At 65.3% G+C, this 57671-nt stretch carries 48 protein-coding genes (2 of these 48 cut by a window edge); 28 read left to right on the top strand and 20 right to left on the bottom strand.

Annotated elements, in window-relative coordinates; genetic code table 11:
- The 5 genes in view from gnd to JQ566_RS27185 are tightly spaced (at most 29 nt apart) and all read left to right on the top strand, a layout consistent with a single transcriptional unit that may run on beyond the window.
- Positions 1–704, top strand: partial view of a phosphogluconate dehydrogenase (NAD(+)-dependent, decarboxylating) gene (gene gnd, locus JQ566_RS27205; RefSeq protein ID WP_212378235.1) — the 3' portion only. The gene continues 295 nt to the left of window position 1, outside the view; 704 of the gene's 999 nt are visible here — the last part of the coding sequence; its start codon lies beyond the left edge, outside the window; the stop codon is at positions 702–704.
- Between the two features lie 29 nt (positions 705–733).
- A complete protein-coding gene (zwf, locus tag JQ566_RS27200; protein WP_212378120.1) occupies positions 734–2245 on the top strand; it encodes a glucose-6-phosphate dehydrogenase in 1512 nt (503 codons plus the stop codon).
- Positions 2242–2991 carry a 6-phosphogluconolactonase gene (gene pgl, locus JQ566_RS27195; RefSeq protein WP_212378119.1) on the top strand — a complete coding sequence of 250 codons (750 nt, stop codon included), beginning with the start codon at positions 2242–2244 and terminating at the stop codon, positions 2989–2991. The genes zwf and pgl overlap by 4 nt, the downstream gene beginning before the upstream one ends.
- Positions 2978–3520: a gluconokinase gene (locus tag JQ566_RS27190; RefSeq protein WP_212378117.1), complete on the top strand. Its 543-nt coding sequence runs from the start codon at positions 2978–2980 to the stop codon at positions 3518–3520. Before pgl ends, JQ566_RS27190 begins: the two co-directional genes overlap by 14 nt.
- On the top strand, positions 3517–4329 hold the full coding sequence (locus JQ566_RS27185; protein ID WP_212378115.1) for an HAD family hydrolase: 813 nt from the start codon (positions 3517–3519) through the stop codon (positions 4327–4329). Before JQ566_RS27190 ends, JQ566_RS27185 begins: the two co-directional genes overlap by 4 nt.
- Positions 4330–4621: 292 nt before the next feature.
- Here JQ566_RS27185 and JQ566_RS27180 read toward each other — a convergent pair whose 3' ends face one another.
- Positions 4622–6421 carry a glycoside hydrolase family 15 protein gene (locus JQ566_RS27180; RefSeq protein ID WP_212378113.1) on the bottom strand — a complete coding sequence of 600 codons (1800 nt, stop codon included), beginning with the start codon at positions 6419–6421 and terminating at the stop codon, positions 4622–4624.
- 28 nt (positions 6422–6449) lie between these two features.
- Positions 6450–8411, bottom strand: a complete 1962-nt coding sequence (malQ, locus tag JQ566_RS27175) for a 4-alpha-glucanotransferase (protein ID WP_212378111.1) — start codon at positions 8409–8411, stop codon at positions 6450–6452.
- Between the two features lie 204 nt (positions 8412–8615).
- Between malQ and JQ566_RS27170 the strand changes: the two genes are divergently transcribed.
- From JQ566_RS27170 to treY, 6 genes are read left to right on the top strand one after another with little or no spacing between them, the layout of a single operon-like run.
- The gene (locus JQ566_RS27170; RefSeq protein WP_212378110.1) at positions 8616–10562 is read left to right on the top strand and encodes a maltotransferase domain-containing protein; all 1947 of its coding nucleotides are present in this window, start codon (positions 8616–8618) and stop codon (positions 10560–10562) included.
- Between the two features lie 10 nt (positions 10563–10572).
- A complete protein-coding gene (gene treS, locus JQ566_RS27165; protein ID WP_212378108.1) occupies positions 10573–13866 on the top strand; it encodes a maltose alpha-D-glucosyltransferase in 3294 nt (1097 codons plus the stop codon).
- On the top strand, positions 13859–15997 hold the full coding sequence (gene glgB / locus JQ566_RS27160; RefSeq protein WP_212378106.1) for a 1,4-alpha-glucan branching protein GlgB: 2139 nt from the start codon (positions 13859–13861) through the stop codon (positions 15995–15997). Before treS ends, glgB begins: the two co-directional genes overlap by 8 nt.
- A gap of 3 nt (positions 15998–16000) precedes the next feature.
- Positions 16001–18079: a glycogen debranching protein GlgX gene (glgX, locus tag JQ566_RS27155; RefSeq protein WP_212378104.1), complete on the top strand. Its 2079-nt coding sequence runs from the start codon at positions 16001–16003 to the stop codon at positions 18077–18079.
- Positions 18076–19824, top strand: a complete 1749-nt coding sequence (gene treZ, locus JQ566_RS27150) for a malto-oligosyltrehalose trehalohydrolase (protein ID WP_212378102.1) — start codon at positions 18076–18078, stop codon at positions 19822–19824. Before glgX ends, treZ begins: the two co-directional genes overlap by 4 nt.
- A 1-nt stretch (position 19825) precedes the next feature.
- Positions 19826–22612: a malto-oligosyltrehalose synthase gene (treY, locus tag JQ566_RS27145; protein WP_212378100.1), complete on the top strand. Its 2787-nt coding sequence runs from the start codon at positions 19826–19828 to the stop codon at positions 22610–22612.
- A 2-nt stretch (positions 22613–22614) separates the two neighbouring features.
- Here treY and JQ566_RS27140 read toward each other — a convergent pair whose 3' ends face one another.
- On the bottom strand, positions 22615–22932 hold the full coding sequence (locus JQ566_RS27140; RefSeq protein ID WP_122401835.1) for a polyhydroxyalkanoic acid system family protein: 318 nt from the start codon (positions 22930–22932) through the stop codon (positions 22615–22617).
- A 181-nt stretch (positions 22933–23113) separates the two neighbouring features.
- Between JQ566_RS27140 and JQ566_RS27135 the strand changes: the two genes are divergently transcribed.
- A complete protein-coding gene (locus tag JQ566_RS27135) occupies positions 23114–23278 on the top strand; it encodes a DUF3309 family protein (RefSeq protein WP_018318514.1) in 165 nt (54 codons plus the stop codon).
- Positions 23279–23417: 139 nt separating this feature from the next.
- Here the strand turns inward: JQ566_RS27135 and ligD are convergent, their stop codons facing one another.
- Positions 23418–26081 carry a DNA ligase D gene (gene ligD / locus JQ566_RS27130; protein WP_212378098.1) on the bottom strand — a complete coding sequence of 888 codons (2664 nt, stop codon included), beginning with the start codon at positions 26079–26081 and terminating at the stop codon, positions 23418–23420.
- A gap of 117 nt (positions 26082–26198) precedes the next feature.
- Here ligD and ku point away from each other — a divergent pair, with 117 nt between their 5' ends.
- The gene (gene ku, locus JQ566_RS27125) at positions 26199–27083 is read left to right on the top strand and encodes a non-homologous end joining protein Ku (RefSeq protein ID WP_212378096.1); all 885 of its coding nucleotides are present in this window, start codon (positions 26199–26201) and stop codon (positions 27081–27083) included.
- 123 nt (positions 27084–27206) lie between these two features.
- Here the strand turns inward: ku and JQ566_RS27120 are convergent, their stop codons facing one another.
- The 6 genes from JQ566_RS27120 to JQ566_RS27095 form a co-directional block, all read right to left on the bottom strand.
- On the bottom strand, positions 27207–27896 hold the full coding sequence (locus JQ566_RS27120) for a response regulator (protein ID WP_212378094.1): 690 nt from the start codon (positions 27894–27896) through the stop codon (positions 27207–27209).
- Positions 27893–30616 carry a sensor histidine kinase gene (locus JQ566_RS27115; protein WP_212378092.1) on the bottom strand — a complete coding sequence of 908 codons (2724 nt, stop codon included), beginning with the start codon at positions 30614–30616 and terminating at the stop codon, positions 27893–27895. The genes JQ566_RS27120 and JQ566_RS27115 overlap by 4 nt, the downstream gene beginning before the upstream one ends.
- Positions 30617–30739: 123 nt before the next feature.
- Positions 30740–31345: a K(+)-transporting ATPase subunit C gene (locus tag JQ566_RS27110; RefSeq protein WP_212378090.1), complete on the bottom strand. Its 606-nt coding sequence runs from the start codon at positions 31343–31345 to the stop codon at positions 30740–30742.
- A gap of 39 nt (positions 31346–31384) precedes the next feature.
- Positions 31385–33502 carry a potassium-transporting ATPase subunit KdpB gene (gene kdpB, locus JQ566_RS27105; protein ID WP_212378088.1) on the bottom strand — a complete coding sequence of 706 codons (2118 nt, stop codon included), beginning with the start codon at positions 33500–33502 and terminating at the stop codon, positions 31385–31387.
- A gap of 24 nt (positions 33503–33526) precedes the next feature.
- On the bottom strand, positions 33527–35230 hold the full coding sequence (kdpA, locus tag JQ566_RS27100) for a potassium-transporting ATPase subunit KdpA (RefSeq protein ID WP_212378086.1): 1704 nt from the start codon (positions 35228–35230) through the stop codon (positions 33527–33529).
- A gap of 113 nt (positions 35231–35343) precedes the next feature.
- Positions 35344–35433, bottom strand: coding sequence for a K(+)-transporting ATPase subunit F (locus JQ566_RS27095; RefSeq protein WP_212234662.1), 90 nt, complete (start codon positions 35431–35433; stop codon positions 35344–35346).
- Positions 35434–36039: 606 nt separating this feature from the next.
- On the opposite strand from JQ566_RS27095, the gene JQ566_RS27090 reads away from it, so the two are divergent.
- From JQ566_RS27090 to JQ566_RS27060, 7 genes are all read left to right on the top strand, one after another.
- Positions 36040–36507, top strand: coding sequence for a hypothetical protein (locus tag JQ566_RS27090; RefSeq protein ID WP_212378084.1), 468 nt, complete (start codon positions 36040–36042; stop codon positions 36505–36507).
- Between the two features lie 41 nt (positions 36508–36548).
- On the top strand, positions 36549–36809 hold the full coding sequence (locus JQ566_RS27085; protein WP_212378233.1) for a hypothetical protein: 261 nt from the start codon (positions 36549–36551) through the stop codon (positions 36807–36809).
- Positions 36810–36941: 132 nt separating this feature from the next.
- On the top strand, positions 36942–37196 hold the full coding sequence (locus JQ566_RS27080; RefSeq protein WP_212378082.1) for a hypothetical protein: 255 nt from the start codon (positions 36942–36944) through the stop codon (positions 37194–37196).
- A 23-nt stretch (positions 37197–37219) separates the two neighbouring features.
- Positions 37220–38137: a 4-hydroxy-tetrahydrodipicolinate synthase gene (gene dapA, locus JQ566_RS27075; RefSeq protein ID WP_212378080.1), complete on the top strand. Its 918-nt coding sequence runs from the start codon at positions 37220–37222 to the stop codon at positions 38135–38137.
- A gap of 280 nt (positions 38138–38417) precedes the next feature.
- Positions 38418–38606: a hypothetical protein gene (locus JQ566_RS27070; RefSeq protein WP_212378078.1), complete on the top strand. Its 189-nt coding sequence runs from the start codon at positions 38418–38420 to the stop codon at positions 38604–38606.
- Between the two features lie 190 nt (positions 38607–38796).
- Positions 38797–39432, top strand: a complete 636-nt coding sequence (gene upp / locus JQ566_RS27065) for a uracil phosphoribosyltransferase (protein WP_212378076.1) — start codon at positions 38797–38799, stop codon at positions 39430–39432.
- A gap of 33 nt (positions 39433–39465) precedes the next feature.
- Positions 39466–41040 carry an AMP-binding protein gene (locus JQ566_RS27060; RefSeq protein ID WP_212378074.1) on the top strand — a complete coding sequence of 525 codons (1575 nt, stop codon included), beginning with the start codon at positions 39466–39468 and terminating at the stop codon, positions 41038–41040.
- 33 nt (positions 41041–41073) lie between these two features.
- On the opposite strand, the gene JQ566_RS27055 is transcribed toward JQ566_RS27060, so the two are convergent.
- Entirely contained in the window at positions 41074–42240 is a 1167-nt protein-coding gene (locus JQ566_RS27055) for an acyl-CoA dehydrogenase family protein (protein WP_212378072.1), read from the bottom strand.
- Between the two features lie 147 nt (positions 42241–42387).
- Between JQ566_RS27055 and JQ566_RS27050 the strand changes: the two genes are divergently transcribed.
- Together JQ566_RS27050 and JQ566_RS27045 are read left to right on the top strand one after the other, a co-directional pair.
- Positions 42388–42840, top strand: a complete 453-nt coding sequence (locus JQ566_RS27050; protein ID WP_212378070.1) for a MaoC family dehydratase — start codon at positions 42388–42390, stop codon at positions 42838–42840.
- Entirely contained in the window at positions 42840–43691 is an 852-nt protein-coding gene (locus JQ566_RS27045; RefSeq protein ID WP_212378067.1) for an HpcH/HpaI aldolase/citrate lyase family protein, read from the top strand. Before JQ566_RS27050 ends, JQ566_RS27045 begins: the two co-directional genes overlap by 1 nt.
- A 66-nt stretch (positions 43692–43757) precedes the next feature.
- Here the strand turns inward: JQ566_RS27045 and JQ566_RS27040 are convergent, their stop codons facing one another.
- Positions 43758–44141 (bottom strand): hypothetical protein, encoded by a 384-nt coding sequence (locus JQ566_RS27040; protein WP_212378065.1) that lies wholly within the window; start codon positions 44139–44141, stop codon positions 43758–43760.
- 337 nt (positions 44142–44478) lie between these two features.
- Here JQ566_RS27040 and JQ566_RS27035 point away from each other — a divergent pair, with 337 nt between their 5' ends.
- Together JQ566_RS27035 and JQ566_RS27030 are read left to right on the top strand one after the other, a co-directional pair.
- Entirely contained in the window at positions 44479–44700 is a 222-nt protein-coding gene (locus JQ566_RS27035; RefSeq protein WP_434057843.1) for a hypothetical protein, read from the top strand.
- The gene (locus JQ566_RS27030; protein ID WP_212378063.1) at positions 44697–44873 is read left to right on the top strand and encodes a hypothetical protein; all 177 of its coding nucleotides are present in this window, start codon (positions 44697–44699) and stop codon (positions 44871–44873) included. Before JQ566_RS27035 ends, JQ566_RS27030 begins: the two co-directional genes overlap by 4 nt.
- A 241-nt stretch (positions 44874–45114) precedes the next feature.
- Here JQ566_RS27030 and JQ566_RS27025 read toward each other — a convergent pair whose 3' ends face one another.
- The 4 genes from JQ566_RS27025 to JQ566_RS27010 all read right to left on the bottom strand — a co-directional run bounded on the left by JQ566_RS27025 (position 45115) and on the right by JQ566_RS27010 (position 47843).
- Positions 45115–46221: a trypsin-like peptidase domain-containing protein gene (locus tag JQ566_RS27025; protein ID WP_212378061.1), complete on the bottom strand. Its 1107-nt coding sequence runs from the start codon at positions 46219–46221 to the stop codon at positions 45115–45117.
- A gap of 164 nt (positions 46222–46385) precedes the next feature.
- On the bottom strand, positions 46386–46721 hold the full coding sequence (locus JQ566_RS27020) for a hypothetical protein (protein WP_212378059.1): 336 nt from the start codon (positions 46719–46721) through the stop codon (positions 46386–46388).
- A gap of 87 nt (positions 46722–46808) precedes the next feature.
- The gene (locus JQ566_RS27015) at positions 46809–47300 is read right to left on the bottom strand and encodes an Hsp20/alpha crystallin family protein (RefSeq protein ID WP_212378057.1); all 492 of its coding nucleotides are present in this window, start codon (positions 47298–47300) and stop codon (positions 46809–46811) included.
- 78 nt (positions 47301–47378) lie between these two features.
- Positions 47379–47843, bottom strand: a complete 465-nt coding sequence (locus JQ566_RS27010; RefSeq protein ID WP_212378055.1) for an Hsp20 family protein — start codon at positions 47841–47843, stop codon at positions 47379–47381.
- Between the two features lie 383 nt (positions 47844–48226).
- Here JQ566_RS27010 and JQ566_RS27005 point away from each other — a divergent pair, with 383 nt between their 5' ends.
- Complete coding sequence (locus JQ566_RS27005) at positions 48227–49723, top strand: glycosyl hydrolase family 79 N-terminal domain-containing protein (RefSeq protein WP_249139838.1); 1497 nt, start codon at positions 48227–48229, stop codon at positions 49721–49723.
- Here the strand turns inward: JQ566_RS27005 and JQ566_RS27000 are convergent.
- On the bottom strand, positions 49712–51013 hold the full coding sequence (locus JQ566_RS27000; RefSeq protein ID WP_212378053.1) for an MFS transporter: 1302 nt from the start codon (positions 51011–51013) through the stop codon (positions 49712–49714). The two genes, JQ566_RS27005 and JQ566_RS27000, sit on opposite strands and share 12 nt — an antisense overlap.
- A gap of 420 nt (positions 51014–51433) precedes the next feature.
- Between JQ566_RS27000 and JQ566_RS26995 the strand changes: the two genes are divergently transcribed.
- Genes JQ566_RS26995 through JQ566_RS26985 form a run of 3 tightly spaced genes read left to right on the top strand, consistent with a single transcriptional unit; the run spans position 51434 to position 55206 of the window.
- On the top strand, positions 51434–52648 hold the full coding sequence (locus JQ566_RS26995) for an ABC transporter substrate-binding protein (protein WP_212378051.1): 1215 nt from the start codon (positions 51434–51436) through the stop codon (positions 52646–52648).
- Between the two features lie 7 nt (positions 52649–52655).
- Positions 52656–54389, top strand: coding sequence for an FAD-dependent oxidoreductase (locus tag JQ566_RS26990; RefSeq protein ID WP_212378049.1), 1734 nt, complete (start codon positions 52656–52658; stop codon positions 54387–54389).
- Positions 54390–54411: 22 nt separating this feature from the next.
- Positions 54412–55206 (top strand): IclR family transcriptional regulator, encoded by a 795-nt coding sequence (locus tag JQ566_RS26985; protein WP_212378047.1) that lies wholly within the window; start codon positions 54412–54414, stop codon positions 55204–55206.
- Between the two features lie 177 nt (positions 55207–55383).
- Here the strand turns inward: JQ566_RS26985 and JQ566_RS26980 are convergent, their stop codons facing one another.
- The 3 genes from JQ566_RS26980 to JQ566_RS26970 form a co-directional block, all read right to left on the bottom strand.
- Positions 55384–56163, bottom strand: a complete 780-nt coding sequence (locus JQ566_RS26980) for an SDR family NAD(P)-dependent oxidoreductase (RefSeq protein ID WP_212378045.1) — start codon at positions 56161–56163, stop codon at positions 55384–55386.
- 36 nt (positions 56164–56199) lie between these two features.
- The gene (locus JQ566_RS26975; protein WP_349643358.1) at positions 56200–56892 is read right to left on the bottom strand and encodes a GntR family transcriptional regulator; all 693 of its coding nucleotides are present in this window, start codon (positions 56890–56892) and stop codon (positions 56200–56202) included.
- Between the two features lie 121 nt (positions 56893–57013).
- Positions 57014–57671, bottom strand: partial view of an aspartate/glutamate racemase family protein gene (locus tag JQ566_RS26970; RefSeq protein WP_212378042.1) — the 3' portion only. 86 nt of this gene lie beyond the right edge of the window; 658 of the gene's 744 nt are visible here — the last part of the coding sequence; its start codon lies beyond the right edge, outside the window; its stop codon occupies positions 57014–57016.

The following is a 57671-nucleotide window of genomic DNA, read 5'->3' as shown; positions in this document are numbered from 1 at the left end:
AGGACGACGTCCGCCGCGGCAAGGCGCTGAAGGAGCGCGGCATCCATTATGTCGACGTCGGAACCTCCGGCGGCGTCTGGGGCCTCGACCGCGGCTATTGCATGATGATCGGCGGCGAGAAGCAGGTGGTCGACCGGCTCGATCCGATCTTCGCCGCGCTCGCGCCCGGCGCCGGCGACATCCCACGTACGGAAGGACGCGAGGGGCGCGATCCCCGCATCGAGCAGGGCTACATCCATGCCGGCCCCGTGGGCGCCGGTCACTTCGTCAAGATGATCCACAACGGCATCGAATACGGCCTGATGCAGGCCTACGCCGAAGGTTTCGACATTCTCAAGAATGCCAATATCGAGGCCCTGCCGGCAGATCACCGCTACGATTTCGATCTCGCCGACATCGCCGAAGTGTGGCGGCGCGGCAGCGTGATCCCGTCCTGGCTGCTCGACCTCACCTCGACCGCACTCGCCGACAGCCCGCTTCTGTCGGAATATTCCGGCTTCGTCGAGGATTCCGGCGAAGGTCGCTGGACCGTGAACGCCGCGATCGACGAGGCGGTGCCGGCCGAAGTCTTGACCGCGGCGCTCTACACACGTTTCCGTTCCCGCAAGGAACACACCTTCGCCGAAAAAATTCTCTCCGCGATGCGTGCGGGTTTCGGCGGCCACAAGGAGCCGAAGCAGCCGGGCGCTTCGAAACCAAAGTAACGAGTAGACCAAGCGAAGGCCGACAGTTCGTGACAAAAGACCCGCAAGCCAAGCGCAAGCCGGAAAATTGCGCCTTCGTCATCTTTGGCGTGACCGGCGACCTCACCCATCGCCTGGTGATGCCCTCGCTCTACAATCTGGCGGCCGAGCACCTGTTGCCGGAAAAATTCTGCGTCGTCGGGGTCGCCCGCAGGAGCCAATCGGATGATGAGCTGCGCGACAGCCTGCTGAAGGGCCTGCGTCAGTTCGCGACGCGGCCCGTGGACGACGACATCGCCAAGAAGCTGCTGGAATGCGTGACCTTCGTCGAGGCCGACGCAAAGGATCCGCCCTCCTTCGACCGCCTGCGCGAGCATCTGGATTCGCTGGAATGCGCGCAGGAGACCGGCGGCAACCGCCTGTTCTATCTGGCAACGCCGCCCGCCGCCTTTGCGCCGACCGCGCGCGAGCTCGGCCGCACCGGCATGACGAAGGAGAACGGCACCTGGCGGCGCCTGGTGATCGAAAAACCGTTCGGCACCGACCTCGCCTCGGCGCGCGCGCTCAACGCCGAACTTTTGAAGATCATGGAGGAGCACCAGATCTACCGGATCGATCACTATCTCGGCAAGGAGACGGTGCAGAACATCCTGGTGCTGCGCTTTGCCAACGGCATGTTCGAGCCGATCTGGAATCGCAACCACATCGACCACGTCCAGATCACGGTCGAGGAGAAGCTCGGCGTCGGGCATCGCGGCGGCTTCTATGATGCCACCGGCGCGTTGCGCGACATGGTGCCGAACCATCTGTTCCAGCTGATGTCGCTGGTGGCCATGGAGCCGCCGACCCGTTTCGATGCCCATTCGGTCCGTTCGGAGAAGGCGGAGGTGCTCACGGCGATCCAGCGGCCGAGCCGGGAGGAAGCGCTGAGGAGCTCGGTGCGCGCGCAATATCTCGCGGGCCGCATCGGCGACGAGGAGATGCCGGACTATCGCAAGACCGCGGACGTCAAGTCGGGCAGCACCACCGAAACCTATGTCGCGCTGAAGCTGATGATCGACAATTGGCGCTGGGCCGGCGTGCCGTTCTATCTGCGCACCGGCAAGGCGCTGGGGCACAAGCGCACCGAGGTGGCGATCAAGTTCAAGCAGGCGCCGCTCTCGATGTTCTCAGGCACGGCGGTCGACCGCCTGTCGCAGAACTTCCTCACCATCGGCATCGCCCCCACTGAGACCATCGAGCTCCAGTTCAACGCCAAGATTCCGGGGCCAAGCGTCACGATCGACGGCGTCGAGATGAAGTTCCGCTACGGCGACTATTTCCGGGCCGATCCCTCGACCGGCTACGAGACGCTGATCTACGACTGCATGATCGGCGACAACATCCTGTTCCAGCGCGCCGACGGCGTCGAGGCGGGCTGGCAGGCGGTGCAGCCGTTCCTGGACGCCTGGAAGAGCGCCGGCACCAACGGCATCGAAACCTATGAAGCCGGCAGCGACGGCCCCAACTGCGCCGACGAGCTGCTGCGGCGCGATGGGCGAAGCTGGCGGAAATACTCGTGATTGCGGCCGGACAGCCGAAGCTGATCGTCGAAGCCGACGCCGAAGCTCTCGCCCGCGCCGCGGCCGAACGGGTGATGGCGCGGATCGCGGCCAATCCCGGACGGATCGCGATCTGCCTCACCGGCGGCTCCAGTCCGAAGCAGCTCTATCAATTGCTCGGCAGCGATGCCTGGCGCGGCAGGATTCCATGGGACCGCGTGCACTGGTTCATCGGCGACGAGCGCTTCGTGCCCGAAAGCGATCCCCTCAACAACATGGCGGTCGCGCGCGCGGCGTTTCTCGACCGCCATGCGCCCGCCGGCCATATCCACCCGATTCCCACCACGGCTGACAATCCCGATGCCGGCGCGGGAGCCTATGCACACGAGCTGCAGGCCTTCTATGGCGCGGACCAGCTCGATCCGGGGCGCCCGCTGTTCGACCTCGTTCTGATGGGCGCGGGGCCGGACGGCCACACCGCCTCGCTGTTTCCCGGTTATCCCGAGCTCGAGGAGACCCGACGCTGGGTCGTCGGCGTCGCCAAAGCCAATGTCGCACCGTTCGTGCCGCGGGTCTCGCTCACCCTGCCCGTTCTGGCCTCCTGCCGGGAGATGCTGTTCGAGATTGCCGGGCACGACAAGCGGCCGATCTTGACGCGCCTCTTCAATGGCGAGAATCTGCCGGCCTTACGCGCGCGCTCGAATGGTGAGACCATCTGGCTGGTCGATCAGGCCGCGCTTCCGGAGGAAATTCGTGGGCCGCGTTGAAGCACCTTGTGCATTGATCGTGATGGGCGTGTCGGGTTCGGGCAAGAGCACGGTTGCGAAGGCACTCGGCGAGCGGCTCGGCTGGCGGTTCGAGGACGGCGACAGCTTTCATCCCGCCAGCAATGTCGAGAAAATGCGGGCCGGCCATCCGCTCACCGACGAAGACCGCTGGCCCTGGCTGAACGCCATCGCCGACGAGATCGCGCTCGTGTGCGGACGCGGCGAGCACGTCATCATCGCCTGCTCGGCGCTGAAGCACGCCTACCGCGACGTGCTGCTGCGCGGTCGCGACGACGTCCGCTTCGTCTTCCTGAAGGGCACGAAAGAGCTGATCGCCGAACGGCTGGCGCAGCGCAAGGGACACTTCATGCCGCCCGGACTGCTGACGAGCCAGTTCAACACGCTGGAACCGCCGGAGGCGGGCGAGCACGTCGTCACCGTCTCGATCGACGAATCCGTCGAAGCGATCGTGGACGGCGTGGTGCGCCAATTGAAGCTGAGCGGTGCGATACCGAAGGTCCTGCCATGACGCAAATTTCACTCGTGGTGTCCGACGTCGACGGCACGCTGCTGACCAAGGACAAGACGCTGACGGCGCGCGCGACGTCCGCGGTGCAGCGGCTGCACAAGGCCGGCATCGGCTTCACCATCACGTCCAGCCGCCCTGCGATCGGCATGCGCTTCCTGATCGAGCCGCTGGCGCTGTGGCTGCCGGTCGGCCCGTTCAACGGCTCCTCGATCGTCGATCCCGAGATGAGGCCGGTCGAGCAGCACCTGATTCCGCCGGGCGCCGCCGAGCGCTCCTTACAGATCCTCCGCGACTACGGCGCCGATATCTGGCTGTTCACCACCGACCAATGGCTGATCGACAATCCCAGCGGCAGCTACGTCGGCCACGAGCAGCACACGATCCGCGCCGATCCCACCATCGTGTCCGATTTCTCGCCGTATCTGTCGAGCGCCTGCAAGATCGTCGGCGCCAGCGCCGATGCCGCGGGGCTCGCGGCCTGCGAGAAAGCGATGCAGGAGGCGCTCGGCCGCGAGGCCACTGCAGTGCGTTCGCAGACCTACTATCTCGACATCACCCCGCCCGGCTTCGACAAGGGCACGTTCGTCGAGGCCATGGCCAGGCGCCTCGACATCTCAACGGACGCCATTGCCACCATCGGCGACATGCAGAACGACCTCGCCATGTTCCGCGTCAGCGGCACCTCGATCGCGATGGGCAACGCCGCCGACAACGTCAAGGACGAGGCGACGCATGTCACAGCGAGCAACGAGCAGGACGGTTTCGCCGAGGCGATGGAGATGATCTTGAAGCGGAATGGGGTCGGCTGAGCTGGATCGCATCGAGTTGATGGAACGATCGCATATGACCCGTGGCGGCGGCCTGCACGCACGCCTCGTCCTTCGAGACGGCGCTTACACGCCTCCTCAGGATGAGGCTAATCAGCGTCAGTGCCCGTTGAAACTGCAGCCACGCACTCCGTCCTCATCCTGAGGAGCCCGCCTAAAGCGGGCGTCTCGAAGGATGGCCGCAGGGAAAAGCTCTCAAATGCGATAGCCCTGCCCCGCAAGCGGGAGAGGGAGCGCACCTCCGCTCTGGATGCGATTGCGATACCCACGGTCACTACTGCGACCGCTGCATCGCCGGCTTCTCGCTGCGCAGCCTTGCTGCCGACAAATTATGTGCCGTGTTGATCAGCGCGATGTGGGTCAGCGCCTGCGGGAAGTTGCCGGTCTGGCGACCGGCCACGGAATCGTATTCCTCGGCGAATAGCCCGACATCGTTCGCGATGCCGACCACGCGATCGAACAATCCTTGCGCCTTGTCGAGATTGCCCGACAGCACATAGGCGTCTGCCAGCCAGAGGCTGCAGGCGAGGAACGCACCTTCGAGCGGCGGCTGCCCGGCAGGCAGCTCGCGCGGATCGTGCCGCAGCACGAAACCGTCGCGCATCAGGCGCTTCTCGACGGCGGCGATGGTGCCGCAGATGCGCGGATCCGATGGCGGCAGGAAGCCGACCCCCGGCAGCAGCAGCACGCTGGCATCGAGCAGTTTTGAGCCATAGGATTCGACGAAGGCGCCCGCCTCCGCGTCAAACCCCTTGTTGCAGACGTCGCGATGAATGGCTTCGCGTAAGGCGCGCCAATGCAGCAGCGGCGCCTTGAAGCCAAACGTCTCGGCGCTCTTGATGCCGCGGTCGAAGGCGACCCAGGTCATCACCTTGGAAAAGACATAATGCTTGGGCTGTCCGCGCCGCTCCCAGATGCCATGGTCGGGCCGGTCCCAGACCTCGGCCAGATGATTGAGCACGGCGCATTCCAGCGCCCAGCTCTGCTCGTCGAGCTTGAGCCTGGCCATGCGCGACTGGTGGAAGGCATCGATCAACTCGCCGTAGACGTCGAGCTGGAGCTGCGCGTGCGCGGCGTTGCCGATGCGCACCGGCCGCGCGCCCTCGTAGCCCCTGAGCCAGCCCGCTTCCCATTCGAGCAGCCGTCGCTGGCCCCAGATGCCGTACATGATTTGCATGTTCGCCGGCGAGCCGGCGGCCGCGCGCAGCAGCCAATTGTGCCAGGCCGCGGCTTCCTCGGTGTAGCCCGAGTTCATCAGCGCCAGCAGCGTGAAGGTGGCGTCGCGCAGCCAGCAGAAGCGGTAGTCCCAGTTCCTGCTTCCCCCGAGCTTTTCCGGCAAGGATGTGGTGGGTGCCGCGACGATGCCGCCGGTCGGAGCAAAGGTCAGCGCCTTCAGCGTGATCAGCGAACGCAAGACGAGGTCTTGATAGCCGCCGTCGCGGGTGCAATGGCCGCACCAGTCCTGCCAGAATTTCTCGGTTTCCCGGAAAGCGGCCTCCGGATCGATCGGTCCGGGCGGCTCGAGATGCGAGGGGCCGTAAGTCAGCACGAAGGGTACGGTCTCGCCCGCCCCGACGTCGAATTCGGCGATCGTCGTCAGGTCCTCGCCGTGGGTCTTTACGGGTGTTCGCAGCACCGTCATGTCCTGGCCGCAGATTGCCAGCAGCGAATGATCCAGCCGCCGCACCCAGGGAATGTCGGCGCCGAAGCCGAAGCGGATGACGAGCTCCATCCGCATCTTCACGATGCCGCTGACGCCTCGGACCATCCGCACGATGTCCGAGGCCTTGCCGCGCGGCGGCATGAAGTCGATCAGCGCGACGGTGCCGCTACTCGTCTCAAAACGCGTTTCGAGGATGAGGGTATTGCCGAGATAGCGCCGCGAGATTCGGGTCGCGTTCTCGCTCGGCGCGATCAGCCAGCGGCCGTTCCTGTGGGTACCGAGGATGGCGGCAAAGCAGGCGTCGGAATCGAAGGCAGGCCAGCACAGCCAGTCGATCGAGCCGTTGCGCCCGACCAGCGCCGCGGTCTCGCAATCGCCGATCAGCGCATAGTCCTCGATCCTCTGAGACAATGTGGTGCAAGCCTAGCAATCCCGGCTGTCAACTCCCACCGGGCAATGAACGTTCCCGCGTCGCAGCCTTCAAAGCCGCGAGATCGATCCTGGACGCGATCTTGTCGAGCGCGACAGGAAGGCGCTGGCGCCAGTTCGGATGCTCGTCGATCGTGCCGGGAATGTTGGGCTGGTCGATCACGCCCAGCAGGTCCTCCATGGACACCGCGAGCAGCCGGGACGGCGTGCGCGACAGGAAGGCGAGCACCGAATAGAGATCGTTGTTGCCGATGCCGTTCTGGCGCAGGATCTCGTCGAGCCTGCCGAGCGCGTCCCAGCGGGCCTGGTCGTTCTCGCCGGGATCGAGCCCGAGCGAGCGCTTCATCTCGAGATCGCTGAAGGAGCGCCAGCCTGCATAGGTGCACAAATCATGCGTGTTCAGCGTCACCAGTGCATTGGGCCGGTAGTGGTCGACATTGCGGAAATGGCCGGCATCGTCGCGCTCGAACATCATGACGAGATAGGACCAGATGCCGAAATCCTGCATGGTCTCGCGGAAACCTTCCGGCACGGTGCCGAGGTCCTCGCCGATCACGATGCATTTGTGGGCTGCGCTCTCGCGCACCACTGCGGCGAGCAGCGCCTCGAACGGCATCTGCACATAGGCGCCGTTGTCGGGCTTGAAGCCGCGCGGCACGAGATAGAGCCGCTTCAGCCCGAGCACGTGATCGAGCCTGATGGCGCCGGCATGGCGCATCGACGCCGCGAGCATGTCGGCGAACGGCACGAAGGACTGCGCTTCCAGGCCGCCGGCATTGAAGCCGGCGAGGCCCCAGTCCTGGCCGACGGTGTTGAGCACGTCGGGCGGCGCGCCGACCGCGAGATGGCGGGAAATCGCGGTCTGCTCGTTCCAGGCATCGAACCCGTTGGACTGCACGCCGACGGCAACATCGAGATAAAGCCCGACCCGCATGCCGAGCTGACTGGCGAGCTCTTTGGCGGCATGCAGCTGGCTATCGGCCGTCCATTGCACGAATTCGACGAACTCGACCTCGCGCTTGTCCGGGCCATTGCGCAGCTCGGCGCATTTCGCCGCATCCGGCTGCTGCCATTCCGCCGGCCATTCCCACCAGGGCGCGGGGTAGCGATGGCGCAGGGCTTCGAAGCAGGCAAAGCGGGACAACAGCGGCGCCCGGGCGGCGCGGAAAGCGTCAAACGCCTTGCGGCGCGCCTCGCTCGCGCTTCTCACGAAGCTGTCAAAGGCGGCGCGAAGCCCCAGCCATTTCAACGCCGCCATGTCGGTATAAGGGACGCGATCCCCCTCGCGCAGACGGGCGGCCGTCGCGGCGGCGTCGGGCACGAGGTCTGGCGAGAATTCGGGAATCGCCTCGACGTCGATATAGAGCGGGTTGAGGAAGAGCCGGCTGTTGGGCGAATAGGGGCTGCAATCGGCCGGGTGGTCGTCGAACAGGACATGCAACGGATTGAGCCCGACGCCGTCGGCCCCGAGCTGCTTGGCAAGCCGGACCAGGCCTGCGAGGTCGGTGAAGTCGCCGATGCCCCAGTTGCGGTCCGAACGGACGCTGTAGAGCTGCACGGCAAGCAGCCAGCCGCGATCGAAATCGCCGCCGAAGGCGCGTTCGGGCGCCACGATCATCGGCACCTCTTCGGTCACGCCTTCGGCATCGGTCAGCGTCAAGCGGTGATACCCAAGCGCCAGGCCCGCGGGCCAGGCGATGACGGGCTCGCGCGTGTCGCCTTGAGCGATCACATTGCCGTTGCCGAGGATTTTCCATTGCAGCGGCGGCGCGCCGATGGAAGCCAATTCCGTACGCGGATGTCCCAGCGCACGCACCACGACCGGCCCGCTGACGAAGCGGTAGACCCGCTTCTCCGGCAGGGCGTCGAGGATGGATTTGAGCGCCTCGGGCGCGGTGACCCGCAGCTTGCCGAGGGCATCGATGAATTCGGACTGGACGCCCTTGATCCGGGCTTGAGCTAAAAGATCCATTCGGCACGCAGCTTGCAGGCCATTGTTTGGCCAGGGGCATCGATTTTAACGAGGTCGCGGAAGAGGTTAGTCAGGGGTAACTCGCAAACTGCGCTTGCCGTTCCCAAGGGAACCAATGACACACAAGCGGCTTTCTATAATGGTACCAAGCGTGGGTTCCCGACAAGGGAAACGGGCTCCTGCTTTCTTGTCAATGGCATCACCGTGAACAAGACAATTCAAACTGTCGAAAGTGCCGCAGCCGGCAGCGCTTTCCTGATCGAGGACGTCTATCCCTTGATCGACGGCGGCCGCTTTGCCGTGAAGCGGATCGCGGGCGAACCGGTCGAGGTCTGGGCCGACATCTACCGCGATGGCGAGGCCGTGATATCAGCCGCACTGATCTGGCGCCGCGAGCACGACCGCGACTGGCGGAGCGAGCCGATGAGCCATCACGGCAATGACCGCTGGTGCGGCGCGTTCACGCCCGTTGAGCCCGGCCAATATGTCTATGCGATCGAAGCCTGGACCGACGAGTTCGCCACCTGGTCGCACGCAGTCGCGCGCAAGCGGCGCAGGGGAGCCGATGTCAGCCTCGATGCGATCGAGGGCGCCGGCCTTTTGACCAAGGCGCATGGCGCGCGGCAGGACGCAGCAGCGGTCATCATCAGGCAGTGCGAGGACTATCTGAGGACCGGCGACGTCGCTTCGCTGCTCGCAGCCGAGCTCGGCGAAGCCATGGCCGAGAGCCAGTCGCGGCCAGACCTCACGCGCTCGCCGCTCTTCCCGCTGACCATAGACCGCGACAAGGCGCGCTTTGGCGCCTGGTATCAGATGATGCCGCGTAGCCAGAGCGCATTGCCGGGCCGGCACGGCACGCTGCGCGACTGCATCGCGCGCGTGCCTGATATCGCCGCCATGGGCTTCGACGTGCTCTACTTCGCACCGATCCATCCCATCGGCCACACAAGCCGCAAGGGCCGCAACAACGCGCCGGTGGCAAATGACGGCGAGCCCGGCTCGCCCTATGCGATCGGCTCGGCCGAGGGCGGCCACGATGCGCTGCATCCCGAGCTCGGCACGATCGAGGACTTTCGCGCGCTGGTCGCCACATGTCTCGAGTACGGGCTCGAGCTTGCGCTGGACTTCGCAGTGCAGTGCTCGCCGGACCACCCCTGGCTGACGCAGCATCCGGAATGGTTCAAATGGCGGCCGGACCGCTCGGTGCGGACGGCGGACGGCCCCTATTCCGACATCGTCATCCCCGATTTCGCCTCGGTGGATCGCGTCGGCCTGTGGAACGCGTTTCGCGATGCCATGCTGTTCTGGATCGACCATGGTGTGACCATCTTCGCCATCGACAATCACGACACCGCGCCGCTTGCGTTCTGGGAGTGGCTGATCCACGACATCCGCCAGCGTCGCCCCGAGGTGATCCTGTTCTCCAAGACCTATGCACGGCCAAAGCTGATGAAGGGCCTCGCCAAGCTCGGCTTCGCGCAGTCCTTCAGCTATTTCCCCTGGCGCACGGAAAAGTGGGAGCTGGAGCAATATCTCGGCGAGCTGACGCGCTATCCCGAGCGCGATTTCTACCGTCCGCACATGTTCGTCAACACGCCTGACCTGTTGCCCTATCACCTCCAGAGCGGAGAGGCCTGGGCATTCAAGTCCCGCATCGCGCTGGCGGCGACGCTCTCGGGCAATTACGGCATTTTTGGCGGCTTCGAGCTGCTGGAGCACGAGGCGATCCCCGGCCGCGAGGAATATCTCGATTCCGAGAAATACCAGATCAGGCAGCGCGACTGGGACAAGCCCGGCAACATCAAGCCCTACATTGCCGCGCTCAACCGCATCCGCAACGAGAACGCGGCGCTGCGGCAGACGGCGAATTTACGCTTCCTTGGCATCGAGGATGGCGAGACGATCGCTTTCGTGAAGCAGGCGGCCGATCCGGCCAACACCGTCGTCATCGTGATCGCGCTGTCGCGCCACGAGCGCGAATGCTGGCTGCCGCTCGGCGACGTCACCGTTGACGCCGGTGGACAGCGTCACCATGTGACGACACTCGAAAACCTCCTCACCGGCGAACAATCCCGCGTCGAATGGGGCGGGGCCAGGTTGCGCATCGATCCCGACCGCGATCCGGCGCTTCTGTTCCGCTGCCTGGCGTAGGGGGCACGCCATGAATGTTCTGTCTTCCGTCGACACCAAGAAAGTTGAGGCTGCCGAGATCGTGGACGAGCTCTGGTACAAGGACGCCGTCATCTACCAGCTCCACGTCAAGGCCTTCGCCGACAGCAACAATGACGGCATCGGCGACTTCGCCGGACTGACCGAGAAGCTGGCCTACCTCCAGGAGCTCGGCGTCACCGCGCTGTGGCTGCTGCCGTTCTATCCCTCGCCCGGCCGCGACGACGGCTACGACATCGCGGACTACGGCTCGGTCAATCCCGATTTCGGGACGATGAAGGACTTCAAGCGCTTCATCCAGGAGGCGCAGAAGCGCGGCCTGCGCGTCATCACCGAGCTCGTCGTCAACCACACCTCGGACCAGCACAAATGGTTCAAGCGCGCGCGGCGCAGCCATCCGGGCTCCAGCGCGCGCAACTGGTACGTCTGGAGCGACACCGACCAGAAGTACCAGGGCACGCGCATCATCTTCACCGACACGGAGAAGTCGAACTGGACCTGGGATCGCGAGGCCGGGGCGTTCTACTGGCACCGCTTCTTCTCGCACCAGCCGGATCTCAACTTCGACAATCCGCGCGTGGTGAGCGCACTCATCCAGGTGATGAAGCGCTGGCTCGATGCCGGCGTCGATGGCTTCCGGCTCGACGCCATTCCCTATCTCTGCGAGCGCGAGGGCACCTCGAACGAGAACCTGCCGGAGACGCATACGATCATCAAGCGCCTGCGCCAGGAGCTCGACGCGTATTCCAAGGGCAAGCTGCTGCTGGCCGAAGCCAATCAATGGCCGGAGGACGTGCAGGAATATTTCGGCCGCGGCGACGAGTGCCACATGGCCTACCATTTCCCGCTGATGCCGCGCATCTACATGGCGATCGCGCAGGAGGACCGTTTCCCGATCACCGACATCCTGCGCCAGACACCGGACATCCCGGCGAGCTGCCAATGGGCTCTGTTCCTGCGCAACCACGACGAGCTGACGCTCGAGATGGTCACCGACGTCGAGCGCGACTATCTCTGGACCACCTACGCCAACGATCCGCGCGCGCGCATCAATGTCGGCATCCGCCGGCGCCTTGCGCCGCTGATGGACAACGACCGGCGCAAGATCGAGCTGATGAACTCGCTGCTGCTGTCGTTCCCCGGCACGCCGATCATCTATTACGGCGACGAGATCGGCATGGGCGACAACATCTATCTCGGCGACCGCAACGGCGTGCGCACGCCGATGCAGTGGAGCCCGGACCGCAACGGCGGCTTCTCGCGCTGCGACCCGGCCCGTCTCTACGCACCGCTGATCATGGACCCCGTCTACGGCTATGAATCGGTGAACGTGGAGGCGCAGTCGCGCAGCCTGTCCTCGCTGCTCAGCGCCACCAAGCGGCTGATCTCGGTGCGCAAGTCGACGCTCGCCTTCGGCCGCGGCACCATGACCTTCATCCGCCCGGCCAACCGCGCCGTGCTGGCCTATGTCCGGCAATACCGCGACGAGGTGATCCTCTGCGTCGCCAACCTCTCGCGCGCGGCGCAGGCGACCGAGCTCGACCTGTCGCCCTGGAAGGACCGCATCCCCCAGGAGATGCTCGGCCGCACCCGCTTCCCCGCGATCGGCGAATTGCCCTACATGATCACGCTGGGGCCCTACGGCTTCTACTGGTTCCAGCTTCAGGAGCGCGACAAGTCCGAGCCGGTGACGCCGCGCGCGGTGCCGGAGTTCGAGACGCTGGTGGTGCCGGTGAATTCCAACTGGGTGTCGCTGGCCCGCGAGCGCGGCGTGTTCGAGCGCGACGTGCTGCCGGGATTCCTATCGAGGACACGATGGTATCCCGAGCACAATCCCAAGCACATCAAGACCGCGCTGACCTCAGCGGTGCCGTTCTGCGACATCGGCGACAACCGGCCCTGGATCGCGTTCTTCGAGAACAAGCAAGGGGAAGCGGCGTCGCGCTACGTGCTGCCGCTGCAGATCGAGTGGGTGCGCTTCGACCGCGAGCGCTTCAACCCCAAGGCGCTGGCCGCCGTGCGCCAGGGCGCGCGCGAAGGCACGCTGCTCGACGTCGCGACCGACCAGATCTTCATCGGCCTGTTCCTGCGCAATCTGTCGCAGAATCTCGTGGTGGAAGAGAACAATCTGCGGCTGGACTTCAAGCCCACCAGCCGCTTCGCCGATTACACCATCAAGGAGCCCGAACGCATCCGCGCGATCGAGCAGTCGAACAGCACTGCGCTGGTCGACAACCAGTACGTCGCCAAGATCTACCGCCGGCTCGAAAGCGGCATCAGCCCCGAGATCGAGATCGGCCACTATCTCACCGAAGTCGCGCGCTTCGCCAACACGCCGGCGCTGCTCGGCAGCGTTGAGCTGGTCGAGGGCAACCAGCGCAGCGCGCTCGGCGTGCTGCATGCCTATGTCGAGAACCAGGGTGACGGCTGGACCGTGACCACGGGCTATCTCGATCGCTATATCGACGAGCAGCGCGTGGCGCCGGCCGATGAGATGCCACGCGAGACCCAGGGGCAGGCGCCGTATCTGCATTTCATCGCGCAGATCGGCCGGCGGCTCGCCGAGCTGCATGTCGCTCTCGCCGCGGCAAAGCCCGACGATCTCGCCCCGGTGCCGATCGACGCCGCCCAGACCAGGGCCTGGCTGTCCGACCTCGAGGCACGTGCCGAGCGGATGCTCGAGCGGCTGGCCGACAGCCGCGACGGGCTGCGGGAGGCGGACCGGCCCCTGATCGACCGGCTCACGGCGATGCGCGCGAGCCTGCCCGACGGCCTGAATGCGCTCTTGCCATCCGGCATCGGCGGGTTGAACATCCGTCATCATGGCGACTTCCGGCTCGGGCAAACTCTGATCGTGAAGGACGATATCTTCATCATCGACTTCGACGGCGATCCGCGCGTGCCGCTGGCCAATAAGCGGCGCAAGGCGCCGGCCGCGCGCGACGTCGCCGGCCTGATCCACTCCATTGACCTTTCGGTCAACGCAGCGCTGAACCGCGCGCTCACGGGCGCTTCCGACGAGCAAGATCGGCTTGCGGCCGCGCTCGACGAATGGCGCGAGCGCGCCACCGCGACCTTCCTGTCCGCCTACCGCGAAGCCATGACCGATCGGAGGCTGTGGCCGGAAGATCGGCAATCCGCGGAAGGCCTGTTAGGGTTTTTCCTGCTTGATCAAGCGTTCGACGAAGTAGAGTACGAGCTGTCCCACCGGCCCGAGGGGCTCCATGCGCCGCTGACCGGACTGCTTCGCATTCTGTCCAGTGCCGAGAGCGAAGCCCATGCCTAAACTGCCTGCCGAAGCCTATGCGATCATCGAGGGCCGCCACTCCGATCCCTTCCACTATCTCGGGCTCCATCCCGAGGGCGGCAAAAGCGTGGTACGCGCGTTTCTGCCCGAGGCCACCAATGTCGAGGCGGTCGGCGAGCATGGTGAGGTCGCTTCGCTCGACCGCGTGCACGATTCAGGCTTGTTCATCGGAGCCCTGCCCAATGGCTCGAAGCACTATCAGCTGCGCGCAAAGTTCGGCAACCACGTCGTCGAGTTCGAGGATGCCTACCGCTTTCCGCCGATCCTGACCGATTTCGATCTCTACCTGCTCGGCGAAGGCACCCATCAGCGCCTCTACGACAAGCTCGGCGCGCATCCGATGCGGCTCGAGGGCGTCGACGGCATCGGCTTCGTGGTGCTGGCGCCAAATGCGCAGCGCGTATCCGTGGTCGGCGACTTCAACTTGTGGGATGGGCGGCGTCACCCGATGCGGGTGCGCGGCAGCGGCTATTGGGAATTGTTCATTCCGCATGCGAAGACCGGCGATCACTATAAGTTCGAGATCATCGGCCCGCACGGCCACCTGCTGCCGCTGAAATCCGATCCGCTGGCGTTTGCAAGCGAGGTACGGCCGAAGACGGCTTCGATCGTGTTCGACGAGGCGCGCCTGGCGCGGCCGCGCCCGGCGCCAGACGGCATCAACGCGCTGTCGGCGCCGATGTCGATCTACGAGGTCCATCTCGGCTCGTGGCGGCGCAAGAACGGCAATGAATGGCTGAGCTATCGCGAGCTGGCCGAGCAGCTGCCGGCCTACGCCCGCGACATGGGCTTCACCCATCTCGAATTCCTCCCCGTGAGCGAGCATCCTTTCGACGGCTCCTGGGGCTATCAGCCGACCGGCCTCTACGCGCCAACCAGCCGCTTCGGCCCACCCGATGACTTTGCGACGCTGGTCGATGCCTGCCACCGCGAAGGCATCGGCGTGCTGCTGGACTGGGTGCCCGGTCATTTCCCGGACGATCCGCACGGGCTCGGCAGTTTTGACGGCACCTCGCTCTATGAGCACGCCAATCCGCTCCAGGGCCGCCACCTCGACTGGGGCACGCTGATCTACAATTACGGCCGCACCGAAGTGACGAACTTCCTGGTGTCGAATGCACTGTTCTGGCTGGAGCGTTATGCGATCGACGGCCTGCGCGTCGATGCGGTCGCGTCCATGCTCTATCTCGACTACAGCCGGCCGCCCGACGCGTGGATTCCGAACCAGTATGGCGGGCGGGAGAACATCGAGGCGATCAACTTCCTGCGTCGTTTCAACACGGAAGTATTCGCCCGCTTCCCGCAGGCGACGACCGCCGCGGAGGAGTCCACTGCCTGGCCCCAGGTCTCGCGCCCGGTCGAGTTCGGCGGGCTCGGCTTCGGCTACAAATGGAACATGGGCTGGATGCACGACACGCTGAACTACATCAGCAAGGATCCGATCTATCGCAAGCATCACCACGGCGAGATCCTGTTCGGCTTGCACTATGCGTTCTCGGAGAACTTCATCCTGCCGCTGTCGCATGACGAGGTCGTGCACGGCAAGCGCTCGATCCTCGGACGGATGCCCGGCGACGAGTGGCAGCGCTTCGCCAATTTGCGCGCCTATTACAGCTTCATGTTCGGCCATCCCGGCAAGAAGCTGCTGTTCATGGGCGCGGAGATCGCGCAGAGCCGCGAATGGAATCACGACCAGTCGCTCGACTGGCACCTGCTCGAATACAAGTACCATTCCGGCATCCAGGCGCTGATCCGCGACCTCAACCGGCTCTACCGCGCGGTGCCGGCGCTGCACCAGATGGATTGCGACCAGGCCGGTTTCGAATGGCTGATCACGGACGATGCCAGCCGCAACGTGTTCGCCTGGCTGCGCAAGGGATTCGACGAGCACGCACGGTGTCTCGTCATCGTCAACTTCTCGCCGAACGTTTACCAGAACTATCGCGTTCGTGTGCCCCTCGGCGGCAAGTGGAAGGAAGTGCTCAACTCGGATTCCGCCCATTATGGCGGCAGCAATGTCGGTAACATCGGCGAAGTTCATGCCGAGAGCGGCGAGCTCCGCCTCACCATTCCGCCGCTCGCCGCGATCTTCCTCGTTCCGGAAAGCTGATCGATGCGCCTGACCGCTGGATCGCCCGCACGGCTCGGCGCAAGCTGGGACGGACGCGGCACCAATTTCGCGCTGTTCTCCGCCAATGCGCAGAAGGTCGAGCTCTGCCTGTTCGACGCGCAAGGCCGCCGCGAGCTCGAGCGTATCGAGCTGCCTGAGAAGACCGAGGATGTCTGGCACGGCTATCTCAACGACGTCTCGCCCGGCCAGCTCTACGGCTATCGCGTGCACGGCCCCTACGAGCCCGAGCACGGCCATCGCTTCAACGCCAACAAGCTGCTGCTCGACCCCTATGCCAAGCGGCTCGCCGGACGGCTGGTCTGGAGCGATGCGCATTTTGCCTATCGCACCGGCTCGCCGCGCGAAGACCTGTCCTTCGACCGGCGCGACAATGCGCGCGGCATGCCGAAGGCCGTCGTGGTCGACGAGACCTTCAACTGGGGCCGCCGCGAGATCCGTCCCAACATCCCCTGGGAAGACACCATCATCTACGAGGCCCACGTCAAGGGCCTGACCCAGAAGCGCAATGACGTGCCGCCGAATTTGCGCGGCACCTATGGCGGCCTGTCCTCGCCGGCCATGATCGAGCACCTGAAGAGGCTCGGCGTCACCACGGTCGAGCTGCTGCCGATCCACAGCTTCGTCGACGACCGCATCCTCGTGGAAAAGAAGCTCGCCAATTACTGGGGCTACAACACGCTGTCCTTCTTCGCGCCCGAGCCGCGCTACGCTCAGGACAATGCGCTCGATTCCTTCCGCACCACCATCGCGCGGCTGCACGATGCCGGGATCGAAGTGATGCTCGACGTCGTCTACAACCACACCGCCGAGGGCAACCACCTCGGCCCGACGCTGTGCTATCGCGGCATCGACAACGCCTCCTATTACTGGCTGAACCGCGAGAACCCGCGCTACTACGACGACTTCACCGGCTGCGGCTCGTCGATGAACCTCACCCATCCGCGCGTGCTGCAGATGGCGATGGATTCCCTGCGCTACTGGGTCGAGGTCTGCCATGTCGACGGCTTCCGCTTCGACCTCGCCACCACGCTGGCGCGCGGGCCGAACGGTTTCGACCGCGGCAGCTCGTTCCTGACCGCGATCCGGCAGGATCCGGTCCTGGCCGCCGTCAAGCTCGTCGCCGAGCCCTGGGACCTCGGGCTCGGCGGCTACCAGGTCGGGGCCTTCCCCTCGCAATGGTCGGAATGGAACGACCGCTATCGCAGCGCCATGCGCCGCTACTGGAGCGGCGAAGGCAGCCTGATCGGCGACATCTCCAGCCGCATGACCGCATCGTCCGACCTGTTCAACCACGACGGACGGCGGCCGCGCGCCAGCATCAACCACATCACCGTCCACGACGGCTTCACGCTCGCCGACCTCTTCAGCTACAATGAGAAGCACAACGAGGCCAATGGCGAGGACAATCGCGACGGCTCCAACGACAATCACAGCAACAATTGCGGTGTCGAGGGACCGACCGACGATCCTGACATCATCAGCCTGCGCCGCCAGCTGCGCAAGAACGTGCTGGCCTGCCTGATGCTGGCGCAGGGCGTTCCGCTGATCCTCGCCGGCGACGAGGTCGGCAACTCGCAATCCGGCAACAACAACGCCTATTGCCAGGACAACGAGGTCGGCTGGATCGGCTGGGACAATCTCGGCAAGGAGGGCGACGACATGGTCGACTTCGTCGCCCAACTCGCCGACATCCGCCGCCGGTTCTCGCAGCTCCGCAGCCATCGCTGGCTTGATGGCCGGCCCAAGGACGGCGTCTCCTACGGTGCGTTGTGGCTGACGCCCACAGGTGGCGAGATGACGGAGAGCGACTGGAAATTCCCGGAAGGCAGATTCCTCTCCTATGTGATGGGGCCGATGGAACCGGGCAGGGCTGCGATCTTTATCGTATTGAACGCCGCCCCCGAAGAGATCGCATTCAAATTGCCCCAAATGGCCGAATACAAGAGCTGGCAGCAGATCCTGAACACGACCGATGCCAAATTGAACACGATCGACTTCCCGCCAGGGAGCGACAGCAAGGCGCCGCCGCGCTCCGTGCTCGCCTTCGCGGGGGCGCCATGAGGCCATCCTTCGGGGCGAGGCCGACGAAAGACGGCGTGTCGTTCCGGCTATGGGCGCCCGGCGCGCGTCGTGTCGACCTCCTGCTCGACCGCAGGCACGCGATGCCGCGCCGGCATGATGGCTGGTACGTCGCCGACATCGCCGGCCTCACCGCTGGCAGCCCCTACAAGTTCAGGATCGACGACGAGATCGACGTGCCGGATCCTGCTTCGGCTTTCCAACCCGAGGACGTGTTCGGCCCGAGCGAAGTGATCGACCACGACGCCTTCGTGTGGCGCGCGCGGGATTGGCGCGGCCGTCCGTGGGAAGAGACGGTGCTGATCGAGGCCCATGTCGGCACCTTCACGCCGGAGGGCACCTACCGCGCCATGATCGACAAGCTCGATCATCTCACGGCGACCGGCATCACCGCGCTGGAATTGATGCCGCTCGCCGATTTCGCAGGACGCCGCGGCTGGGGCTATGACGGCGTGCTGTGGTATGCGCCCGACAGCGCCTATGGCCGGCCCGAAGACCTGAAGACGCTGATCGACGAGGCGCATCTGCGCGGGCTGATGGTATTCCTCGACGTGGTCTACAATCATTTCGGCCCGGAAGGAAACTACCTCGGCCGCTATGCGCCGACCTTCTTCACCGATTCGCACACGCCGTGGGGCAGCGCGATCGATTATCGCCTTCCGCAGGTGCGAGCCTTCGCCGTCGAGAACGCGCTGTCCTGGCTCAGCGACTACCGTTTCGACGGCCTCAGGCTGGATGCCGCCAACCACATCATGGCTGTCCCGGGCGAGCAGTCCATGCTGCAAGACCTCAGCGTCGCCGCGGGCGAGCTCGCCAAGGCCACGGGACGCCACATCCATCTCGTGCTGGAGAACGGCGACAACCGCGCCAGCCTGCTCGACGCCACGCAGGAGCCGCCGAACGGCAAGTATCGCGGACAGTGGAACGACGATTATCACCACGTCTGGCACGTGATGCTGACCGGCGAGCATGCCGGCTATTATGGCGACTACCAGACGCCGCGCATGGATCTTGCGCGCGCGCTGGCCTCCGGCTTCGTCTATCAGGGCGAGATCTCGGAATTCTGGGGCAAGAAGCCGCGCGGCGAGCCGAGCGGCAAGCTGCCGCCGGCAACCTTCGTCAACTTCCTGCAGAACCACGATCAGATCGGGAATCGTCCGCTCGGCGAGCGGCTGGAAAGCCTGGCATCGCCAAAACAGATCGAGGCCGCGCTCGCGGTCACCCTGCTGGCGCCGATGGTGCCGATGCTGTTTCAGGGTGAGGAATGGGGCTCGACGGTCCCCTTCCCGTTCTTCTGCGATTTCCAAGGCGGACTCGCCGACGCCGTGCGCAATGGGCGCAAGCAGGAGTACGCCTGGGCCTACGAGAAATATGGCGATGAGGTGCCCGACCCGCTCGATCCGGCAACGCTGCAATCGGCCGTGCTCGACTGGACCGGCCGCACGCCACAGCAGGAGGCGCGGCTTGCGCTGGTGAAGGAGCTGCTCGCGCTCCGTCGCAAGGAGGTCATGCCGCGACTGAACGGCGCGAGCTTCGGTGATGCCGAGGCGGCCGACAACGGCCTGCTCACCGCGCATTGGCGCATGGGCGACGGCACGACGTTGCGCCTTGTCGCCAATCTGTCGGATCACGAGATCATGTCCGACGTCAGCGCGGGCACGGCGATCTGGGGCGGGGCCAGCGAGCGGCTTCCGCCCTGGTCGGTGGTCTGGCGCCTCGGAGGTTGACATGCCTCCCGCCATTCCGCTCGCGACCTACCGGCTTCAGCTCACCGCGGATTTCGACTTCGACAGGGCCGCCGAGGTCGTTCCTTACCTCAAGGCGCTCGGGATCACGCATCTCTACAGCTCGCCGGTGATGAAGGCGCGCAAGGGCTCGACGCACGGCTACGACACCGTCGATCACAGCCAGTTCAATCCCGAACTCGGCGGCGAGGCCGGCTTTGCACGGCTGAGCGAGGCGCTTCAGCAGCACGATCTCGGGCTCATCATCGATTTCGTGCCCAACCATGTTGGCGTGCATTTCGCCGACAATCCCTGGTGGCTCGACGTGCTGGAATGGGGCCAGGCCTCGCCGCACGCGGCTTCGTTCGACATCGACTGGGATCAACTCGCCTACCGCGCCCGCGGCGGCGTGTTGCTGCCGATCCTCGGCACATCCTACGGCGAGGCGCTGGAGCGCGGCGACATCGAGCTGCGTTACGATCCCGATGAGGGAAGTCTCTCCGCCTGGTATTTCGAGCATCGCCTGCCGGTCGCCCCCGAGCGCTATGGCGAGGTGCTGCGGGTGGTCGTCAAGGAGGCGGACGCGGCGGAGACGGAGCCCGGCAAGCGCCTGCTCGCGCTCGCGACCCGCTACGCGGGGCTGCGCCGTCCCAATCGCAAGGAAGCTCCCGGCTTCAAGACCGAGCTCAAGGAGATCGCAGGCGCCGCCGACATCATCGATCGCGGCCTTGCCGTCTATCGCGCCGGCAAGGACCGCCCGGCACAGACGCTGACGCTGCATCACCTCCTGGAGCGCCAGCACTACAAGCTCGGGCACTGGCGGCTTGCCTCCAGCGACATCAACTATCGCCGCTTCTTCGATGTCAACGGCCTCGCCGGCCTGCGCGTCGAGGACGCGAGCACTTTTGCCGCCACCCACCGGCTGGTGAAGCAACTCATTGCCGACGGCAAATTACAGGGCATCCGCCTCGATCACATCGACGGCCTGCGCGATCCCGCGCAATATTGCCAGCGGCTCCGCCGGCTGGTGCGCGATGCGCAGGGCAAGACAAAACCGTTCTATACGCTGATCGAAAAGATCCTGTGCGAGCACGAGCGCCTGCCGCATTTCGCCGGCGTCCAGGGCACCACCGGCTACGAGTGGATGAACGTCATCACCCATGTATTGGTCGATCCCAAAGGCCTGGAGGCGCTGGACGAGACCTGGCGGCAGATCAGCAACCGGCCACCGCGGCTTGCGCCTTACGTCAAGGAGGCCAAGCGGCGGGTGCTGGAGACGCTGCTGACCAGCGAATTCACCGTGCTGACGCGCCTGCTCGCGCGCATCGCCAACGGGCATTATTCGACGCGCGACTTCTCAGCCGACAGCCTGCGACAGGCGCTCGAGCTCTATGTGCTGCACTTCCCGGTCTATCGCACCTATCTCACCACGGCCGGGGCGACGGCGCACGACCGCAAGCTGATCGAGGACACCATCGCGCGCGCCCGCGCCGAATGGTTCGCCGCGGACGAAGGCATCTTCGACTTCCTGCGCGATGCCCTGACCATGGATCTGCTCAAGCCTGGCCGGCCCCCGCACAGCACGCCGCGCGTGCGCCGCTTCGCACTGAAGGTGCAGCAGTTCACCGGGCCGGTAATGGCGAAGTCGCTGGAGGACACCGCGTTCTACCAATTCCATCGGCTGCTGGCGCTGAACGAGGTCGGCGGCGATCCCGCAAGCACCGGCCTCGCCATTCCCGCCTTCCACGAGGCGATGCGAGCGCGCGCCAGGGAATGGCCGCAAGGCATGACGGCGACCGCCACCCACGACACCAAGCGCGGCGAGGATGCCCGCACGCGCATCGCGGCGCTCAGCGAGATTCCCGGCGAATGGACCAGCGCGGTGGCGCGCTGGAAGGTGCTGAACGCGCCGCATCTCACACTGCACGGCAAATTCCGCGCACCGTCGGCGACGTTCGAATACATGCTCTACCAGACCCTGCTCGGCGCCTGGCCGCTCGAGGAGCCGGCCGATGGCGGCTTCGTCGATCGCATCCAGGCCTATGCGCTCAAGGCCGCGCGCGAGGGCAAGGAGGAGACGAGCTGGCTCAATCCGCATGAGGCGTATGAGAACGGCATCCGAGACTTCATCGAGAAGATCCTCGACCCCGCCCGATCCGCAGAATTCCTGGAGGCGTTGCAGACCCTGGCTCGCCGTGTGGCGCTGCTCGGCACGTTGAACTCGCTGAGCCAGCTCACGCTCAAGGCGACGCTGCCGGGCGTGCCGGACTTCTATCAAGGCACCGAATTCTGGGACCTGTCGCTGGTCGATCCCGACAACCGCCGTCCGGTCAACTTTGCCGCGCGCCACGCAGCGCTGACGTCATTGGAAGCGCCGGACTGGAGCGGTCTGATCGAGAGCTGGCCGGACGGCCGGCTCAAGCTGGCCTGGACGCGGCATCTCCTGAAGTTGCGCAGCGAGCTTGCCGACGTCTTCGCGCAGGGCGACTACCAGCCGCTGGAGGTACGGGGCGCACATGCCGACCACGTCATCGCCTTTGCCCGTCGCCATGGCCGCGCAGCCGCGATTGTCGCGGTCGGGCGTCAGTTCGCGCCGTTCACCCAAGCGGGCCGGGAATGGCCCGCACTGGCGGGTTCTGACGCCACGATCGACATCACCGGCTACACCGCGCCCGGCCTTGCGGGTAGCGACTTGCCGCTCGCGCAGGCTTTTCGCGATTTTCCCGCCTCAGCCATCGAGGCCCGAACGGCCAGCGCCGTCAGGCCGTCGCGGCAGCGCGTGCGCGCCTGAAGTTACTTTCCCCCGTCCTTCGTCAGCAGCAATTGCCCGCGCTTCCTGATCGTCGCCTGCGCCATCTCGGCAAAGCGCTGCAACAGCCAGGGCAGCACCACCTCGACCCGGACCTGATCGTCGGCGACGTCGATTTGGCCGGTCGCGACCTGCCCCAGCGCACGGATGCGGAAGTTCATGCTATCGCCGCTCCAGCGCTCCTCCTCGACCTGCATCACGGGAATGCTTGCTGCGGCGCGGCCAAGCCCCGCCTTGAGCCGGCGCACCGCCTCCTCGCGACCGAGACGATGCGGAATTGAGACGACAAGTGGTGCTGACATAGCCCTAATCCCTGTTGAGAGATCCTCACCTACTCATGGCCGGCGGAAGGGCAAAGGTTCCATGCGAGCTGGAGCCGGCGCCTACGTTGCGAAGCCGGAACTATAAAACCTGCGGCAAGTTGCCCCCACACGACGGGACAGGTGCAAACGACCCTTTCGACAAAGGGCTGAGGAGACTCGCATGTCAATCGGCACGATCATTCTGATCATTCTGGTGATCGCCCTGCTCGGCGGTTTCAGCGGCATCGGCGGCGGCCCGTTCTATGGCACCGGCTATTATGGCGGCGGCGGCCTTGGGCTTGTCATCGTCATTCTGCTGATCCTGCTGCTGATGGGAAGGATCTAGCGACCCAACGAAGATCTCGTAAGGTGGGCAAAGGCGCAACGCGCCGTGCCCACCTTCCTCGCCACTACAAGGAAAGACGGTGGGCACGCTTTGCTTTGCCCACCCTACGGGACCGGCCTTCGCTGCAACAGCGACAGACCTACTTCACCTTCCCCGCCAGCTTCTTGATCGCGGCCTTGATCGGCGCCGCCGCATCGTCATAGCCCTCCCACGCCTTCGAACGCGCCAGCAAGCCCGGCACGGTCCTCACCGTATATTTCTTAGGGTCGAGATCGCTCTTCACCTGCGCCCAGGTCACGGGCATCGACACCGTCGCGCCGGCGCGCGCGCGGGGCGACAACGGCGCGACCGCCGTCGACATGCGGTCGTTGCGGAGATAGTCCAGGAAGATCTTTCCGTTGCGCAGCTTCTTCGACATGTTGAGCAGATAGCGCTCGGAATCGTCGTCGGCCATCCACTGGCAGATTCCTTGCGCAAACGCCTTGGCCTCCTTCCAGCTCACCTTGTCGCGCGCGCCGTGGAGCAGCGGCACCACCACGTGCAGGCCCTTGCCGCCCGTGGTCTTGCAGAAGCTGTCCATGCCGACATCGCTCAGCCGCTGCCGCATCTCCTTGGCGGCCTCGACGACGTCGGCAAAGTCCACGTCCGGCGCCGGGTCGAGATCGAACACCAATCGGCCCGGCGTGTCATAGGCATCGGGCGCGCAGTTCCAGGGATGCAGCTCGACGCCGCCGATCTGCGCGACCGCCGCGAGCCCCTCGATCCGATCGATCTGAAGATAGGGCTTGCGATCGCCCGAGACTTTGGCGAGCTCGAGCAGGTTCGACATGCCCTGCATGGCATGACGCTGGAAGAACTTTTCGCCACCAATGCCGTCGGGCGCACGCAGGATCGAGCATGGACGCCCTTTGAGATGGTCGATCATCCAGGGGCCGACCGCCTCGAAGTAGCGCGCGAGGTCGAGCTTGGTCACGCCCTCTCCGTCGCCGCCATCCGGCCACAGCTCCTTGTCCGGCTTCGAGATGACGACGCCCATCACTTCGGCAGCGCCGGCGTCCTTCTTGCCTGCTTTTGAAACGACCCGCTTCCGGGCCGAAGGTTTTGCGAGCTCGATGTCGACGGGCGTCTCGGCCTCGACCTCCTCGGCCGGCTTGTCCTGCCGCAGTCCCTTGAACGCCGCCTGGCGGATATTGCCGTCGGCGGTGAAGCCGGCGAACTCGATCTCGGCGACGAGCTCCGGCTTCAGCCAGTGCACCTCGCGCGTCTTTTTCGGCGCATTCTTGCCGCCGAAGGGGCTTTCCTTGGTCTCCATCGCCTTCAGTGCAGGCATGATGTGCTTGACCTTGTCGGCGCCAAAGCCGGTGCCGACCATGCCGACGAAGACGAGATGATCGCCCCGATGCACGCCGGCCATCAGCGAGCGGAATTTGCCGTTGGTGGTCTTGTAACCGCCGATCACGACCTCATGGCCGGCGCGGCATTTGGCCTTGACCCAGCTCTCGGTGCGGCCGGAACGATACGGCGCGTTCAGCTTCTTCGACACCACGCCTTCGAGCTCGAGCTTGCAGGCCGATTGCAGCACGGCATCGCCGCCGCTCTCGAAATGCTCGACATAGCGGATCTGCGCTAACTTGCGCTTGCGCGCCTCCAATAGCTCCTTGAGCCGCGCCTTGCGCTCGCCGAGTGGGAGCCGGCGGTAGTCCTGATTCTCCGCGAAGAGGAGATCGAAGGCAAAGAAGATGAGATCCTCGGTCTTGCCGTCCGACAGTGCGGCCTGCAGCGAGGAGAAATTCGGCGCGCCGTTGTGATCGAGCGCGACGATCTCGCCGTCGATCATGACGTCCGGCAGCGAAGTCGCCTCCTTCGCGATCGAAGCGAACTTGTCGGTCCAATCGAGACCCTTTCGCGTCATGAGCGTTGCCTCGCCGTCCTCGACCCGGAGCTGCACGCGGTAGCCGTCGAACTTGATCTCGTGGCACCAGCCCGCGCCAGCCGGCGGCCGCTCGACCGGCGTGCAGAGCTGCGGCGCCACGAAATCCGGCATCGCCGAGACCTTCTTGGCGTTCGTGGCCGTCGTCGTCTTCTTTCCCGTCTTCCTGGCCTTCAACGCCATGCGCGGCGCCGGCTGGACGGTCCTCCCCTTCGTCTCCTCCGCACGATTGGACTGCCACACCGCATCCGCCTTGCCCTTGGGACCCTTGGCCAGCATGAACGGCTTTGGCGCGCGGCCCTTGCCTTCGGCGATCTGCTCCATCGCGCGGCCGGAGGCGACGGACCTGTCTTGCTCGAGAATATCGTTGTCCGCGCCTTCGCGAACATAGTCGTCACGATGCTTGATCAGGAGCCAGTTGGTCCGCTTCTCGCCGCCGCGGTTGCGCATCCGCACCAGGACCCAGCTTCCATGCAGCTTCTCGCCATGCAGGGTGAACTTCAGGTCGCCCTTCCTGAAGCCGGCTTCGGGATCATCCGATTCCCACGTGCCGCGGTCCCACAGCATCACCGTGCCGCCGCCATATTGCTTTTCCGGAATCGTGCCTTCGAAATCGCCATAGTCGAGCGGATGATCCTCGACCTCCACTGCCAGCCGCTTGTCGTGCGGATCGAGCGAGGGCCCCTTCGTCACGGCCCAGGACTTGAACACGCCGTCGAATTCGAGCCGGAAATCGTAATGCAGCCGGCTCGCATCGTGCTTCTGGATCACGAAGCGCCGCTGTTTCGAGGGGGCCACTGCGGTCTTGCCCGATGGCTCGGGCGTCTTCTCGAAGTCCCGCTTCTGTCGGTAAGTGGAAAGTTTTTGCAGCACGACCGGTCCCGCTTCTCTTTCAGCATCCAAGCCTATCACGGCAAAAGTCCCGCCCGGAACCAAAACCCTATGGGACGGTTGGGGTTCCAAAACACCTTGAAAACGCTGGAGAATGGAATGGCCCCGCGCGCCTACTGGAAGGGAACGTTGAAGCTGTCGCTGGTCAGTTGCCCGGTCGTGCTGTATCCGGCGACCACCGCGGCCGAGAAGACGCGGTTTCACCTGATCAACCGCGAGACCGGCAACCGGCTCAAGCAGCAGATGATCGATTCCGAGACCGGTGACGTCGTCGAGAGCGACCAGAAGGGCCGCGGCTACGAGCTGCGCAAGGGCAAATATGTCGAGATCGAACCGGAGGAGCTCGAGGCGGTCCAGATCGAAAGCAACCATACCATCGACATCGAGAGCTTCGTGCCGCGCGAGGAGATCGACCAGCGCTACCTCAACCATCCCTATTACATCGCGCCCGACGGCAAGGCGGCGGTCGATGCCTTTGCGGTGATCCGCGACGCGATGAAGGACGAGGAGCGCGTGGCGCTCGCCAAGATCGTTCTCACCAACCGCGAGCATGTCATGGCGATCGAGCCGCTCGGCAAGGGCCTGCTCGGCACCACGCTGCGCTTCCCTTACGAGCTGCGCGACGAGGACCAGTTCTTCGACGACATCAAGAGCCCGAAGATCACCAAGGACATGGTCGAGCTCGCTGGCCACATCCTGCACACCAAGGCGGCGCATTTCGATCCCGGCAAGTTCAAGGACGAATACGAGGATGCTCTGAAGGCACTGGTGAGGCGCAAGGCCAGCGGCAAGAAGATCGAGCTGCCGGAGCCCGAGGAGCGACCGAGCAACGTCATCAGCCTGATGGACGCGCTGAAGCAGAGCCTGAAAGGACGCAGCGGCAAGAAGACGGCGGCGAAGTCACATGCACGGCGTGCGACGGGACGGCACCGAGCCGCGAGGAAGACGCAGCGGACAGCGGCGAGGCACAGGAAGGCGGGCTGAATAGGCCTCGTCATTCCGGGGCGATGCAAAGCATCGAGCCCGGAATCCATCGTGACAAGCATACCGGGGAGAGATGGATTCCGGGCTTGCGCCAAGAGGCGCGCCCCGGAATGACAGCGAGAATCATTCCCCCGCCTTCAGCCGGTACCCGATCCCCGTTTCCGTCAGCACATATTGCGGCCGTTCCGGATCGGCTTCGATCTTCTGGCGGAGCTGGCGGACATAGACGCGCAAGTATTGCGCGTCGGTCAATTCGTCCCAGAGCTCCTTGAGCAGGAAGCGGTGGGTGAGCACCTTGCCGGCATGCTGCACCAGCACGCGCAACAGGTCATATTCCTTCGGCGAGAGCTTCACGTCGCGATCCCCGAGCTTGACGATGCGGCGGACGAGATCGACCGAGAGATCGCCGGTGCGGAACACCGGGCGTTCGCCCTTGACCTGAAGCTGGTGACGCAGCGCGGCGCGCAGGCGCGCCAGGAGCTCCTCCATGCCGAACGGCTTGGTCAGATAATCGTCGGCTCCGAGATCGAGCGCCTGGACCTTGCCGGCTTCGTCGCCGCGGCTTGACAGCACCACGATCGGCACGCCGTCGTTGCGGGCGCGGATGGTGCGGAGCAGCTCATGCCCCTGAACGTCGGGCAGGCCCAGATCGAGGATGATCAGCGCCGGCTCTTCGTCGAGCTTTTCCAGCGCAGTCTTGCCGTTCGACGCCTCCAGGATCTCGTAGCCTTGCGTCGTCAGGCCCATCCGCAGCAATTTGCGGATCGGCGGCTCGTCGTCGATGACCAGGACCTTGATCGGAGCAGCGCTCATGCGGCGGTATCCAATGCGTGGCTCTCTGCCGGAACGGGCAGGCGTATGGTGAGGACCGCGCCGCTGCGCTCGCTGCGATTGGCAGCGGAGATCGTGCCGCGCATCGCCTCGACGAAGCCGCGGGAGATGGCGAGCCCGAGCCCGGTGCCGGGGCGGACGTGATCGCCCTTCTGCACGCGATAGAACTTGTCGAACACGCTCTCGAGCTCACCGGGCGGAATGCCGGCGCCCTCGTCGGCGACCTCGAGCACGACATGACCGCTGTCGCGCCGTCCGCGGATCGAGATCGTGGTCTCGGGTGGCGAGTATTTGGCGGCGTTGTCGAGCAGATTGAACAGCACCTGCTCGAACAGCACGGCATCGAGCTGGAGCATCGGCAGATCGGCGGCAAGCACCAGCTCGACCTTGTGGGCGGTCAGGATCTTGCTCGTGCGCCGCAGCGCGCTGCCGATGATTTCGCCGAGATCGTGCAGCGCCGTGTTGGGCACGATGGCGCCGGATTCGAGCTTGGTCATGTCGAGCAGATTGGCGATGAAGCGGTTGAGCCGCTCGGATTCGTCAATCACGGTGGCGAGCAGGTCGCGCTTCTCGGTGTCGGAGAGGGCACCGGAGAGATCGCGCATGGTGGAGGCCGCCCCCAACACGGAGGCGAGCGGCGTCTTCAGGTCATGTGAGATCGAGGTTAGCAGCGCCGAGCGCAGCCGCTCGGATTCGACGGTGCGCTTGACGCGGTCCATGTCCTCGACCAGCAGCACGCGCTCGATCGCGAGCGCGCCCTGGTCGACCAGCGCGTCGAGCAGCCGCCGCTGGTCCGGCGTCAGCAGCGGGCCGGTGCGGTCGTTGTCGATGCCGATCACACCGATCGGGCCCCGGCCGGTCCGCATCGGCAGAAACAGTCGTTTTGCGCCCGGCAACGTGTCCGAGCCGCGGCCGGCGGGGCGATCGTTGCTCCAGGCCCAATTGGCGGCGGCAAGATCGGCCTGATCGAGCTCGTCCTCGGGCGGATAGCCGGATTTCACCGTAAGCAGGCCCGCGTCCGGCAACAGCAGCACCACGCGCACTTTCAGCATCAACGCGATCTGGTAGGCGCTCGCCCACAAGACGTCGTCGAGCGTGGCCGTGCCGGCGAGCTTGCGGCTGAATGCATAGAGCTGCTCGGTCATCCTGATCCGGCCAATCGCGGCATCGGCCTGCGTGCGCACGCGCGCTGCGACATTGGAGACGATCATCGCCACCACCATGAACAACACGAAGGCGGCGACATTGGTCGGGTCGGTGATCGTGAAGGTGTAGATCGGCGGCAGGAAAAAGAAATTGTAGCACAGCGAGGCCGCGACGGTCGCAAGCAGCGACGGCCACAGGCCGTAGCGGACCGCGACCGCGACCACCGCCGTCAGCAGCACCAGGTCGACGTTCTCGATGCCGAAACGGGGCTGGATCAGCTCCGCGGCGCCGAGGCCGATCAGCACGATGCCGAGCGCCTTCAGATAGGGCAGCGGGTTGAACGGCTCCGAGCGCGCTGCGGTCTGCACCGCGGTCTTGGGCACGGCCTCGCCGGGCAGCTCGTCACCGGCGATGACGTGAACCGTGATGTTGCCGGCGCGGCGCACCAGGTCGTGCACGACGGAGCCGCGCGTCATCTCGAACCAGCGCGAGCGCGTCGACTTCCCGATCACGATCTGGGTGACGTTGTTGCCTTGCGCGAAATTGACGACGTCGTCGGCGATGCGGCCGCCGACGGCGGGAATGGTCAGCGCTTCGCCGCCGAGCGATTCGGCAAGCCGCAACGTGTCGGCCAGCCGATCCCGCTCCTCGTCGGACAATTGCAGCGATCGCCGCGTCTCGATCGAGATCGCGGTGAACGGCGCATGCAGCCGGTCGGCCAGCCGCTTGGTATAGCGCACGAGGCCGGCCGCACGCGGATCCTCGCTGACGCAGACCAGGATGCGCTCGCCCGCGGCCCAGGGGCCGGCGATCGCATTGGCCTGCATGTGGGTGAGAAGCTGCTCGTCGACCCGCTCGGCCGTCCGCCGCAGCGCAAGCTCGCGCAGCGCGGTGAGGTTGCCCGGCGAGAAATAATGCTCCAGCGCCCGCTCGGCCTGCTTGGGGACGTAGACCTTGCCCTCCCTCAGCCGCTGGATCAGGTCGTCTGGCGTGAGGTCGATCAGCTCGATCGCGTCGGCGCGGTCGAACACCGAATCCGGCACGGTCTCGCGTACCCGGACATGGGTGATCTGGGCAACGACGTCGTTCAGGCTCTCGATGTGCTGGATATTGACGGCGGTGTAGACGTCGATGCCGTGGGACAGCAGCTCCTCGACGTCGAGATAGCGCTTGGGATGGCGGCTGCCGGCCGCATTGGTGTGGGCGAGCTCGTCGACCAGCGCAATCTGCGGCCGCCGCGCGATCACCGCGTCGAGGTCCATCTCCTCGACAATCTGGCCGCGGTAGTCCAGCCTCTTGCGCGGGACCACTTCGAGATCGCGCACCAGCGCCTCGGTCTCGGCGCGGCCGTGGGTCTCGACGAAACCGACCACGACATCGATGCCGGCCTTGCGCTTGGCATGGGCGCTTTGCAGCATCTCGTAGGTCTTGCCGACGCCGGGAGCGGCGCCGACGAAGATCTTCAGCCTGCCGCTCGCGCTCTCCTCCCGGCGCGCTGCTTCCAGCAGTGCCTCGGGAGAGGGACGTTGTTCGGGATCGCGGCGCTCTCGGACCATCAGGACGGCTTGTCTATCCGTTACATTCTCCGCCTGTCGTTTCGCCTCTCCCCGCTTGCGGGGAGAGGGAGAGGGAGGCTTCGCGGTCGAATATAATCATCTGCGTGCCGCGAGCCTAGACTGCTACTTCGCGGCCATGCGATCGAGCGCGAGATTCAGTGCCAGAACGTTAACCCTGGGTTCGCCGAGCAGGCCGAGCAGACGGCCTTCGGTACTGGCGGTCACGAGCTGCTTGACCTGATCCTCAGGCAGATTCCGCGCCTTGGCCACGCGCGGCACCTGGAATTGCGCCGCTTCCGGCGAGATGTTCGGGTCGAGGCCGCTGGCCGAGGTCGTCACCAGGTCGACCGGCACGGTCGCATTCGGATTTTCGCTCCTGAGCTTGTCCACATCTTCCTTCAATCGGTCGGCCAACGCCTTGCTGGTCGGACCGAGGTTGGAGCCGCCCGAATTGGCGGCATTGTAGGGGGCGGGCACCGTCTTGGTCGAATCATTCGGGTCCGGCGCCAGCGTCGCCGAGGGGCGGCCATGGAAGTACTTGTCGTCCTTGAACTCCTGCCCGATCAGGGCGGAGCCGATCACCTTGCCGTCCTTCTCGATCAGGCTGCCTTGCGCCTGCACGGGAAACAGCGCGCCGGCAATGCCGGTCATGGCGAGCGGATAGGCCAGGCCGGTGATGGCGGTGAGCGCCAGCAACAGGACGATGGCGGGGCGGATTTCTCTGAGCATGTTACGTCTCCTAAGTCTTCGCGTCGTGCACGATGGCGATCAAGCCAGGTGCAAGGCGGTGACGGCGAGGTCGATCACCTTGATGCCGATGAAGGGAATGACGATGCCGCCAAGGCCGTAGATCAAGAGGTTACGGCGGAGCAGCGCGCCGGCACCGACGGCGCGATAGGCGACGCCCTTCAGCGCCAGCGGGATCAGCGCGATGATGATCAGCGCGTTGAAGATGATCGCCGACAGGATGGCGCTCTGCGGGCTCGACAGGTTCATGACGTTGAGCACGTTGAGCTGCGGGTAGAACGCCAGGAACATCGCCGGGATGATCGCGAAATATTTGGCGACGTCGTTGGCGATCGAGAACGTCGTCAGCGCACCGCGCGTCATCAAGAGCTGCTTGCCGATCTCGACCACCTCGATCAGCTTGGTCGGGTTGGAGTCGAGGTCGACCATGTTGCCGGCCTCGCGGGCGGCTTGCGTGCCGGTGTTCATGGCGACGCCGACATCGGCCTGGGCGAGCGCCGGGGCGTCGTTGGTGCCGTCGCCGCACATCGCCACCAGCTTGCCTTTGGCCTGCTCGTCGCGGATCAGCTTGAGCTTGTCCTCGGGAGTTGCCTGCGCCAGGAAATCGTCGACGCCGGCCTCCGCCGCGATGGCAGCGGCCGTCATCGGATTGTCGCCGGTGATCATGATGGTGCGGATGCCCATGCGGCGCAGCTCCGCGAAGCGCTCGCGGATGCCGCCCTTGACGATGTCCTTGAGCTGGACGATCCCGAGCAGCTTGCCATCCCTGGCGACAGCCAGCGGCGTGCCGCCGGACTTCGACACTTCATCGGCAATGGCCTGGATCTCGCGGCCGAGCTCGGAAAGCGCGGCAGGTTGCATCGCCCGCGCCGTGTTGCCGGACGCGACCGCGGTCGGAGCGCCGCCGCCGACATAGTTCAGCATGGCATCGACCGCGCCCTTGCGCACCGACGAGCCGCCGGCATCGACGCCGCTCATGCGGGTCTGCGCCGTGAACGGGATGAAGGTGGCCCCGAGCTCGGCCATGTCGCGGCCGCGGATGCCGTACTTCTCCTTCGCCAGCACGACGATGGAGCGGCCTTCCGGGGTCTCGTCGGCGAGCGAGGCGAGCTGGGCGGCGTCCGCCAGCTCCTGCTCGGTGACGCCACGCACCGGACGGAACGCGGTCGCCTGCCGGTTGCCGAGCGTGATGGTGCCGGTCTTGTCGAGCAGCAGCGTGTCGACGTCGCCGGCGGCTTCGACCGCGCGGCCCGACATCGCCAGCACGTTGAAGCGCACCAGGCGGTCCATGCCGGCGATGCCGATCGCCGACAACAGCGCGCCGATCGTGGTCGGGATCAGCGTCACGAAGAGAGCCACCAGCACGATCACCGAGATCGAGCCGCCGGCATAGGCGGCGTAGCTCGGGATCGTCACGGTGGCGAACACGAAGATGATGGTGAGGCCGGCGAGCAGGATGTTGAGCGCGATCTCGTTCGGCGTCTTCTGCCGCTCGGCGCCCTCGACCAGCTTGATCATGCGGTCGATGAAGGTCGAGCCCTGGGCTGCCGTGATGCGGACGCGGATCCAGTCCGACAGCACCTGCGTTCCGCCGGTCACCGCCGAACGGTCGCCGCCGGATTCGCGGATCACGGGCGCGGACTCGCCGGTGATGGCGGCCTCGTTGACGGAGGCGACGCCCTCGATCACTTCACCGTCCGAGGGGATGGTGTCGCCCGCCTCGACCAGCACGAGATCGCCGACCTTCAGGCTCGTGCCTGATACGAGCTTGTAGTCACGGCCCGCGGCGCTCAGGAGCTTGGCCTGGCTCTCGGTGCGGGTCTTGCGCAGCGTCTCGGCCTGCGCCTTGCCCCGGCCCTCGGCCACGGCTTCGGCAAGGTTGGCGAACAGCACGGTGAACCACAGCCAGAGGATGATCTGGAAGGTGAAGGCGAGATTTTCTCCGCCGGTGACGAGGTCGCGGACGAAGATCACGGTGGTGAGCGCGGCCACGATCTCGACCACGAACATCACAGGGTTCTTGATCATGGACCGCGGATCGAGCTTGGTGAAGGCAGCACCAATCGCAGGCACCACGATCCTGGGATCCAGCATCGCCGAGACCGGCATGCGCTTGTTGGGTTTAGAAACTGGTTCCATGGAGGTCACTCCGAAAGAGCTGGATCAGAAGACGTTGCCGGCGTTCATCGCGAGTTGCTCGACGATGGGGCCGAGGGCGAGCGCCGGGAAGAAGGTCAGGCCGCCCATGATCAGGATCACGCCGACGACAAGGCCGACGAACAGGCCGCCCGTGGTCGGAAAGGTCCCCATCGACGGCGGGATGGACTTCTTCTCCGCGAGCGAGCCCGCAATCGCCATCGCCGGGACGATCATCAGGAAGCGGCCGACGAACATCGCGGATGCGCCGGTCAGGTTATAGAACGGGGTGTTCCCGGTCAGACCCGCGAAGGCCGAACCGTTGTTTCCGGTCTGCGAGGAATAGGCATAGAGCACTTCCGAGAAGCCGTGCGGACCGGCATTCGCCATCGAGGCAACGCCCGTCGGCAGCACGACCGCCACGGCCGACCAGCCCAGGATCATCAGCGGCAGGATCAGGATCGCGAGCATCGCCATCTTGACCTCTCGCGCCTCGATCTTCTTGCCGACATATTCCGGCGTGCGGCCGACCATCAGGCCAGCGACGAAGATCGCGAGGATGACGAACAGCAGCATGCCGTACATGCCGGCGCCGACGCCGCCGACGATGATCTCGCCGAGCTCGATGTTGATCAGCGGGATCATGCCGCCAAGCGCAGTGAAGCTGTCATGCATCGCGTTGACGGCACCGCAGGAGGCCGCCGTCGTGATCACGGCGAACAGCGAGGACGCGACGATGCCGAAACGGACTTCCTTGCCCTCCATGTTGCCGCCGGTCAGCCCCAGCGCGTGCAGCGTCGAGGTGCCCTGAGCTTCCGCCCAGTAGGCGACGGCGACGCCGGCGATGAACAGCACGCCCATCACGGCGAGGATCGCCCAGCCCTGGCGCTGGTTGCCGACCATGCGGCCGAACACGTTGGTGAGCGCCGCGCCGAGCGCGAAGATCGACAGCATCTGCACGAAGTTCGACAGCGCAGTCGGGTTCTCGAAGGGGTGCGCGGCGTTGGCATTGAAGAAGCCGCCGCCATTGGTCCCTAACATCTTGATCGCGACCTGCGAGGCCACCGGGCCGACCGCGATGGTCTGCTTGGCGCCCTCGAGCGTGGTCGCTTCGACGTAGTCTCCAAGCGTTTGCGGCATGCCCTGCCAGACCAGGAACAGCGTGAACACGACGCAGATCGGCAGCAGGATATAAAGCGTGCAACGGGTTACATCGACCCAGAAGTTACCGACCGTGCGCATGGACGCGCGGGCAAAGCCGCGGATCAGAGCAACCGCCAGTACGATGCCGGTCGCCGCCGACAGGAAATTCTGATGCGTCAGGCCGACCATCTGGGTCAGATAGGACAGCGTGCTTTCGCCGCCGTAGTTCTGCCAGTTGGTGTTGGTGATGAAGGAGATCGCAGTGTTGAAGGACAGATCCTCGGCGACCGCGGACTGGCCGGCCGGGTTGAACGGCAGCACGGCCTGCAGGCGCATCAGGCCGTAGATGATGAGGAAGCCGCCGACATGGAACAGCAGCATGGCGACCGTGTAGGTCAGCCAGTGCTGCTCGCGCTTCTCGTCGACGCCGGAGATCCAATAGATGCCGGCCTCGATCGGGCGCAGGACGGGCGACAGGAAGGTGCGCTCGCCGTTGAATACGCGCGTCATGTACCAGCCGAGCGGCTTGGTCAGCGCGACGACGATCGCGCAGTAGAGAATGATCTGGAGCCAACCGATCACAGTCATGGCATTAACCCTTCAGGCATTGTGTCCGGCGCAATAGCGGCAGGAGCAGCGCAAGCAGGCCGGCGACGAGCACGACGTCCGCCAGCAGCAATTCGAGAAGCAGCAGCACGGCGTCAGAACCGCTCGGGCCGCAGCAGCGCGTAGGTGAGGTAGACCAGGAGGCCGAACGAGACGACGCCGGCGAGGGCATAATCGAAGATCATGATCCGCTCCCTCACAGCCGTTCGCAGGCGTAGGTGTAGCCGATCGCGAGGGCGAATAGAGCGAAGCCCAGCGCCAGCATTAGAATGTCCATCATGGGGATGCTCCTCGTTGCGTTTACTCGCGACGCAACTGTTCCGTAGATTTCGGCGGGCATCTTGTGGCAGATCAAGTGATCAACGTACCGCGATGCCCAGTCGGGATTTCACGCGTGTGAGGTGCCACCGCGCACATAGGTTTTCGAGATGAGGCCTATGACGACGTTATAGGAATCTCATAAAGGCCGGCCCGTCCCGGCAGGCGGCCACATGACCACGATCCATTCCGGGCGGTCGTATCAAGCAGGCAGCGCAGCGGCGGCGTCCACCCGCCTTCGCCGACGATTGTTACCGGGGACAGCGGACAAGGTCTTTCAAAAAGCCCTGCTTCTATAGCTTCCACCGCGGGCGAAGACGAAAGTCGAGGAACTATCGCGACGAGCCGGAAGGTCCCGTCCGCCTATGAAATCCTTATATGTCTCGCCCGTTCCCTATCTCGTTTTCAAATGCCCTCCAGGCCATCTTGGCGAGGCCGGCCGACTGACCGACGCCAACTCCAGGAGGCCTGACATGACCGCCGCTCTCCGCCCGCTTGATCCCCCCTCGCCCGCCGAGCAGCTGCGCAAGGCACATGCAATGACGCGGCCGCTGATGCTCGACATCATCGGTCACGCCTGCCGGCGCTTCCCGTCGCTGGGCCAGAGCGAACGCACGGCCCGCGTCATGCGCCTGATCGATTCGGAAGCCTGGACCGATGCGGCGCTGGCACTGATGGAGCTCGAGCTGCCGCTGTGGCGGGTCCGCCGCATTGCCTATGACGAGGGCGAGTGGCACTGCGCGCTCTCGCGCGAGCGCGAGCTGCCGGATTGGCTCGATGCTGCGGTCGAAGGATGCCATGGCGACCTCGCGATCGCCCTGATATCGGCTTTCGTCGAGGTCCAGGCGCTGGCCGCAGAAGCGTCGCGGCCGAGCGTTCCCTCCGTTCGCCAGGCGCTGGACCCGCGTTACGAACCGCTCGCCTGCGACAATTTCAGATAGATCCAGCTTGACGGACGACCCCAGTGGCGAAGCTTTCGAACATGCCGCGCACGCTGAGCCCGGCGCGGGTGCTGGCGCGTTTCGCCGTCCGCGTCGTGCTGCTCGCCGCCTTCGCCGCATTCGGCAGCGTCGGGTTTGGCCGGAGCCTTGCCGGCCTGCTCTGGATGTCGATCATCTTGTGCGCGCTCGCCGGCCTCGTCAGGCGCGAACCTCCGTTCGGCGCAGCGCTCAATCACTGGGACGAAGCTGTCGCCTTCGGGGCGCTGTTCGCGCTGGTCCACATCGCCAACGGTGTGGTGTGAGCCGCCGGCTTTATGACCTTCCTATGAGATCGCTCCGCGCCCGCCCTCGAAATCATATTCGCGACTGAGGATATTGAGCACGCCGGCAAGGATGTGCGTCCGAGGCCGGCATCGTTCGGAAGGAATAAACCTGTGAAACTCGTCGAACCTCCCTCGTGCAGCTCCCCTTCAACCATCGTCTTCATCGGCAGGAATCGCCGGGGACAATGGGTCGCGCAGGAGCAGAACGGCCTCTATGGCGGCCTGTTCGTCAGCCGCGCCCAGGCCATCAAATATGTGCTGTTCGAGAACGGGCAGCATCCGGAAACCATCGTCGAGCTGCCGCGCGAGATCGAGCTCGACATGGGCAAGAGCTCCAGCACCATCGTCGCGCAGCGCGCCGCCTGAGCCGGCGCCAACAGGCGAAAACCATGCTCATCCCTCCCGCTGCCTGGTTCACCGGATTCATTCCGGACCTGCCGACCCCGTTCGACGTGACGGATGCGATCGATCTCAAGGCGTTCGCCGCACTCTGCGAGCGACAGGTCGCGGCCGGCGCTCCCGCCATCGTGGTCTGCGAGACGGCCGGCGAGGCACCGACGCTCTCGCCGGCCGAGCAGGAGCTCGTCATTCGCACCGCGGTCGACGTCGCCCGCGGCCGCGTGCGCGTCATCGCGGGCGCGGTATCCAACGCAACCAGCCACGCCATCGAGCTTGCGCGGCGCGCGGAAGCGGCCGGCGCCGATGCCGTCATGTCGGTCGTGCCCGCCTACAACAAGCCGATGCAGGAGGGCATGCTCGCGCATTTCCGCGCCATCGCCGGGGCGATCGGACTGCCCGTGATCCTGCACGATAGTCCCTCCCGCACGCTGCGCCCGCTTGCCGACGAGACGCTTCTGCGTCTGGTCGAGTCCCGCCAGTTCGTCGGCCTGCGCGATGGGAGCGGTGACATCACCCGTCCGATGCGGCTGTCCCGCAACTTGCCGGCGAGTTTTCGCTTTCTCTCCGGCGACGACACCACCGCGTTCGGTTTCATCGCGGACGGCGGCGACGGCGCGATCTCGGAGGTCGCCAACATCGCCCCGGATCTCTGCCGCACGATCTTCTCACATCTCAGGCAGGGCCGGCTGCAATCCGCCCGCTATCTGCACAAGCGCCTGATCCCGCTCATCGCCTGCCTGTCCAGGGAAAGTCCGGCCGCGCTCAAATACGCGCTCAACGTCCTTGGCCTGATGTCCGCCGCCACCAGGCTTCCGATCGTGCCGCTGGATGCAGCCGCGCAGAGAGGCGTAGTGCGCGCATTCGCTGCGATCGCGGACAAGGAATTGATCGACAGCGTCGGAGCCTGACGGGCCGAGGCCGTTCAGATTTTCATGCTCAATCTCGTCGACGGATCTCACAAGCTGCTCCACGCCTGGAAGCTGGCGCTGCTGCGCTTTGCCGTGACGCGGGATGAGTCCGACAGGCACCCGGATCTCTTCAGAGGGCTGCCGGCGCGATGATCGGCGTCTTTATGACATTCCTATGCGGACGCGTCGGCGCTCATCTCGCAATCCTACGCAACGATCGACATCATAAGCGGCAGGTTGGCGCGCCCCTTTCGCCGCGCCAAGGACGAGGACTTCCACTATGTCGATCCTGACACATGACTTTGGCCGGCCCTTCGGGGCCGAACGCCCGGCGCGCATCTCCGAAGCGCGCAAGGCCCAGCTAAAGCGCATCGCACTCCAGGCGCTTGGCCTGCTCTCGATGGGCAGCGTGCTCACCGCGCTGATCGCGCTGAGAACCGCAATCCATATCTGGCATCTCCCCGCCTGACCGGCGGTGTTTCCGGCCGAGACCTTCGAGCTCGCCTGGGGCAGGAAGCCACCGACGCGGACCCCGGACCAAGGCCCCCGCAGCGCGGTCGCGATGCGCCGGTTGAGGCCGGCAATCCCGCGGAAAAGGCTTTGCCTAAAAGTACCTGCCCGATCTGGCGCAATTTCACGGAACCGTGTAGAGCGGTTTCATGAGCATCAGCAACGTCAACGTCGTCGCCCACCCCCTGGTCCAGCACAAGCTCTCCCTGATGCGGGAGAAGGACCGCTCGACCAAGAGCTTTCGCGAGATCCTCAACGAGATCGGGATGCTGCTCTGCTACGAGGTGACGCGCGATCTGCCGCTGGAGCTGGTCGAGATCGAGACGCCGATCGCGCCGATGCGGGCGCCCAAGATCGCCGGCAAGAAGCTCACGCTGGCGCCGATCCTGCGCGCCGGCGTCGGCTTCCTCGACGGCATGCTCGCCTTGATGCCTTCGGCGCGCATCGCCCATATCGGGCTTTACCGCGACCCCGAGACGTTGCAGGCCGTGGAATATTACTTCAAGGCACCGCAGGACCTGTCCGACCGCACCGTGATCCTGATGGACCCGATGCTGGCGACCGGCAACTCCGCCTGCGCCGGCGCGTCCCTGCTCAAGGCGCGCGGCGCCCGCGACATCCGCTTCGTCTGTCTTCTGGCCGCGCCCGAGGGCATCGCCCAGTTCCAGAGCGAGCATCCCGACGTGCCGATCTGGACCGCCGCGATCGACGAGCGGCTCAACGACCACGGCTACATCGTGCCGGGCCTGGGCGATGCCGGCGACCGGATGTTCGGCACCAAGTAGACAGGTTTGCGCAAGCGGGTTACTCCGGTTGGCATGAGCGCCAACGACTTTTCGCTGCAATCGCTGATCCGGATCGAGACCGCCGCCGATCCGGCCTTCGTGTTCGACGGCACACCCGTCTCTCGCGCGGAATTCTCGGCGAAGATCGAGCAGGCCGCCGCCTGGCTTGCGGCCCAAGGCATCGGCAAGGGCGACGTCGTCGCGGTCTGGCTGGTCAACCGGATCGAGTGGATCGCACTGCTGTTCGCCGCCGCACGGCTCGGCGCGGTCGTCGCCGCCGTCAATACGCGCTACCGCAGCGCGGAAGTCGCGCATCTGCTTCGCGTGTCCGGTGCAAAGCTCATGGTGGTCGAGGCCGCATTCCGCTCGATCGACTTTGCCGCCATCCTCGCCGACGTCGCCAAGGCCGAGGTGCCGGCGCTGCAACAGCTTGCCGTGATCGGCGCCGATGCGATCCCGGCGCACTGGTCCTGTGTGCGGTTCGATGCCTTTGACCAATCCTATCCGCCTGCCCCGCCGGCTCAAGACGATGTCGACCTGCCCGTGCTGCTGTACACCACGTCAGGCACGACCAAAGGCCCAAAACTCGTCGCGCATTCGCAGCGGACGCTGGCGACGCACGCCGTCTCCGTCGCCCATGCGCTCCAGCTCGATCACCACCGTCATTCGCTGCTGGCGTTGCTGCCGTTCTGCGGCACCTTCGGCATGACGAGCCTGCTCGGTTTCGTCGCAGCCGGCGCGACCATCCATTTGCTCGACGCCTTCGAAGCGGCGCCGGCCCTGAACATCCTCAGCGAGTGCAGGATCACGCATTCCTTCGGCTCGGACGAGATGTTCCGCCGTATCCTTGCGCTCACCGATGCGCCACGCCCATTTCCACATCTCGAAGTCTGCGGCTTCGCCGCGTTCCAGCCCGGCTGGCGCGAGCTCGCAGTGGAGGCCGAAGCGCGCGGCATGAAGCTGTTCGGTCTCTACGGTTCGAGCGAGGTGCAGGCGCTGTTCTCGATTGGCCGCCCCAGTGATGCCTTTGCCGATCGCATCGAGGGCGGCGGCTGGCCGATGTCGCCCGACGCGAAGGTCCGCGTGCGCGATGTCGAGACCGGCGAGCTTGCCGGAAGCCTCATCTCCGGCGAGATCGAGATCAGCGCGCCGTCACGCTTTCTCGGCTACTTCAACAATCCCGCGGCAACTCGCGAGGCTATCACCGCCGACGGGTTCTTCCGCACCGGCGACATCGGCCGGCTGCGCGGCGACGGCTCCTTCGTCTACGAGACGCGCGCCGGCGATGCGATGCGCCTCGGCGGCTTCCTGGTCGCGCCCGGGGAGATCGAGGACGAGCTCAAATCCTGCACCGGTGTCGCCGACGCCCAGGTCGTCGCGGTCGATCTCAAAGGCCAGGCACGCTGCGTCGCCTTCGTGATCCCGGCAAGTGAGCCGCCCCAGCAGGAAGCGCTCACGGCGCGCCTGCGCGAGCGGCTCGCCGGCTACAAGGTGCCGGCGCGGATCTATGTGGTGGACGCCTTCCCCGTCACCGACAGTGCCAACGGCGTCAAGATCCAACGCGCCAGGCTTCGTGCCATGGCGATGGAACGGATCGCCGCCGAATAGCGCCGCCTATTTGGTTTGCGCCACAAGACCCGTTCAGTACGACTTCGCGAGCCCCAGCACCTTTTCCGCGATGAAGCTGAGCGCGAGCTGCGGGCTGACCGGTGCGATGCGCGGGATCAGCACCTCGCGCAAATAGCGCTCGACGTGGAATTCCTTGGCGTAGCCGAAGCCGCCATGGGTCATGACCGCCTGCTCGCAGGCGTGATAGCCGGCTTCGCCTGCGAAATATTTAGCGGCGTTCGCACCGGCGCCGCAGGGCAAGCCCTTGTCGTATTGCCAGGCCGCCTGCATCACCATCAGCCAGGCGGCCTCGAGCTCGACCCAGTTCACCGCGAGCGGATGCTGGATGCCCTGGTTCTTGCCGATCGGACGATTGAACACGACGCGCGTCTTGGCGTATTCTGTGGCGCGCGACAGCGCGAGCTTGCCGAGGCCGACCGCTTCCGCGGCAATCAGAATGCGCTCGGGGTTCATGCCCTCGAGGATGTACTGGAAGCCTTTGCCCTCTTCGCCGATGCGGTCCTCCATCGGGATCTCGAAGTCCTCGAAGAACAGCTCGTTGGAATCGACGATCTTGCGGCCCATCTTCTCGATCTCGTGGACCTTGATCCTGTTGCGGTCGAAATCGGTGTAGAACAGGCTGAGCCCGTGGGTGGGCGAGCGCACCTCCTCCAGCGGCGTGGTGCGCGCCAGCAGCAGGATCTTGTGCGCGACCTGCGCGGTCGAGATCCACACCTTCTGGCCGTTGACGATGTAGCGGTCGTTCTTGGCGACCGCGCGGGTCTTGAGCTGCGTGGTGTTGAGACCGGTGTTGGGCTCGGTGACGGCAAAGCACGCCTTTTCGCGGCCCTCGACCATCGGCGGCAGCATGCGCCTGCGCTGTTCTTCAGTGCCGAACACGACCACCGGATTGAGCCCGAACACGTTGATATGCACGGCCGAGGCGCCGGACATTCCGGCACCGGATTCGGCGATGGTGCGCATCATGATCGCAGCCTCGGTGATGCCGAGCCCGGAGCCGCCATATTCTTCCGGCACGCAGATGCCGAGCCAGCCGGTGTCTGCCAGCGCCTTGTGGAAGTCGTGCGGGAAGCCGCCGTCGTGGTCCTTCTTCAGCCAGTAAGCGTCGGGAAAGCCCTCGCAGATCTTGGCGATGGCGTCGCGAATGGCTTCCTGCTGATCGGTGAGCGCGAAATCCATGCTGTTGATCTCCCTTCGCCAAGCGTTCTTTAGCTCGAAAAACTGCATGCAGATACGTGAATTTGCCCGCGAAGTGTGTCTACCATGCATGGGGTCATGCGGCGCGAAGTATGCGCGCGCCGTTATTTCGCAGGGAGGGAAACCGCGATGGCCGGACTTTATTTCGAGGACTTTTCCGTGGGCCAGGAGTTCAGGCATCCCCTGACCCGGACCGTCACGGAGATGGACAACACCATGTTCAGCCTGCTGACGCTCAATCCGCAGCCGCTGCACATCGACGCGCATTTCGCCGAAAAGACCGAGTTCGGCCAGCGCATTTTCAACAGCCTTTACACCCTCGGCATCATGATCGGCATGACGGTCTATGATACGACCTTAGGCACCACCGTCGCCAATCTCGGCATGACCGACGTCACCTTTCCAAAGCCGGTCTTCCATGGCGACACGTTGCGGGCCACGACAAAGGTGCTCTCGGTGCGGGAATCCAGATCGCGGCCCAAGGCCGGCATCGTCGAGTTCGAGCATCATGCCTTGAACCAGAACGACGAGATCGTCGGCACATGCCGCCGCATGGCGATGATGCACAGGAGGCCGGTCTGATGCGTTCGATGCTGTTCGTGCCGGGCGATTCCCCGCGCAAATTCGAGAAGGCGAGCGAAGGCAGGGCCGACGCGCTGATCATCGATCTCGAGGACTCCGTCGTCACCGAGAAGAAGGCGGAAGCGCGCGGGCTGACACTTGCAATGCTGAAAGGTCGCAGCAAGCCGCATCAGCTCTATGTCCGCGTCAACGCGCTCGACACCGGCATGACGCTGGCCGATCTCGCCGCGGTGATGCCGGGTAGGCCCGACGGCATCGTGCTGCCGAAATCGCAGGGCGGCGACGACGTCCGGCAGGTCGCAACCTGGCTCGAAGCGCTCGAGGCGGCAGCCGGCATCGAGGTCGGCGCGACCCGCATCGTCTGCGTGGCGACCGAAACCGCCAGCTCGATCTTCGGGCTCGGCAGCTACAAGGGCTGCTCCCCTCGTCTCGCCGGGCTGATGTGGGGCGCGGAGGATCTCTCGGCCTCGCTCGGCGCCACCGAGAAATCGAGCGGCGGCGTGTTCCACAGCCCCTATCGCCTCGCGCGCGATCTCTGCCTGATGGCCGCGGCCGCGGCCGAGGTCGCGCCGATCGACACCGTCTACACCGACATCGACAACCTCGCGGGCCTCGAGCAGGAAACGCGCGCGGCGCGGCGCGACGGTTTTTCGGCCAAGGCACTGATCCATCCCAAGCACGTCGACATCGTCAACGCGGCGTTCGAGCCGACGGACGCCGAACGGACCTGGGCGGAGAAGGTGATCGCGGCGTTCGCGAGCAATCCCAATTCCGGCACGCTGCGGCTCGACGGCCAGATGATCGACAAGCCGCACCTTCGCGCCGCGAAGAAGATTCTCGGACATCCCTAGATCAGGACGCAAGCCTCGCCAGGTCGATCGACTGCGTCCGAAGGCTCCGGCTTGAAGCTCCCGGCCTCAGTCGAATCCCTGAACGGGCGGTGCCGAAGGTTGCGCCGGCACGGCAGGCGCGGCTTGAACCGGCGGGGCCGGATTGCCGGCAGCTCTCATCTGGCCGTTGGCGGCCATCGCCTCGCGCGTGCGCGACGGGCCGCCGGTTGCGGCGGCGCGGCGCGGCGGCTGCCGGTGCCTTGCCGACTGCGAGCCTCTCATGCCCCAGGAGCGGGCGATCGAAGGTCCGGCCGTGTAGCCGATCAAGGCTCCGGCGACCGCACCGACCGGGCCCAGCACGACCGCGCCCGAGACCGCGCCGAGCGCCGCATCGCCCGCGCGCTCCTGCGCAACCGCACTCGCGGGCACGCAGGCCAGCATTGCGACAGCAGTGATCAGAGCTTTGTTCATCGGAGCGCCTCCCTCGCGGGAGATCACTCCTGCTCAAATATGGCCGCACGAGGTTCGCTTGCTGGCCAACAGAAGGCAATCGCTGACGGAACCCGGCTATAGAGCTCCTTGTGGGCCATCCTTCGAGACGCCCGCTTTAGGCGGGCTCCTCGAAGGACGAGGCGCGCGCTCAAGGTCAGCCCCAAGAGTCAAATGCGATTGCTCTGCCGCGAGTGGGGAGAGGCGAATGCGGCTTCGAACATCTTGACACCGCTCACACGCTGAATATTTTTTCGCCGAGAAGAGACTTTCTCATCCTCGAAAACCAAAGGATGTAACGCGACCGTCTGGAGAGACGATGATGCTCGATGAGAATCTGGCCCGCATTCGCGCGCACCGCAACAATATCCACCGCTACCGGCGCCTGCTGAAGACCAGGCTGTCGCAGCTGGAGCGCCATTTCATCGAGAGACGCCTCGCAGAAGAGCAATCGGCGCTCGATGGCCTGACCGCAGCGACCTTTCCTGTCAGCTTCCGCGCCCCGGAAGCGCCGGCCAATGCGACGGGTGCGGCGCAATGAACAGCCAGCGCGACCTGCTCATCCGCGGCAGCGAGAAGGTCGTCGGCCATTGCGAGCTGCTTCTCGCCAGCGCCAAGAGCGAGCATGAACGCGAGCTCTATCGCCAGCGCATCGAGCGCGAGCGGCGGCTGATCCGCGACCGGCAAGGCGGACCGGATCACCGCGCCGCCTGAGCTGGGAGATCACACGCTCCGGCACCCCAGGGCAATCGCATTTGAATTTTGCAGAGGTCGTCATGCCCGGGCTTGTCCCGGGCATCCACGTTCTTTGTGCCGCGTGGAAAGGCGTGGATGGCCGGGACAAGCCCGGCCATGACGCTGTGGAGACAGCCGGTGCCCATAGCCACATCTCATATGCGATAACCCTGCCGTCGCAGGGGGCGAACCGCTTCCGCGGTTCGTCCCCGCATTCGTTTCAGCGGACGAGGCGATTGGGGCCTGCGAGCGCGCTGCTCGGCTCGGCTGCGGGCGCCACTCTCACGGTGGCGGTGAGCGGCGCACCATTGCGCAGCAGAGTAAGCTTCACATCTTCGCCGACCCGCGCAAGGCCGATCGTGTTGCGGAGCTGGGCGGCGGTGCGGATCGGGCGGTCGTCGGCTCCGGTCACGATATCGCCCTTGCGCAAGCCGGCCTTCTCTGCGGGCGAATCCGCGGCGATCTCGGCGATGACGGCGCCTTGATTCAATCCCTTGTTGACTGATGGATGCAGGTCTTTCAGCGAAATGCCGATGCGGCCTCGCTCGACGCGACCCTTGGCGATGATCTGCTCCATCACCTTGCGCGCCATGTTGACTGGAATGGCAAAGCCGATGCCGACATTGCCGCCCGCGGGCGAGATGATCGCCGAATTGATGCCGACGAGTTCGCCGTGCAAGCTGACCAGCGCTCCACCGGAATTGCCGGGATTGATCGCCGCATCGGTCTGGATGAAATCCTCATAGCCCTGCTTGCCGAGGCCGGTGCGGCCCAGCGCGCTGACGAGTCCTGATGTCACGGTCTGACCGAGGCCGAAGGGATTGCCGATCGCAAGGACGAAGTCGCCGACTGCGAGCCCATCGCTGTCGCCGAAGGGAAGCGCCTTCAGCCCCGCCGGGTTCTGGACCTGGAGCACCGCGACATCCGTGGGCGGATCGCGGCCGATGACCCTGGCGGAAAACTGTCGGCCGTCCTTGGTCGTGATCTGAACGATAGAGGTGCCTTCGACCACGTGATTGTTGGTCAGCACATAGCCGCGCTGGGCGTCGACGATGACCCCGGAGCCGGTCGCATTGACCTCCTTTTCGATCTGCCGGGGAACATCGAAGAACTCACGGAAGAGCGGGTCGCGATAGAGCGGGTTGTCCTCGCGCACGCGGCCGTGCACGGAAATGTTGACGACGGCCGGCGTCACCTGACGCACCAGCGGCGCCAAGGTCGGCACCGAGCCGCCGGTCTTCATATCCGGGATCTGGCCGGCGGCAGGCTGCGAGGCCATGAATGTCAGCGCCAGCAAGGCTAGGAAAACCAGACGCAGAGCATTCATCTTCGTCACCTGCCGCATTGTCTTATGTGGATATCGGAGAACTTGGTTGCTTCAACCTGCGTCAGGTGACGCGAGGAACCAGCCCTGCAGGGCCAGAAGCGGAACGGCCCAGGCTGCCGAGGATTGGCCAAGCAGCACGAGTCCGAGAACGGCTTGTGTGAGCATCATGCGGCCCGCCCTTCTGCGGCGGCCCATGGCCGCCGCAGCCGCATCGGCACGCCGCCGCCCCGCGGCGGGTCGTCATTGTCGTTGTCGCCGTCGAGCTTGCGTAAGGCGGCCAGAATGTCGGCGAGCCGGACCGTGCGGCTCATGCCGGGAATCTCGCGCAAGGCCGGACAGGATTCGACCGCGTACATGTCGGATGCCCAGGACGACAGGATGATACGCTTCTCCGGCGTGGAGAGTTCCTCGGCATTCAGGACTTCGGCAGGCGAATTGTAATGGGCCGCGGGGTGAAACAGCGAATTGAGAGTGCCGACATTGCTATTCACATTGGTCATTGGTGTGTCTCCCACATGCTCCTTTCCGGGGGGACGGTTTTGTTGACGATGAGACGGCGGCGCCAATCGCCGCCGCCCCGCTTGACGCTAGTGCGTATTGATTGCGATGCGCTTGACGCCTTCGCGTGCCTTCTCCGACTTCGGCAGCGATACGGTCAGGACACCGTCCTTAAACGATGCCTCTGCCTTGTCTTCATCGACGTCCTCAAGCGGAATCTGCCGCTCGAAGGCGCCGTAGTAGCGCTCGGTGAAGTATTTGCCTTCGTGCTTGCGCTCATCCTTCTTCTCGCCGCGGATCGTCAGGACGCCCCTGGCGATTTCGATCTGGACGTCCTTTTCCGTCATCCCGGGCAGTTCCGCCGAGATCGTCAGCGTCTTGTCGGTGTCGCTGAGCTCGATCTTGGGCCAGCCGAAGCGCCCCTCCATCAGCGGCGACAGGCTGGGGCCGCCGAAGCCCCGGAACACATCGTCGAACAGACGGTTCATCTCGCGATGCAGCGTCATGAACGGATCGTAGCTGCCGCGCGCCTGCACAAGCTCCTGGTTCCTCGACCAGGGAATAAGATCGCGAATAGCCATGGTGTTCTCCTTCATTCAACGGTCTCGAGCGCGGAGGCCACGTGCCGTCCACGCTCCAAGACAACACTTTGGACGCCCCTAAGCTGCTTTCTGCTGCTCGATCTGCGACGTCGGAGATGTGCTGCTGCTCGCGATCTCGATCCGGCGCGGCTTCATGGCCTCCGGAACCTCGCGGACGAGATCGATGATCAGCAGCCCGTCCCGGAAGGACGCCTGCTTCACCTGAACATAGTCGGCGAGATTGAATACGCGCCTGAAGGGGCGGGCCGCAATGCCGTGGTACAGATATTCGCGCGTGCTGCTCTCGGGCTTCTGGCCCTCGATGATGAGTGCGTTCTGTTCCGCCGTTACGGCAATATCGCCAACGCCGAAGCCTGCCACTGCAAGGCTGATCCGGTAGTGGTCTTCGCCGGAGCGCTCGATATTGTAGGGGGGATAGTTGTCCTCGGTCGCCTGGCGCAGCGTGCTGTCGACGAGGTCGGCCAGATGATCGAAGCCGATTGTGGAGCGCCACAGGGGCGCGAAGTCGAAACTGGTCCTCATAACCAAGTCCTCCAAAGAGCAAGATGGATACGAAGGAGCGCAAGGCGGGGATTCAGACGGGTCCGAAAAGACCAGCCCGGCGCCCGTGCCGGATCCGATTTGGCATTCCGGCACACCGCTCTCGCGGCGAAAAACGACTTAGAAAACCGGACGTCGGTTTCAAGAGGGCCAATGAAATTTTTTTCGACCCCATCGATGACCCGCCGGGCCCGGACGCTCTCGGCGGCAACCGCAAGGTAAGATAGGGATAAAATCGGCGGGTCGGGGGTAAGGCCGGATTGCCTTCGGGCGTCCGGCCCCGGACAACGCGCATGAATAACGAGACGGCAGCAAACCACGGGCCAGGGTCCCGACCGCGTCCGGCCGGCCGCGCGGCAGGCGCGATGATGATTGCCCTGCTCGCCGCAGCATCGGCGTGTGTGGCGCACGCCGACGACGTTGCCATCTCGCCTGCCGGTCTGAGGCCGATCGGAACGATCGACGCGCGCTTTCAGTCCTACAACATCGAGATGGTGGAGGTGACCGGCGGACGGTTCTGGAAGCCTTATCCGCCAGCGGGACGCGCTTTCGATGGGCGGGATCGTTACAGCGCGCGGCCGCCGATCGATCTTGCCAATGGGCGACTGCGCCTGCTCGCCGCGGCGTTGTCGCCGGCCTATCTGCGCGTGAGCGGCACCTGGGCCAATGCGACGTTCTTTGCCGAGGCGCCGCAAAAGCCGCCGCCGGGATTCAACTCGGTGCTCAGCCGAGCGCAGTGGCGCGACGTCGTGGAGTTCGCGCGTGCGGTCGATGCGGAGATCGTCACCTCCTTTGCGATCAGTCCCGGCATCCGCGATGCCAACGGCATATGGAAGCCGGATCAGGCGCAGCAGCTGGTCGACACCACGCGCGCGCTGGGTGGCCGCATCGCCGCCGCCGAATTCATGAACGAGCCGACGCTCGCAGCGACAGGCGGCGCACCGGCGGGATACGATGCGATCGCCTATGGCCGCGACTTCAAGGTCTTCCACGATTGGATGCGGCGCGCCGCACCTGAGACGCTGATCCTCGGCCCGGGCTCGGTCGGCCATGCATCATCACCATCCGGCTCGGGCATCACCACACGCGAGCTGCTTGCTGCATCCGATCCCGGCGTCGATCGTTTCTCCTATCACCATTACAACACGATCTCGCCGCGCTGCGGCGGGCACGATGATCCGGCGCAGGCCCTCTCGGAGGAATGGCTGGCGCGCACGGATACGACCCTCAAGACCTATCAGGCCCTACGCGACGCATTCGAGCCGGGCAAGCCGATCTGGCTGACAGAGACGGCTGATGCGGCCTGTGGCGGCGGCCCATGGGACCAGACCTTTCTCGACACGTTCCGCTATCTCGACCAGCTCGGACGCCTGGCGAGGGCCGGCGTCCAGGTGGTGATGCACAACACGCTGGCCGCCAGCGATTACGGCCTGCTCGACGAAACAACGTTCCGGCCGCGGCCGAGCTACTGGGCCGCGCTGCTCTGGCACCGGCTGATGGGAACGATCGTGCTCGACGCAGGCAAACCTGCTCCGCGCGATCTCCATCTCTATGCGCATTGCCATCCAGCCAGGGCAGGTGCGGTGTCGCTGCTCGCAATCAACGCCTCGCGCCACACGTCACACGCGCTGACGCTACCGGATTCCGCCGAACGGTACACACTGCACGCGGCGCAGTTGCAGGGCACGATTGTGCAGTTGAACGGCGAGAGGCTCGCGCTGACCCCTGACGGCCAGCTGCCTCGACTCGAGCCACGCGCAACGCCGCCGGAAGCAATCGGGCTTGCGCCGACGACCATCACCTTCCTGGTGTTTCCGAACGCTGCAAATCCCGCTTGCTTGTCCCGACGTTCAGGATTGTAGCGAGTCCCGCGCCGTCTCCGGCGCCATCAGCGTCGCGATGATCGTGACGATCGACAGCGCGACGATGTAGACCGACACCGCCCAGTACGAGCCGGCCCATGCCAGCAGCCCGGCCGCGATCAGCGGCGAGAAGCCGCCGCTCAACGCCGCCGCGACGTTGGCGCCGAGCGAGGCACCGCTGTAGCGCACCTGGGTGCGGAACAGCTCCGGCATGAACGCGGCCTTCGGCCCGAACAGCAGCGCATGGGTGAGCGTCATCGTGACGACGAGCGCGAGCGTGATCAGCGCCGGCTCCCTGGTGTCGAGGAACCAGAACAGCGGAAACGCCAGCGCAACCGAGAAGACGCCGCCGGCGAGATACAGCGCCTTGCGTCCGAAGATGTCGGACAGCCAGCCGGCCAGCGGCAGCGTCGCGAACTCGACGATCGCGGCATAGACGACGGCATCCAGGATCACTTGCCGGGGAAGGCCGAGCTTGGTCGTCGCGTAAACCACCGTGAACACGGTGAGGAGATAGGCGAGCCCGACCTCCGAGACCGTGATGCCGATCGCGAGCAGAAAGCTGCGCCAGTCGCGGCGCAGCACTTCGAGGGCCGGCTGCGCCAGCACCTCCTTGCGTTCGACGATCTCCTTGAAGTGAGGCGTCTCCGCGAGCTTGAGCCGCACGATGAAGCCGATGCCGACGAGCAGAATGCTGATCAGGAACGGCACGCGCCAGCCCCAGCTGAGGAAATCCGCCTCGGGCAGCTTCGTCATCAGGCCGAAGATGCCGGTCGATGCGGCGACGCCGACGGGAAAGCCGACCTGCACCAGGCTGCCGTAGAAGCCGCGGCGATTGCCGGCGTGCTCGATCACCATCACGACCGCGCCGCTCCACTCGCCCCCGAGCCCAATGCCCTGAACGAAACGAAGGACAACGAGCAGGATCGGGGCCCAGACGCCGATCTGGCTGTAGGTCGGCAGGCAGCCGATCAGGAAGGTGCCGAGTCCCATCGCGATCATGGTCGCAACCAGCATGGTCTTGCGGCCGAGCCGGTCCCCGTAATGCCCGATGATCGCGCCGCCGATCGGCCGCGCGACGAAGCCGACCGCGTAGGTCGAGAACGCCGCCAGCGTGCCAACGAAGGGATCGAAGCTCGGGAAGAACAGCTTGTTGAAGACCAGCGCCGCCGCCGTGCCGTAGATCAGGAAATCATACCACTCGATGGCGGTGCCGAGCGCGCTCGCCCACACCACATGCGCCGTCGTCGATCTCTCCGCGGAAGCGGCGATCCCCGTTGCTGTCGTCATACCCTGCCCCCCAAAGATTCCAGTGGGCATCATGGCCAATCGTGCGGAGGGTTGCAACTTGTGGGAGTTCTGTTTGCTCTCGTGCCCCGGACGCTGCGCAGCACCGGAAGCGCGTTTACGCGCGTCTTCGACGCGCTACGGTGATGCGCTGCAGAGCCGGGGCCCATGTTGCTGCGAGTTACGCGGCCTGCTGGGTCCCGGCTCTGCGCCGCATCGCTACGCGCCGCGTCGCGTCCGGGACACGAGAACGGGGATGCAGGCACTCGCCACATCCGTGATCGCAAGGGGATTTGCGTCGTCGGGCGATCGTGGAACCCGACAGATCATACCTATTCGCCATTGACAAATTCATTCGTCATTATCTAATTTACCTCCACAACGACCCGCCGTACCAAGCGGCCAAGAAGAGAGGGAACGACAATGAAAGGGCTTCTGGCCTCCGCCATGCTCGCGGCCATGACTTCGGCTGCCATGACCACAGCGGCGACCGCACAGATCTCCGACGACGTGGTGCGGATCGGCGTGCTGACGGACCTGTCGAGCTGGGGCCGCGACAATAGCGGGCCGGGCTCGGTCGAGGCGGCCAAGATGGCCGTGGAGGAATTCGGCCCCACCGTGCTCGGCAAGCCGATCGAGATCATCAGCGCCGACCACCAGATGAAGACCGATGTCGGCGTTCAGATCGTCCGCGGCTGGTTCGACAACAGCAAGGTCGACGCCGTCGTCGACATCCCCAATTCCGGCATCGCGATCGCCGTGCACAACATGGTGCGTGAGCGCGGCAAGATCGCGCTGCTCTCCGGCCCCGGCGCGAGCTCGCTGACCGACGAGCTGTGCAGCCCGAACACCGTGCATTTCACCTACGACACCTACGCGCTCTCGAAGGTGACGGCCTCCGCCGTGATCAAGGAAGGCGGCAAGTCCTGGTACTTCATCACGGCGGATTATGCCTTCGGCCAGCAGCTCGAGAAGGACGCAACCCGCTTCATCAACGAGGCGGGCGGCAAGGTGCTCGGCGGCGTGAAGCATCCGACCAACACCGCCGATTTCTCCTCCTTCGCGCTGCAGGCGCAGAGCTCGAAATCCGACGTGGTCGCTTTCGCCAATGCCGGTCAGGACACCGACAACGCCATCAAGCAGTCCGGCGAGTTCGGCCTGGTCCAGGGCGGCCAGAAGCTGGTCGGCCTGTTGATGTTCGACACCGACGTGCACGCGATCGGGCTGAAGGCCGCGCAGGGCACCTACATGACCACGGCCTCCTACTGGGCCATGGATGAGGCGACGCGCGCTTGGTCGAAGAAGTTCTACGAGCGCACCAAGGTGATGCCGACCATGATCCAGACCGGCGTCTACGGTTCGGTGCTGCATTACCTGAAGGCCATCAAGGCGGCCGGCACCGACGATTCCGCCAAGGCGATGGCCAAGATGCGCGAGCTGCCGATCGAGGATATCTTCGTCCACGGCGGCAAATTGCGCGAGGACGGCCGCGTCATCCGCGACATGTATCTCGCCAAGGTGAAGTCGCCCGAGCAGTCGAAGGAGCCGTGGGATTATCTGGATATCGTCAAGACCGTGAAAGGCGAGGACGCCTTCCGCCCGGTCTCCGAATCCAAATGTCCGCTCTTGAAGAAGTGAGGTCCAGATGACCGGCAACGAGCATGGCGCAATTGAGACGTACGAGTGCGACGTGCTCGTGGCCGGATCGGGTTGCTCCGGCATGTCGGCGGCGATCACCGCGCGCCATCGCGGACTCGAGGTGCTGATCGTCGAGAAGGAACCGCGCTTCGGCGGCACAACCGCCCGTTCCGGCGGCTGGCTCTGGATCCCCGGTACCTCGCTGGCAAAAGCCTATGGCATCGAGGAGACACCGGAGCAGGCCCGCACATATTTGCGCCATGAGGCCGGCAACAATTACGACGCTGTGCGCGTCGATGCCTTCCTGAGCGCCGGCCCCGAGGCGGTCGACTTCTTCACCGCCAAGACGGCGCTGCGCTTCGACATGCCGCTGGTGTTCCCGGACTATCATGCCGAGGCGCCCGGCGGCGCGCAGGGCGGCCGCTCCATGGTGACGCGCCCCTTCGACGGCCGCGAGCTCGGCGACCTCATCAAGACGCTGGGCAACCCGCTGCCCGAGCTCACCGTGTTCGGCATGATGCTCGGCTCCGGCAAGGAGATCATTCATTTCATGCGGGTGACGAAGTCGCTGACCTCGGCGGTCTATGTCGCCAAGCGCCTGTCGCGGCATCTGATGGACGTGCTGCGCTACGGCCGCGGCATGACGCTGACCAACGGCAATGCGCTCGCAGGACGCCTGGCGAAGTCCGCGCTCGATCTGAAGATTCCGATGTGGCTGTCCTCGCCGGTGCGCGAGCTGACGGTCGAGAATGGCGTCGTGACCGGCGCGATCGTTTCGCGCGAGGGACGCAAGGTGCGCGTTCGTGCAAGGCAGGGTGTCGTGCTCGCCTGCGGCGGCTTTCCGCACGACGTGGCACGCCGCAGGAAAATGTTTCCGCACGCGCCGACCGGCAATGAGCACTATTCACCAGGACCGACCGGCAACACCGGCGACGGCCTGCGCCTTGCGGAAGCCGCCGGCGGTCATGTCGAGGACCGCCTGCCGAACGCGGCGGCCTGGGTGCCGGTGTCGCTCACCACGCGCAAGGACGGTTCAAAGGGCGTGATGCCGCATTTCATCGACCGCGCCAAGCCCGGCGTGATCGCGGTGATGCGCGACGGCAAACGTTTTGCCAATGAAGGCAATTCCTATCACGACTTCGTCCAGGCCATGATCAAGGCCGCAAAGCCCGGCGAGGAGATCGCCGCCTTCCTGGTCTGCGACCACAAGACGCTGCGGAAATACGGCCTCGGCTGCGTGCCGCCCTTCCCGATGCCGCTGGCTCATCATTTGAAGACCGGCTATCTCATGCGCGGCGATACGCTGGACGCGCTGGCGGCGAAGGCCGGGATCGATGCGAAGGCCTTCACCGAGACGGTCACGCAGTTCAACGCGAGCGCGCCGCTCGGGCACGATGCCGCCTTCGGCAAGGGCTCGAAGGCCTACAATCGCTACCAGGGCGATGCGCTGCACGGTCCCAATCCCTGCGTCGCGCCGATCGACAACGGTCCGTTCTACGCCATCAAGATGATGATCGGCGATCTCGGCACCTATGCCGGCATCGTCACCGACGAGAACGCGCGGGCGCTCGACGCCGAGGGACGGGTGATTCCCGGCCTCTATGCCGCCGGCAACGACATGGCGAGCATCATGGGCGGCAATTATCCCGGCGCCGGCATCACGCTTGGGCCGGCGCTGACCTTCGGCTACATTGCCGGCAGACATCTTGCCGACAGCGCCGCCAAGCGCGACGCGGCTTAATCGGACGCACGCCAGGAGGCGCATGAAGAGAGAGAGCCGCGGCATCCAGTCGATCGAGGTCGGCGGAGAATTGCTTCGCGCGCTCGCAAAGAGCGGCGAGCCGATGATGCTGCGCGATCTCGCCCGCGAGGCCGGCATGACGCCGGCCAAGGCGCACCCCTACCTCGCCAGCTTCTCCCGTATCGGCCTGATCGAGCAGGACGAAACCACCGGCCGCTACGAGATCGGCGCACTGGCGCTGGAGCTCGGCCTGATCAGCCTGCGCCGCCTCTCAGGCGTCCGCATCGCGCGTCCCAAGATAGCTGGCCTCGCAAGCCAGATCGGCCACGCCGTCTCGCTCGCGGTCTGGGGCACCCACGGCCCGACCGTGGTGCAGCTCGAAGAGCCGGCCCAGCCGGTGCACATCGTGATGCGCGTCGGTTCGGTGATGGCGCTGCTGGAGACCGCGACGGGCCGCGCGTTCGCGGCGTTCCTGCCGGAGAAGACGATCAACGCCGCACTCGAAAGCGGCCTCGACCGTCACGGCGTCGGCTACAATCCCAAGCGCGCCGTGAAAGGCGCGAAGGTCGCCGAGATGCTCGCTGAAGTCCGCAAGCACGGCCTCGCCCGCGCGCTCGGCGATCCCCTGCCCGGGGTCAATGCGTTCTCCGCGCCGGTGTTCGATCATTCCGGCCACGTCGCGCTGGTCATCACCGCGATGGGGCCGGAAGGCACTTTCGATACCCGTTGGGACAGCCCGATCGCGCACGCCCTGCGCGACTGTGCCGGGGGCATCTCGAAGCGGCTCGGCCACGGGATGACGGTTGCGGCGGAGTGAGGGGCAGACGGCCCGCTTCACAACGATTGTCATTCCCCGCCTAGTGCGCAATTGCGCACGGGGGCGGGGAATCCAGTACGCCGCGGCCTATCGGTTCAATCGCTGCCGTCTGGGAGTACTGGATCGCCCGGTCAAGCCGGGCGATGACACCGAGTGTGGAGCGATCTTCCCCGCACCCTACTTGTCCTTCACCGGCACCGTGTAGTTCAGGACCAGCCGGCCGCCATCCGGATAAATCGTCTGCCCGGTGATGTAGGACGCATCGTCGCTGGCAAGGAATGCCACGACGGACGCCACCTCGCTCGGCTCGCCGCCGCGGCCCGCGGGTGTACGCGACAGCACGGTCTTGCGCGCATCCTCGGACGTGTAGATCGCGGAGGCCACCATGTCGGTCAGGATCGTGCCCGGCCCGACCGCGACGACGCGAATGTTGTGCGGGGCGAGCGCGACGGCGGCGACCGACGTCAGCTGCTTCATGCCGCCCTTGGACATGGCGTAGGTCGCCAGCGCCGGGATCGCCAGCAGCGCATTCACCGAGGACATGTTGATGATGACCCCGCCGCCGCCCTGCGCGATCATCTGCCTGGCGGCCGCCTGCACGCCGAAGAACGCGCCTTTCAGATTGATGCCGATGATTTCGTCGAATTCCTGCTCGGTGATATCGAGGATGTCCCGGTTGCGGGCGACGCCGGCGTTGTTGACCATGACGTCGAGCCGGCCGAACTCCTTCACCGCGGTCGCGACGAGCTGATCCACATCCGTGCGCTTGGCGACATTGCCGACGACGGTGCGCAAGGCATCCGGCCGCCCGAGCTCGGCGGCTGTCGCCGCCAAGCCATCGGCATCGACGTCCGAGATCACGACCTTGACGCCGTCGTCCAAAAATCTCTTCGCGCAGGCCTTGCCGATACCGCGCGCCGCGCCGGTGATGGCTGCGACCTTGTCCTTGAGCTTCATGTTTGCTCCTCCTGGAAACAGGACGCCGCGTGGGCGTCAATTCGCCGCGGACCTCGCTGCGGCCGGCATGTAGATCTGCGCGTAGCCTTCCTTGATCGCGGCGGTGATGCGGTCGAGGCGGCGGTCGATGTGCTTCTCCAGCACGGAGACGCAAGTCCCCTCATCGCGCGACTTGAGGCCCTCGACGACGGCACGGTGCTCGCCTTGCGTGTTGGAGCGGTTGACGCGGTCCATGTCGATCCAGCGCACGAAGCGGATGCGGGCGTTGACGTTGCGCAGCACGCGGAGCATCTCGGCATTGTCGGACATGGCCATCAGCCGCTCGTGAAAGGTCTCGTCGAGCTCGACCAGCTCCAGCGAGGAGCGCTCGCCGGGATCGGGGCCGGTCGCTTCGAGGAATTTCAGCAGCGCATCGATGTCTTCATCCCTTGCGCGCTTGATGGCGAGGCGGATCGAGGCGACCTCGATCGACTTACGCAGCTCGTAGAGATCGAAGATCTCGTGGGCGTCGAGCTCGCGGCAGAAGAAGCCCTTGCCCGGCGTGAAGCGCAGGAAACCTTCGGTGTTGAGGCGGTTGAGCGCTTCGCGCAGCGGCGTGCGGCTGACGCCGAGCCGCTTGGCCAGCTCGCCCTCGTTGAGCCGCTCCCCCGGCTTGAACGCGTAGTTCACGGCCATCGCCTTGAGCTGTTCATAGACGCGATCGACGATGCTGTCGGAAGCCGGTTCCACGTTGCTTGTCATAAGCTGCAATTGCGCTCGAACACAGCCGAATATACCGGGGGCGCGGGCGCGATGGCAATGCACAGGGTGGAGCCGGCAGAAATTGTTCTGGCCTTTGCCACGATCGAAATCAGGCAAAGACGCGCGGGCGCAGTCCGGCGTGAAACCAGGTGATCATGGAATAGATGTCATAGACCGGCAGCCCGACCTCGGCCTGAAGTGCTGCGGCATAAGGCGGCATGTTGGTGCATTCGAGCACGATGGCGCCGACATCCGGATTTTTGGCAACGAGCTCCTTGCCGGCCTCGACCACGTCGCGCTCGGCTTGCGCGATGTCCATGTCGTCCTTCTCGGCCTTGATCAGGACGCGGAAAAACTCCTTGCCGTTCTCGGTGCCGACCAGCGGCGTGTCGAGCGGCACCCCGGCGCCTTCGAGATGGGCCGGCGTCAGCGTCGAGCCCGAGACCGTGACGAGACCGACGCGCTTGCCGGGTGGCAAGGTCGCCTGCACCCACGGCACCTGCATCAGCGAGGAGGTCGCAACGGGAACGCCGACCGCCGCCGCGATCTCCTTCTGGAACAGCGAGAGGAAGCCGCAATTGGTGGTGATGGCCTCGGCCCCCAGCCGCACCAGGTCCTTGGCCGCGTCGATGAAGTCGGGCAGCAGGCCGGCCGCGCCCTTCAGCACCACCTTCTCCGGCGAAGCCCCGCTCACCACACGATAGAGCACGGGGAATGGCCAGGTCGTGCCGTTGCCCATGTCGCCGGGAATGCGCGGGAAGCGCGCC

It is taken from the genome of Bradyrhizobium sp. SZCCT0231, assembly GCF_018130245.1.
Taxonomy (GTDB): domain Bacteria; phylum Pseudomonadota; class Alphaproteobacteria; order Rhizobiales; family Xanthobacteraceae; genus Bradyrhizobium; species Bradyrhizobium japonicum_F.
Note: the sequence above shows the minus strand (reverse complement) of the source record. Positions and strands in the feature narration are given on the sequence as shown.

Excerpts from the sequence above, each read along its gene's own strand:
- JQ566_RS27085 (WP_212378233.1), top strand. The coding sequence starts at position 36,549 with ATGCCGCGCACGCTGAGCCCGGCGCGGGTGCTGGCGCGTTTCGCCGTC.
- JQ566_RS27015 (WP_212378057.1), bottom strand. The coding sequence starts at position 47,300 with ATGGCTATTCGCGATCTTATTCCCTGGTCGAGGAACCAGGAGCTTGTG.
- JQ566_RS27060 (WP_212378074.1), top strand. The coding sequence starts at position 39,466 with ATGAGCGCCAACGACTTTTCGCTGCAATCGCTGATCCGGATCGAGACC.
- JQ566_RS27025 (WP_212378061.1), bottom strand. The coding sequence starts at position 46,221 with ATGAATGCTCTGCGTCTGGTTTTCCTAGCCTTGCTGGCGCTGACATTC.
- JQ566_RS27070 (WP_212378078.1), top strand. The coding sequence starts at position 38,418 with ATGTCGATCCTGACACATGACTTTGGCCGGCCCTTCGGGGCCGAACGC.
- treS (WP_212378108.1), top strand. The coding sequence starts at position 10,573 with ATGAATGTTCTGTCTTCCGTCGACACCAAGAAAGTTGAGGCTGCCGAG.
- JQ566_RS27055 (WP_212378072.1), bottom strand. The coding sequence starts at position 42,240 with ATGGATTTCGCGCTCACCGATCAGCAGGAAGCCATTCGCGACGCCATC.
- JQ566_RS27110 (WP_212378090.1), bottom strand. The coding sequence starts at position 31,345 with ATGCTCAGAGAAATCCGCCCCGCCATCGTCCTGTTGCTGGCGCTCACC.
- JQ566_RS27140 (WP_122401835.1), bottom strand. The coding sequence starts at position 22,932 with ATGTCAGCACCACTTGTCGTCTCAATTCCGCATCGTCTCGGTCGCGAG.
- JQ566_RS27010 (WP_212378055.1), bottom strand. The coding sequence starts at position 47,843 with ATGAGGACCAGTTTCGACTTCGCGCCCCTGTGGCGCTCCACAATCGGC.
- JQ566_RS27000 (WP_212378053.1), bottom strand. The coding sequence starts at position 51,013 with ATGACGACAGCAACGGGGATCGCCGCTTCCGCGGAGAGATCGACGACG.
- JQ566_RS27090 (WP_212378084.1), top strand. The coding sequence starts at position 36,040 with ATGACCGCCGCTCTCCGCCCGCTTGATCCCCCCTCGCCCGCCGAGCAG.
- kdpA (WP_212378086.1), bottom strand. The coding sequence starts at position 35,230 with ATGACTGTGATCGGTTGGCTCCAGATCATTCTCTACTGCGCGATCGTC.
- JQ566_RS26985 (WP_212378047.1), top strand. The coding sequence starts at position 54,412 with ATGAAGAGAGAGAGCCGCGGCATCCAGTCGATCGAGGTCGGCGGAGAA.
- JQ566_RS27030 (WP_212378063.1), top strand. The coding sequence starts at position 44,697 with ATGAACAGCCAGCGCGACCTGCTCATCCGCGGCAGCGAGAAGGTCGTC.
- JQ566_RS27095 (WP_212234662.1), bottom strand. The coding sequence starts at position 35,433 with ATGATCTTCGATTATGCCCTCGCCGGCGTCGTCTCGTTCGGCCTCCTG.
- JQ566_RS26995 (WP_212378051.1), top strand. The coding sequence starts at position 51,434 with ATGAAAGGGCTTCTGGCCTCCGCCATGCTCGCGGCCATGACTTCGGCT.
- dapA (WP_212378080.1), top strand. The coding sequence starts at position 37,220 with ATGCTCATCCCTCCCGCTGCCTGGTTCACCGGATTCATTCCGGACCTG.
- kdpB (WP_212378088.1), bottom strand. The coding sequence starts at position 33,502 with ATGGAACCAGTTTCTAAACCCAACAAGCGCATGCCGGTCTCGGCGATG.
- JQ566_RS26980 (WP_212378045.1), bottom strand. The coding sequence starts at position 56,163 with ATGAAGCTCAAGGACAAGGTCGCAGCCATCACCGGCGCGGCGCGCGGT.
- JQ566_RS27035 (WP_434057843.1), top strand. The coding sequence starts at position 44,479 with ATGATGCTCGATGAGAATCTGGCCCGCATTCGCGCGCACCGCAACAAT.
- ku (WP_212378096.1), top strand. The coding sequence starts at position 26,199 with ATGGCCCCGCGCGCCTACTGGAAGGGAACGTTGAAGCTGTCGCTGGTC.
- glgB (WP_212378106.1), top strand. The coding sequence starts at position 13,859 with ATGCCTAAACTGCCTGCCGAAGCCTATGCGATCATCGAGGGCCGCCAC.
- treZ (WP_212378102.1), top strand. The coding sequence starts at position 18,076 with ATGAGGCCATCCTTCGGGGCGAGGCCGACGAAAGACGGCGTGTCGTTC.
- JQ566_RS27040 (WP_212378065.1), bottom strand. The coding sequence starts at position 44,141 with ATGAACAAAGCTCTGATCACTGCTGTCGCAATGCTGGCCTGCGTGCCC.
- JQ566_RS27120 (WP_212378094.1), bottom strand. The coding sequence starts at position 27,896 with ATGAGCGCTGCTCCGATCAAGGTCCTGGTCATCGACGACGAGCCGCCG.
- JQ566_RS27045 (WP_212378067.1), top strand. The coding sequence starts at position 42,840 with ATGCGTTCGATGCTGTTCGTGCCGGGCGATTCCCCGCGCAAATTCGAG.
- JQ566_RS27005 (WP_249139838.1), top strand. The coding sequence starts at position 48,227 with ATGATGATTGCCCTGCTCGCCGCAGCATCGGCGTGTGTGGCGCACGCC.
- JQ566_RS27050 (WP_212378070.1), top strand. The coding sequence starts at position 42,388 with ATGGCCGGACTTTATTTCGAGGACTTTTCCGTGGGCCAGGAGTTCAGG.
- glgX (WP_212378104.1), top strand. The coding sequence starts at position 16,001 with ATGCGCCTGACCGCTGGATCGCCCGCACGGCTCGGCGCAAGCTGGGAC.
- JQ566_RS26990 (WP_212378049.1), top strand. The coding sequence starts at position 52,656 with ATGACCGGCAACGAGCATGGCGCAATTGAGACGTACGAGTGCGACGTG.
- JQ566_RS27115 (WP_212378092.1), bottom strand. The coding sequence starts at position 30,616 with ATGGTCCGAGAGCGCCGCGATCCCGAACAACGTCCCTCTCCCGAGGCA.
- treY (WP_212378100.1), top strand. The coding sequence starts at position 19,826 with ATGCCTCCCGCCATTCCGCTCGCGACCTACCGGCTTCAGCTCACCGCG.
- JQ566_RS27185 (WP_212378115.1), top strand. The coding sequence starts at position 3,517 with ATGACGCAAATTTCACTCGTGGTGTCCGACGTCGACGGCACGCTGCTG.
- JQ566_RS27135 (WP_018318514.1), top strand. The coding sequence starts at position 23,114 with ATGTCAATCGGCACGATCATTCTGATCATTCTGGTGATCGCCCTGCTC.
- upp (WP_212378076.1), top strand. The coding sequence starts at position 38,797 with ATGAGCATCAGCAACGTCAACGTCGTCGCCCACCCCCTGGTCCAGCAC.
- JQ566_RS27020 (WP_212378059.1), bottom strand. The coding sequence starts at position 46,721 with ATGACCAATGTGAATAGCAATGTCGGCACTCTCAATTCGCTGTTTCAC.
- malQ (WP_212378111.1), bottom strand. The coding sequence starts at position 8,411 with ATGGATCTTTTAGCTCAAGCCCGGATCAAGGGCGTCCAGTCCGAATTC.